The sequence below is a fragment of the Shigella sp. SIG3 genome, assembly GCF_053555855.1.
In genome coordinates, this window is record NZ_JBQZXE010000018.1 from 1 (window position 1) to 41842 (window position 41842).

Annotated in this window: 41 protein-coding genes, 4 tRNA genes and 3 pseudogenes; 21 read left to right on the forward strand and 27 right to left on the reverse strand. The window is 51.9% G+C overall.

Translation table 11 applies throughout. The annotated features are described in order from the left end of the window. Positions 1–32: 32 nt before the first annotated feature. Together hydN and hypF are read left to right on the forward strand one after the other, a co-directional pair. Positions 33–560: an electron transport protein HydN gene (gene hydN / locus ACUU1I_RS05855; RefSeq protein WP_001078769.1), complete on the forward strand. Its 528-nt coding sequence runs from the start codon at positions 33–35 to the stop codon at positions 558–560. Positions 561–712: 152 nt separating this feature from the next. Continuing rightward, on the forward strand, positions 713–2965 hold the full coding sequence (hypF, locus tag ACUU1I_RS05860) for a carbamoyltransferase HypF (RefSeq protein WP_001107604.1): 2253 nt from the start codon (positions 713–715) through the stop codon (positions 2963–2965). Between the two features lie 127 nt (positions 2966–3092). Here hypF and norW read toward each other — a convergent pair whose 3' ends face one another. Both norW and norV read right to left on the reverse strand, forming a co-directional pair. After that, positions 3093–4226 (reverse strand): NADH:flavorubredoxin reductase NorW, encoded by a 1134-nt coding sequence (norW, locus tag ACUU1I_RS05865; RefSeq protein WP_000064736.1) that lies wholly within the window; start codon positions 4224–4226, stop codon positions 3093–3095. Continuing rightward, positions 4223–5662, reverse strand: a complete 1440-nt coding sequence (norV, locus tag ACUU1I_RS05870; protein ID WP_000029622.1) for an anaerobic nitric oxide reductase flavorubredoxin — start codon at positions 5660–5662, stop codon at positions 4223–4225. Before norV ends, norW begins: the two co-directional genes overlap by 4 nt. A gap of 186 nt (positions 5663–5848) precedes the next feature. Between norV and norR the strand changes: the two genes are divergently transcribed. Further along, entirely contained in the window at positions 5849–7363 is a 1515-nt protein-coding gene (gene norR / locus ACUU1I_RS05875; RefSeq protein ID WP_000010784.1) for a nitric oxide reductase transcriptional regulator NorR, read from the forward strand. Here norR and gutQ read toward each other — a convergent pair. The 7 genes from gutQ to srlA all read right to left on the reverse strand — a co-directional run bounded on the left by gutQ (position 7360) and on the right by srlA (position 12306). Beyond that, positions 7360–8325, reverse strand: a complete 966-nt coding sequence (gene gutQ / locus ACUU1I_RS05880) for an arabinose-5-phosphate isomerase GutQ (RefSeq protein WP_001287425.1) — start codon at positions 8323–8325, stop codon at positions 7360–7362. The two genes, norR and gutQ, sit on opposite strands and share 4 nt — an antisense overlap. Next, positions 8318–9091, reverse strand: a complete 774-nt coding sequence (gene srlR / locus ACUU1I_RS05885) for a glucitol operon DNA-binding transcriptional repressor SrlR (RefSeq protein ID WP_000804550.1) — start codon at positions 9089–9091, stop codon at positions 8318–8320. Before srlR ends, gutQ begins: the two co-directional genes overlap by 8 nt. 66 nt (positions 9092–9157) lie before the next feature. Beyond that, entirely contained in the window at positions 9158–9517 is a 360-nt protein-coding gene (gene gutM / locus ACUU1I_RS05890) for a transcriptional regulator GutM (protein ID WP_000252902.1), read from the reverse strand. Positions 9518–9621: 104 nt separating this feature from the next. Next, positions 9622–10401 (reverse strand): sorbitol-6-phosphate dehydrogenase, encoded by a 780-nt coding sequence (gene srlD / locus ACUU1I_RS05895; RefSeq protein ID WP_001077342.1) that lies wholly within the window; start codon positions 10399–10401, stop codon positions 9622–9624. A 3-nt stretch (positions 10402–10404) separates the two neighbouring features. Continuing rightward, the gene (gene srlB, locus ACUU1I_RS05900) at positions 10405–10776 is read right to left on the reverse strand and encodes a PTS glucitol/sorbitol transporter subunit IIA (RefSeq protein ID WP_000216201.1); all 372 of its coding nucleotides are present in this window, start codon (positions 10774–10776) and stop codon (positions 10405–10407) included. A 10-nt stretch (positions 10777–10786) separates the two neighbouring features. Further along, on the reverse strand, positions 10787–11746 hold the full coding sequence (gene srlE / locus ACUU1I_RS05905; RefSeq protein ID WP_000196934.1) for a PTS glucitol/sorbitol transporter subunit IIB: 960 nt from the start codon (positions 11744–11746) through the stop codon (positions 10787–10789). Beyond that, positions 11743–12306, reverse strand: a complete 564-nt coding sequence (gene srlA, locus ACUU1I_RS05910; protein ID WP_000573321.1) for a PTS glucitol/sorbitol transporter subunit IIC — start codon at positions 12304–12306, stop codon at positions 11743–11745. The genes srlE and srlA overlap by 4 nt, the downstream gene beginning before the upstream one ends. 255 nt (positions 12307–12561) lie before the next feature. Here srlA and mltB point away from each other — a divergent pair, with 255 nt between their 5' ends. The 14 genes and pseudogenes from mltB (at position 12562) to luxS (ending at position 23554) form a co-directional block, all read left to right on the forward strand. Continuing rightward, the gene (mltB, locus tag ACUU1I_RS05915) at positions 12562–13647 is read left to right on the forward strand and encodes a lytic murein transglycosylase B (RefSeq protein ID WP_005051417.1); all 1086 of its coding nucleotides are present in this window, start codon (positions 12562–12564) and stop codon (positions 13645–13647) included. Positions 13648–13791: 144 nt separating this feature from the next. Next, positions 13792–14289, forward strand: a complete 498-nt coding sequence (gene pncC / locus ACUU1I_RS05920) for a nicotinamide-nucleotide amidase (RefSeq protein WP_000132232.1) — start codon at positions 13792–13794, stop codon at positions 14287–14289. 79 nt (positions 14290–14368) lie between these two features. Next, the gene (gene recA / locus ACUU1I_RS05925; RefSeq protein ID WP_000963143.1) at positions 14369–15430 is read left to right on the forward strand and encodes a recombinase RecA; all 1062 of its coding nucleotides are present in this window, start codon (positions 14369–14371) and stop codon (positions 15428–15430) included. Between the two features lie 242 nt (positions 15431–15672). Beyond that, positions 15673–16173, forward strand: a complete 501-nt coding sequence (recX, locus tag ACUU1I_RS05930; RefSeq protein ID WP_000140506.1) for a recombination regulator RecX — start codon at positions 15673–15675, stop codon at positions 16171–16173. A gap of 127 nt (positions 16174–16300) precedes the next feature. Then, positions 16301–18931, forward strand: coding sequence for an alanine--tRNA ligase (gene alaS, locus ACUU1I_RS05935; protein ID WP_000047164.1), 2631 nt, complete (start codon positions 16301–16303; stop codon positions 18929–18931). 234 nt (positions 18932–19165) lie between these two features. Further along, on the forward strand, positions 19166–19351 hold the full coding sequence (gene csrA, locus ACUU1I_RS05940) for a carbon storage regulator CsrA (protein ID WP_000906486.1): 186 nt from the start codon (positions 19166–19168) through the stop codon (positions 19349–19351). A 315-nt stretch (positions 19352–19666) separates the two neighbouring features. Next, positions 19667–19759, forward strand: a tRNA-Ser gene (locus tag ACUU1I_RS05945). Positions 19760–19762: 3 nt separating this feature from the next. Continuing rightward, a tRNA-Arg gene (locus ACUU1I_RS05950) sits at positions 19763–19839 on the forward strand. A gap of 64 nt (positions 19840–19903) precedes the next feature. Beyond that, positions 19904–19980, forward strand: a tRNA-Arg gene (locus ACUU1I_RS05955). Between the two features lie 64 nt (positions 19981–20044). After that, positions 20045–20121: transfer RNA gene (locus ACUU1I_RS05960), tRNA-Arg, on the forward strand. A gap of 147 nt (positions 20122–20268) precedes the next feature. Then, positions 20269–20835, forward strand: coding sequence for a fructose-1-phosphate/6-phosphogluconate phosphatase (yqaB, locus tag ACUU1I_RS05965; protein ID WP_000273292.1), 567 nt, complete (start codon positions 20269–20271; stop codon positions 20833–20835). Then, positions 20832–21260: pseudogene (locus ACUU1I_RS05970) on the forward strand (YqaA family protein). The gene yqaB and the pseudogene ACUU1I_RS05970 overlap by 4 nt, the downstream one beginning before the upstream one ends. Before the next feature lie 72 nt (positions 21261–21332). Continuing rightward, positions 21333–22889 carry a glutamate--cysteine ligase gene (gene gshA / locus ACUU1I_RS05975; RefSeq protein WP_000611797.1) on the forward strand — a complete coding sequence of 519 codons (1557 nt, stop codon included), beginning with the start codon at positions 21333–21335 and terminating at the stop codon, positions 22887–22889. Between the two features lie 149 nt (positions 22890–23038). Next, complete coding sequence (luxS, locus tag ACUU1I_RS05980) at positions 23039–23554, forward strand: S-ribosylhomocysteine lyase (protein ID WP_001130211.1); 516 nt, start codon at positions 23039–23041, stop codon at positions 23552–23554. Between the two features lie 63 nt (positions 23555–23617). On the opposite strand, the gene emrB is transcribed toward luxS, so the two are convergent. From emrB to ACUU1I_RS06050, 14 genes and pseudogenes are all read right to left on the reverse strand, one after another. Further along, positions 23618–25156 (reverse strand): multidrug efflux MFS transporter permease subunit EmrB, encoded by a 1539-nt coding sequence (gene emrB / locus ACUU1I_RS05985; RefSeq protein ID WP_001336193.1) that lies wholly within the window; start codon positions 25154–25156, stop codon positions 23618–23620. Between the two features lie 16 nt (positions 25157–25172). Beyond that, positions 25173–26345: pseudogene (gene emrA, locus ACUU1I_RS05990) on the reverse strand (multidrug efflux MFS transporter periplasmic adaptor subunit EmrA). Between the two features lie 126 nt (positions 26346–26471). Further along, entirely contained in the window at positions 26472–27002 is a 531-nt protein-coding gene (gene emrR, locus ACUU1I_RS05995) for a multidrug efflux transporter EmrAB transcriptional repressor EmrR (protein ID WP_000378442.1), read from the reverse strand. 90 nt (positions 27003–27092) lie between these two features. Beyond that, positions 27093–27428: an L-valine transporter subunit YgaH gene (gene ygaH, locus ACUU1I_RS06000; RefSeq protein ID WP_000119749.1), complete on the reverse strand. Its 336-nt coding sequence runs from the start codon at positions 27426–27428 to the stop codon at positions 27093–27095. Then, the gene (gene ygaZ, locus ACUU1I_RS06005; RefSeq protein ID WP_000445658.1) at positions 27418–28155 is read right to left on the reverse strand and encodes an L-valine exporter subunit YgaZ; all 738 of its coding nucleotides are present in this window, start codon (positions 28153–28155) and stop codon (positions 27418–27420) included. Before ygaZ ends, ygaH begins: the two co-directional genes overlap by 11 nt. 123 nt (positions 28156–28278) lie before the next feature. Then, positions 28279–29458: pseudogene (locus ACUU1I_RS06010) on the reverse strand (MFS transporter). Between the two features lie 191 nt (positions 29459–29649). Further along, entirely contained in the window at positions 29650–30642 is a 993-nt protein-coding gene (gene proX / locus ACUU1I_RS06015; RefSeq protein ID WP_001216527.1) for a glycine betaine/L-proline ABC transporter substrate-binding protein ProX, read from the reverse strand. A gap of 57 nt (positions 30643–30699) precedes the next feature. After that, on the reverse strand, positions 30700–31764 hold the full coding sequence (gene proW, locus ACUU1I_RS06020; protein WP_000774983.1) for a glycine betaine/L-proline ABC transporter permease ProW: 1065 nt from the start codon (positions 31762–31764) through the stop codon (positions 30700–30702). After that, positions 31757–32959 carry a glycine betaine/L-proline ABC transporter ATP-binding protein ProV gene (proV, locus tag ACUU1I_RS06025; RefSeq protein ID WP_000985494.1) on the reverse strand — a complete coding sequence of 401 codons (1203 nt, stop codon included), beginning with the start codon at positions 32957–32959 and terminating at the stop codon, positions 31757–31759. Before proV ends, proW begins: the two co-directional genes overlap by 8 nt. Positions 32960–33313: 354 nt before the next feature. Next, positions 33314–34273 (reverse strand): class 1b ribonucleoside-diphosphate reductase subunit beta, encoded by a 960-nt coding sequence (gene nrdF, locus ACUU1I_RS06030; protein WP_000777973.1) that lies wholly within the window; start codon positions 34271–34273, stop codon positions 33314–33316. 9 nt (positions 34274–34282) lie between these two features. Continuing rightward, positions 34283–36427, reverse strand: coding sequence for a class 1b ribonucleoside-diphosphate reductase subunit alpha (nrdE, locus tag ACUU1I_RS06035; protein ID WP_000246519.1), 2145 nt, complete (start codon positions 36425–36427; stop codon positions 34283–34285). Beyond that, on the reverse strand, positions 36400–36810 hold the full coding sequence (nrdI, locus tag ACUU1I_RS06040) for a class Ib ribonucleoside-diphosphate reductase assembly flavoprotein NrdI (protein ID WP_000080947.1): 411 nt from the start codon (positions 36808–36810) through the stop codon (positions 36400–36402). The genes nrdE and nrdI overlap by 28 nt, the downstream gene beginning before the upstream one ends. Next, entirely contained in the window at positions 36807–37052 is a 246-nt protein-coding gene (nrdH, locus tag ACUU1I_RS06045; RefSeq protein WP_001223227.1) for a glutaredoxin-like protein NrdH, read from the reverse strand. The genes nrdI and nrdH overlap by 4 nt, the downstream gene beginning before the upstream one ends. A gap of 247 nt (positions 37053–37299) precedes the next feature. Continuing rightward, entirely contained in the window at positions 37300–37629 is a 330-nt protein-coding gene (locus ACUU1I_RS06050) for a DUF883 domain-containing protein (RefSeq protein WP_005070542.1), read from the reverse strand. Positions 37630–37780: 151 nt separating this feature from the next. On the opposite strand from ACUU1I_RS06050, the gene ACUU1I_RS06055 reads away from it, so the two are divergent. Beyond that, on the forward strand, positions 37781–38131 hold the full coding sequence (locus ACUU1I_RS06055; RefSeq protein ID WP_000281323.1) for a DUF2002 family protein: 351 nt from the start codon (positions 37781–37783) through the stop codon (positions 38129–38131). A 36-nt stretch (positions 38132–38167) separates the two neighbouring features. On the opposite strand, the gene alaE is transcribed toward ACUU1I_RS06055, so the two are convergent. Continuing rightward, positions 38168–38605 (reverse strand): L-alanine exporter AlaE, encoded by a 438-nt coding sequence (alaE, locus tag ACUU1I_RS06060; protein ID WP_000492650.1) that lies wholly within the window; start codon positions 38603–38605, stop codon positions 38168–38170. A gap of 667 nt (positions 38606–39272) precedes the next feature. Between alaE and stpA the strand changes: the two genes are divergently transcribed. Then, a complete protein-coding gene (gene stpA, locus ACUU1I_RS06065; RefSeq protein WP_000115383.1) occupies positions 39273–39677 on the forward strand; it encodes a DNA-binding protein StpA in 405 nt (134 codons plus the stop codon). A gap of 46 nt (positions 39678–39723) precedes the next feature. Here the strand turns inward: stpA and ygaP are convergent, their stop codons facing one another. Both ygaP and ACUU1I_RS06075 read right to left on the reverse strand, forming a co-directional pair. Then, positions 39724–40248 (reverse strand): thiosulfate sulfurtransferase YgaP, encoded by a 525-nt coding sequence (gene ygaP, locus ACUU1I_RS06070; protein ID WP_001229466.1) that lies wholly within the window; start codon positions 40246–40248, stop codon positions 39724–39726. 9 nt (positions 40249–40257) lie between these two features. Next, positions 40258–40557 carry an ArsR/SmtB family transcription factor gene (locus tag ACUU1I_RS06075; protein ID WP_000137292.1) on the reverse strand — a complete coding sequence of 100 codons (300 nt, stop codon included), beginning with the start codon at positions 40555–40557 and terminating at the stop codon, positions 40258–40260. A 182-nt stretch (positions 40558–40739) separates the two neighbouring features. Here ACUU1I_RS06075 and ACUU1I_RS06080 point away from each other — a divergent pair, with 182 nt between their 5' ends. Then, positions 40740–40898, forward strand: a complete 159-nt coding sequence (locus ACUU1I_RS06080; protein WP_000508177.1) for a YqaE/Pmp3 family membrane protein — start codon at positions 40740–40742, stop codon at positions 40896–40898. Positions 40899–40981: 83 nt separating this feature from the next. After that, complete coding sequence (gene kbp / locus ACUU1I_RS06085) at positions 40982–41431, forward strand: potassium binding protein Kbp (RefSeq protein WP_000522424.1); 450 nt, start codon at positions 40982–40984, stop codon at positions 41429–41431. Here the strand turns inward: kbp and csiR are convergent. Continuing rightward, positions 41432–41842, reverse strand: a 411-nt coding sequence (gene csiR / locus ACUU1I_RS06090; RefSeq protein WP_449144815.1) for a DNA-binding transcriptional regulator CsiR, incomplete at its 5' end; no start/stop codon positions are given. It abuts the gene before it with no gap.

Genomic DNA, 41842 nt, shown 5'->3' on the forward strand with positions numbered 1-41842 from the left:
CGGCGCATTAACTGTCATTGCTGGAGAATTTGATGAACCGTTTCATCATTGCTGACGCGAGTAAATGTATTGGTTGCCGTACCTGTGAAGTGGCGTGCGTGGTTTCTCATCAGGAAAATCAGGACTGTGCATCGCTGACCCCGGAAACATTTTTACCGCGTATCCATGTCATTAAAGGTGTGAACATTTCCACGGCGACAGTTTGCCGTCAGTGTGAAGATGCACCGTGCGCTAACGTCTGCCCGAATGGTGCTATCAGCTGTGATAAAGGGTTTGTTCATGTGATGCAGGAACGTTGCATTGGTTGCAAAACCTGCGTGGTGGCTTGCCCGTATGGCGCGATGGAAGTGGTGGTACGTCCTGTGATTCGCAACAGCGGCGCGGGTCTGAATGTACGGGCTGACAAAGCCGAAGCCAATAAATGCGACCTGTGCAACCATCGTGAAGACGGCCCGGCGTGTATGGCGGCTTGCCCGACCCATGCGCTGATTTGTGTCGATCGTAATAAACTTGAACAACTGAGCGCAGAAAAACGCCGCCGTACGGCGCTGATGTTCTAAAAATCTTACAGAACTGTTCTGGCATCAAAGGAATTCCCGGAAATATTCGTAGAATACGGAGCGGGCGGTATCGCCGACCTGAGACTGCCGGATACGACGCTGTCGTGTCCGGCAGGGCGGGTTACGCAATTCATGATGGCGGGAATAACTCAATGGCAAAAAACACATTTTGCGGTGTCCAACTGCGTATTCGTGGCAAAGTGCAGGGCGTCGGTTTTCGTCCGTTTGTCTGGCAGCTGGCACAGCAATTAAATCTTCACGGCGATGTATGTAATGACGGCGATGGCGTAGAAGTCCGGCTGCTGGAAGATCCGGAAACGTTTCTTGTTCAATTGCATCAGCACTGTCCGCCACTGGCGCGTATTGATAGCGTCGAGCGTGAGCCGTTTATCTGGTCACAACTGCCCACCGAGTTCACCATCCGCCAGAGCACCGGCGGCACCATGAATACGCAAATTGTCCCGGATGCCGCCACTTGCCCTGCTTGCCTTGCCGAAATGAATACCCCAGGCGAGCGGCGTTATCGTTATCCGTTTATCAACTGTACCCACTGCGGCCCGCGTTTCACCATTATTCGCGCGATGCCTTACGACCGCCCGTTTACCGTGATGGCGGCGTTTCCGCTATGTCCGGCCTGTGACAAAGAGTACCGCGACCCGCTCGATCGTCGCTTCCACGCCCAGCCGGTGGCCTGCCCGGAGTGTGGCCCGCATCTTGAATGGGTAAGTCATGGTGAACATGCAGAACAAGAGGCGGCATTACAGGCAGCTATCGCACAGTTAAAAATGGGCAACATTGTCGCCATCAAAGGGATTGGCGGATTTCATCTTGCCTGCGATGCACGTAACAGTAACGCGGTGGCGACACTGCGGGAGCGCAAACATCGCCCGGCGAAACCGCTGGCAGTCATGTTGCCAGTGGCAGAAAGTTTACCAGACGCTGCGCGCCAGTTGCTTACCACGCCCGCTGCGCCGATTGTGCTGGTGGATAAAAAATACGTACCTGAGCTTTGTGATGATATCGCCCCTGGCCTTAACGAAGTCGGGGTGATGTTGCCTGCGAACCCGCTCCAGCATTTGCTGTTACAGGAACTGCAATGCCCGCTGGTGATGACCTCCGGCAACCTGAGCGGTAAACCACCAGCTATCAGCAACGAACAGGCGCTGGCGGATTTGCAGGGCATTGCCGACGGATTCTTGCTACATAACCGCGACATCGTGCAGCGGATGGATGATTCAGTGGTGCGCGAAAGCGGCGAAATGCTGCGCCGTTCGCGGGGGTATGTGCCGGATGCGCTGGTTTTGCCTCCGGGCTTTAAAAATGTTCCGCCTGTGCTGTGTCTTGGCGCGGATCTGAAAAATACCTTCTGCCTGGTGCGCGGTGAACAAGTGGTGTTGAGTCAGCATCTGGGCGATTTAAGTGACGATGGCATCCAGATGCAGTGGCGCGAAGCGTTACGCCTGATGCAAAACATCTACGATTTCACTCCGCAATACATTGTGCATGATGTGCATCCGGGCTATGTCTCCAGCCAGTGGGCGAGCGAAATGAATCTGCCGACGCAAACGGTACTGCATCATCATGCCCATGCAGCGGCGTGTCTGGCAGAGCATCAGTGGCCGCTGGATGGCGGTGATGTCATTGCTTTGACGCTCGACGGTATCGGTATGGGGGAGAATGGCGCTTTGTGGGGCGGCGAGTGCCTGCGGGTGAACTATCGCGAATGTGAGCACCTGGGCGGCTTGCCTGCAGTGGCGCTTCCGGGTGGCGATTTGGCGGCGAAGCAGCCGTGGCGAAACCTGCTGGCGCAGTGCCTGCGCTTTGTGCCGGAGTGGCAGAATTACCCTGAAACGGCAAGTGTGCAACAGCAAAACTGGAGCGTACTGGCGCGGGCCATTGAGCGTGGAATTAACGCGCCGCTGGCATCATCGTGTGGGCGGTTGTTCGATGCAGTGGCGGCGGCACTGGGCTGTGCGCCAGCCACGTTAAGTTATGAAGGTGAAGCGGCTTGTGCTCTGGAGGCGCTCGCAGCCTCATGCGACGGAGTGACGCATCCGGTGACGATGCCGCGGGTGGACAATCAACTGGATCTCGCCACTTTCTGGCAGCAGTGGCTGAACTGGCAGGCACCGGTTAATCAACGCGCGTGGGCGTTTCATGATGCGCTGGCGCAGGGTTTTGCCGCGTTGATGCGTGAGCAGGCCACGATGCGTGGTATCACTACGCTGGTATTTAGCGGCGGGGTTATTCATAACCGTTTGCTGCGTGCACGTCTGGCGCATTATCTCGCTGATTTCACATTGCTCTTTCCACAGAGTTTACCGGCGGGTGATGGCGGTTTGTCTCTGGGGCAGGGGGTTATTGCTGCGGCGCGTTGGTTAGCGGGTGAAGTCCAGAACGGATAAAGCGTGTTGCATTTGGACACCCTTGCCGGATGCGGCGTAAATGCCTTATCCGGCCTACACATGCGTCCCCGTAGGTCGGATAAGACGCGCCAGCGTCGCATCCGACATTTTAGGCACAGTAGCCCACCTACACCGGCAACGTTTTCAACAATACAAATGCCTCTTTCATCCGATCCTCACTGACCACAAAGGCGCGAAGCTGGTCAGCATCGTCAACGCCGCGCGCCACCATTCCCTGGCGTTCGGTATTAATCTGCCAGCGTAAATCCTGACGCTGGGTTTCGCCTGCCAGATGCAGCGGTAATTCCGGCGTTTTGATTTTCACCAGCATCGCCGGTAGTTTCAGCGGCGTGTTATTGCCGAGAAGATTTTTTGCCAGCACCATCCCGCTAAGTTGAATCGGCTGCAGGAACGGCAATACCTGACCGTTAATTTCCGCGCAATCGCCCAGCGCGTAAATATCGGCATTACTGGTTTGCAGATAACTATCGACGCAAACGCCGCGATTAATCGTCAGCCCGGCGCGTCGTGCCAGGGCTGTTTCCGGGCGCAGTCCGGTGGCAGCAATTACCGCATCCACTTCGATACTACGCTGGTGGTCCAGCGTTGCCAGAATGCCAGAATCCGTTTTTTCCAGCCCCTGCAACTGAGATTTCAACAGCAGATGAACGCCCATCTCCGTCAACCGATGCTGCAAGCGGCTGCTTACTTCTGGTGGCATTAATGACGCCAGAATACTGGCAGCGTTGTCGATTAGCGTGACCGCTTTGCCTGCACGACAAAAATCCATCGCCAGTTCGCTACCAATCAAACCACCGCCGACAATCAACACGCGTCGGGCATCCCGCAGTTGCGTTTCACAGGCGCGATACTCTTGCTGACTATTTAACGTCAGCATTAACTCACGCCCAGGCACAGGCGGGACAAAGGCGCTGGCACCGGTTGCCAGCACTAACTTGTCGTATTGCCACTGATTATTCTGGCTTTTCACCACATGGGCTTCGGCATCGATATCCGTCACCCAGGTGTGCGGAAACAGGCGCAGATTAAACTGCCCGGCAAATTCACCCGCCGTCTGGCGGGTAAGGTCGTCGGCACGTTGCCCCTGACTGATAACATGGCTGAGGTCGGGTTTGTTGTACTCATCTATGCTGTCGGCGGCAATCAGGGTTAATGGAATAGTGGCGTCCTGTTTGCGAATATTTTTCACCAGTTGGCGGGCGGCGAAGCCCGAACCGATGATCACAATGCCGTTGCTCATTTTGCCTCCGATGCCAGTTCGTCAAAGACGTCTTTGCCGAGGGAGCATTCCGGGCAGAGGAAGTTATCCGGGACTTCACTCCACGGCGTTCCTGGCGCAACGTCCTGCATTGGCTCGCCTTTTGCCGGATCGTAAATCCACTGGCAGACGCTGCACTGCATTCGTGGGCCGAGGTCAGCCGTCGTCGTGGCAGAGGTTTCTTCTTTAACTACCGTATTCACCGTGCTCTGCGGCAGCGGCGCGAGCGCCCACTGACGGGCGATTTCGCGACCGTGTTCACGGCATAACTCCAGAGCGTCCTGGTCTGGTCGCCATTTGGCTTTCAGGCTGAGCGACATTTCGAAACCCGCATCCTGCAGGCGCGTGGAAAGGCGATCCACCGCACCGCCGCTCCAGCCGTGAGATCCGAAAGCACTGGCGCGTTTGTTACGGAAGCGTAATCCGGTCATCTCCTCCACCAGCCCGGCGATTTTCGGCATCATCACGTTATTCATCGTCGAAGTGCCGACCAGCACGCCTTTTGAGCGGAAGACATTGGTCAGGATTTCGTTTTTATCGCTTCGGGCGACGTTGAAAATTTTCACCGCCACGCGTGGGTCGGTTTCCGCAATTCCCTGGGCGATAGCGTCAGCCATCATGCGGGTGTTATTCGACATGGTGTCGTAGAAAATGGTGATTCTGTCTTCCTGATAATCAGCGGCCCACTTCAGGTACAGCTCGACAATTTGCGTCGGGTTATCGCGCCAGACCACGCCGTGGGAGGTCGCTATCATATCGACTGGTAAGTTAAAGCCCAGGATCTCGGTAATTTTCGGCGTTACCAGGCGGCTGAACGGCGTCAGGATATTGGCGTAGTAACGCTGGCACTGCTCGAAAAGCTCCGTCTGATCCACTTCATCGTTGAACAGATGCTCGTCGCAGTAGTGCTGACCGAAAGCATCGTTACTGAACAGCACCGCGTCGCCTGTCAGGTAAGTCATCATGCTGTCCGGCCAGTGCAGCATTGGTGTTTCGACAAAAATGAGCTGTTTGCCGTTGCCGATATCCAGCGTGTCGCCAGTTTTCACCACATTAAAATTCCACTCCGGATGATGGTGATGACCATTTATCGAGTCGATAGCGTTGGCAGTACAGTAGATCGGCGTATCGGGAATTTGCGCCATCAGTTCGGTCAGCGCCCCGGCGTGGTCCTCTTCTGCATGGTTAATCACGATGTAATCGATATCCGCCAGATCGATTTCATTACGCAGGTTCTGCACAAATTCGCGGCTGAATTTATGGTCGACGGTGTCGATCAGCACGTTTTTTTCTTCGCGGATGAGGTAGCTGTTGTAGCTGCTGCCGCGCAGCGTTTTATATTCCGTGCCGTGAAAATCACGCACTTCCCAGTCACGTTGACCCACCCAATGAATGTTATTTTTCACCACAATAGACATAGCAACCTCAATTTATTCAGCGTGTTCTAAAAAGATGTCTTGCTAATTGCAGATTGCGTGCCAGTTTCTTATCTGATTGTTTTTACTCTATAAATAAAATTATGCTCATTAATGAGTAGTCAAAATGACTATCAATCAAATGGTCGATATGACAATATCTATAGTCAAATTGACAGTGAGGCAAAGATGAGTTTTTCCGTTGATGTGCTGGCGAATATCGCCATCGAATTGCAGCGTGGGATTGGTCATCAGGATCGTTTTCAGCGCCTGATCACCACGCTACGTCAGGTGCTGGAGTGCGATGCGTCTGCGTTGCTACGTTACGATTCGCGGCAGTTTATTCCGCTTGCCATCGACGGTCTGGCAAAGGATGTACTCGGTAGACGCTTTGCGCTGGAAGGGCATCCACGGCTGGAAGCGATTGCCCGCGCCGGGGATGTGGTGCGCTTTCCCGCAGACAGCGAATTGCCCGATCCCTATGACGGTTTGATTCCTGGGCAGGAGAGTCTGAAGGTTCACGCCTGCGTTGGTCTGCCATTGTTTGTCGGACAAAACCTGATCGGCGCACTGACGCTCGACGGGATGCAGCCCGATCAGTTCGATGTTTTCAGCGACGAAGAGTTACGGCTGATTGCCGCGCTGGCGGCGGGAGCGTTAAGCAATGCGTTGCTGATTGAACAACTGGAAAGCCAGAATATGCTGCCAGGCGATGCCACGCCGTTTGAAGCGGTGAAACAGACGCAGATGATTGGCTTGTCCCCTGGCATGACGCAACTGAAAAAAGAGATTGAGATTGTGGCGGCGTCCGATCTCAACGTTCTGATCAGCGGTGAGACGGGAACCGGTAAGGAGCTGGTGGCGAAAGCGATTCATGAAGCCTCGCCACGGGCGGTGAATCCGCTGGTCTATCTCAACTGTGCCGCACTGCCGGAAAGTGTGGCGGAAAGTGAGTTGTTCGGGCATGTGAAAGGAGCGTTTACTGGCGCTATCAGTAACCGCAGCGGGAAGTTTGAAATGGCGGATAACGGTACTCTGTTTCTCGATGAGATCGGCGAGTTGTCGTTGGCATTGCAGGCCAAGCTGCTGAGGGTGTTGCAGTATGGCGATATTCAGCGCGTTGGCAATGACCGTAGTTTGCGGGTCGATGTGCGCGTGCTGGCGGCGACTAACCGCGACTTACGCGAAGAGGTGCTGGCAGGGCGATTCCGCGCCGATTTGTTTCATCGCCTGAGCGTGTTTCCACTTTCGGTGCCGCCGCTGCGTGAGCGGGGCGATGATGTCATTCTGCTGGCGGGGTATTTCTGCGAGCAGTGTCGTTTGCGGCAGGGGCTCTCCCGCGTGGTATTAAGTGCCGGGGCGCGAAATTTACTGCAACACTACAGTTTTCCGGGAAACGTGCGCGAACTGGAACATGCTATTCATCGGGCGGTAGTGCTGGCGAGAGCCACCCGCAACGGCGATGAAGTGATTCTTGAGGCGCAACATTTTGCTTTTCCTGAGGTGACGTTGCCGCCGCCAGAAGCGGCGGCGGTGCCCGTTGTTAAGCAAAACCTGCGTGAAGCGACAGAAGCGTTCCAGCGTGAAACTATTCGCCAGGCACTGGCACAAAATCATCACAACTGGGCAGCCTGTGCGCGAATGCTGGAAACTGACGTCGCCAACCTGCATCGGCTGGCGAAACGTCTGGGATTGAAGGATTAAATAATCCCGGCCTGATAGAAATCCTGCAGGTTAATTGCGCCGGTGAGTTTGCCGTTTTCATCTACCACTGGTGCGGCAGTGATTTTGCGTTTCATCAGAACTTCTTTGGCGTCGATGGCGCGACTTTGTGCCTGTAATGTGGTGCCGCCTGTCGTCATCGCTTCATTAACTGGCGTGGTGAGTGCGCCGCCGCCTACCAGCCAGCGACGTAAATCGCCGTCGGTAAAGACGCCTTGTACCTGTTGTTGAGCGTCACATACCGCCACCAGCCCCAGACCGGTGCTGCTGAGTTCCAGCATCGCATCCATCACGCTGGCGGTTAACGCTACCTGTGGGATAGCGTCATCACGACGCATCAGATGATGCACTTTATTCAGCAAGCGAGCGCCCAGTGCCCCAGCTGGGTGGGAGCGGGCAAAATCTTCTTCATTAAAACCGCGCGCCTGCATGACCGCCATCGCCAGCGCGTCACCCATCATCAGGGTATTGACGGTGCTGGAGGTCGGCGCAAGGTGCATCGGGCAGGCTTCGCGTTCTACGGAGATATCCAGCACCGCTTTCGCCGCCAGGCCCAGCGGTGACGTCGGTTTGCCGGTCATCGCCAGCAGCGCGATAGATTTATCTTCCAGACGCGGAATAATCAGATCCAGTTCCTTCGCGCCACCGGAGTAAGAGATAAACAGCATCACATCGCGGCTTTCAATCATCCCCAGATCGCCGTGCAGTGCTTCTGCCGGATGGACAAAAAAAGCCGGTGTGCCGGTACTGGCAAGTGTTGCGGCGATTTTCTTACCAATGTGGCCCGATTTGCCAATTCCCGAAACCACCACTTTGCCTTCGCAGTGCAGGATGATATTGGCGGCGCGAACAAAATCATCGCCCAGACGTTCCGGTAAACGGCTTGCTTCCTGCAACTCCAGCATTAACGTCTGACGTCCCGCGTTCAGTAGTGCTTCACTCATTGCTCTCTCCGGTTATGATCACATCGATCCCTTTCTCTTCCAGCGCCTGACGAAACGCCGGATCGATACCTGCGTCGGTAATTAGCTTATCGACGCTTTCAAGACTGCAAACTACGTTGGGGCTTTTACGGCCAAACTTTGATGAGTCCGCCATCAAAATCACTTCGCGCGCGGCATTGCACATTGCCTTACTGACGGTATAAACCTCGTTGAACGTGGTTACGCCCGCATTGAGATCGATGCCGTCGGTGCCCATAAACAATTTATCGAAGGTGAAATGCTCGAAGGCATTCTCTGCCAGTTGCCCGTGAAATGAGGCCGATTTTTTGCGAAATGTTCCGCCTGGCATCAGGATAGTTTGTTCGTTATCCAGTTCGGATAGCGCATTGACGATATGCAGGCTGTTGGTCATCACCGTGATGTTATTAAAGCGCGAGAGCAGGGGAACCATCTGCAAAACGGTACTGCCAGCATCAAGAATGATCGAATCGCCATCATGGATAAAACTAACGGCAGCTTCTGCAATCAGCTCTTTCTTGTGGGTGTTGATGAGCGTTTTATGATCGATAGGCGGATCGGATTCCTCTTTATTCAACACCACTCCGCCATAAGTACGAATGACGGTTCCGGCATGTTCCAGAATGACCAGATCTTTGCGAATGGTTGTGCCTGTGGTGTCAAAGTATTGCGCCAATTCTTCAACCGAGCATTTACCCTGCTTTTGCAGATACTCCAGAATGGCGGCCTGACGCTGACGAGGTTTCATGGGCGTGATTACCTGATTTAGGTTTCAAAATGATAACTTCGCAAGCAAGTAACATTCACAACGAAATTATCCACGTTTCAGTTTAAGCGCCAATGATAGAGCATTCTGTGATAGTGGATCATGGGGAAAGATCACATCGGGCTGTAAATCACCCGCATGCATGCCGGTAATTGCGGGAATTTTTTGCGGTCGGGCGAAGACAGTCAGTCCTTTCATAAACAAGGTGTCGACGATGCACTGCTGATCGTCCAGCGCGATGGCGACCACGACCCGCGGTTTAAAGTGCCCGCTGGAACGGCCCACGCCAACCCGCCCTTGCTGGCATAGTGTGTCGAAGGCACGGTTAAAACGAGAAATTTGCCAGCCGCCTAAGGCCAGTTGCGCACACCAGGCGATAACGGCGACGGTGATGAGTGCGGATACCATAACTTTTCCTTAATGTAGTGGCGGAAGTCCTGTATGCCTGATGAGCGTAGCGCATCAGGCATTCTATAGTCTCACGGAGATCCTTAACGGATCTCCGCTGTTGATCAGAACATCACCTGACCGCCGGTGACATTGATCGACTGTCCGGTGCAGTACGACGCCTTAGGACTGGCGTAGAACAGCAGCATATTCAGCACATCTTGATAATCGCAGCCGCGTTTGAGCGGTACTTTGTCGATGTAATACTGCTCGACTTGATCCGGTTTGATACCCAGCTTGGTCGCGTATTGTGGCAACAGTGACTGGAACATCGGCGATTTCAGCAGGTTACCGAGCATCAGTGAATGCACCGTAATGCCGTACTCCGCCAGATCCAGCGCCAGTGATTGAGTCAGCCCGACGCCACCAAATTTCGCTGCGCTGTAGCCAGAGTTGTGTTTGCTGCCCACTTTGCCGGATTTCGAGTTGATCTGAATAATGCGACCCTGAATCCCGTCGCGGATCATCAAACGCGAAAATTCACGGGCACACAGGAAATAACCCACCAGATTCACTTGTAGCGAACGGTCAAAATCGCCGAGCTGGAAGTCGCTGATAAAGGCTGCTTTTGCTATTCCGGCGCTATAGACCAGCAAATCCACGCGACCAAAGATTTCATCTACCCCACGAGAGAGCGCCAGAACGCTTTGCTCGCTAGTGGCGTCAGCACCAAAACCGTACGCCATACCTTCACCATATTCGGCGTTAATTTCTTGTGCCACATTTGCGGCTTTGTCGCTCTGAATATCGACAACCGCGACGCGATACCCCTCGGCAGCCAGACCGTGGCACAGGAACGCGCCTAAGGTTTGCCCACCACCGATGACAACGGCAACCTGATTCATTTTTTACTCCTTAACAGATTCAAACTTCAAAACCGATCCCGGCGCGATATCGTCGGGTACAGGGCCTGCCACATGGACAGTGCCCGGAAATTCCGCTTCGTTTAAACCATCGAAGCGCAGGGTGACATGACCCAGTTCGCGAAGGTTGTCTTCCGCCACGCTGCCAACAGCGGTCACCGGATAGCGATGCTGCCCGAGTGAAAATTGCAAACCGGGATGGAGTGCACCTTTCAACTCGCCGTGGCAATGAATGAAGCAATACTCTTCGAGGTCCGCTGGCGCGCCTTCACGAAAGGTGATGAGCATCTGGTCGCTGAGGGCGTCAGTGGCACTCGCGCCGATACGGGTGATGGTGGTCTGATAAATAACGGTCATGTTTCAGCCTCTATTGATAGATAAAACCGGAGACAAACCAGGCGATCAGTACAGTCGGCGCGCCGGTTAAAAAGCGGCTCACCAGTACAGAAGGGACACCGACGCGAACCGTGTCCTGACGGGCTTCCGCCAGCGACAAACCGACCGGGATGAAGTCGCAGGCCGCCTGCGCGTTGATGGCAAACAGTGCCGGTAAAGCCAGATGCGGCGGAATATTGCCGAGACCAATCTGCACGCCAATCAATACGCCGATAACCTGTGCGATAACTGCGCCTGGGCCGAGGAAAGGTGAAAGCAGTGGGAAGGAGCAGATGAGCGCCAGCATGACCAGACCCAGTGGATGGCTCGCCAGCGGAGCAAGACCGTGGGCAATCCAGTCACCAAGGCCAGAAGCCATAATGATGCCAATGAGCGCCGAGACGAATGCCATAAACGGCAGAATGGTTTTTAATACAGTGTCGATGGTGTCACGACCAGACTGAAACAACACGGCAACGGCGGACCCCATGCCCATTCCCACCTTCGCCAGTAAACCATCGCTTTGTTCGGTGATTTTCTTACTGGTGTCATAGTCACGGCCCACGGAAGAGGGTTGTGGTGTCGCATCACCCACTACAGTGATGTTTTCTTCTTTTACGCCAGAGACATAAATATCTTCCACAATGTACTGCGCCAGCGGACCGGACTTGCCCGTCGAGTGGATATTAATGGTGGGAATACGTCGTTTCGGATAGATGCCGCAGCGTAATGTGCCGCCACAGTCGATTACCGCGACACCAATTTCCGCCTCCGCGGGTTCACCTTCTTTAAATCCGTCAATAGCCTGCCAGCCAGTAAGTTGTGCCAGTTTGTCAACAATCGCAGGCCGGGTACCGGCGGTGATATAGACGATTTTTTTGCCCGGCGTAGCTTCCAGCTCAAGCGGGCCGCCCCAGCCACCCGTTCCTTTTTCGATCCGAATACGCGTCATGATGTTGCTCCTGCCAGGTGAACTTTTTGTTCAAGTTGAATGCCCATCTTTTTCTCAAAAATGGCGGTGGTCAGATCGGTCACCCAGCCGCGGAAGAAATTGGTGACCAGACCAACCAGCAGATAACTCACCGCCAGTGGGCCAAGTGGCAGGTTCAGCGTTGTCAGACCGCTGGCAATGCCAAGATAAACAAACAGTTCGCCAGGGTTGATATGGGGGAAGAGGCCATTCATTGAGTGGCAGCTATAAGAGGCCGCCGCGTAGTAGCTGGGTTTGTACTTTTCCGGCATAAAGCGACCTAGGCTTAAGGTCATCGGATTGCAAAAGACAAACGTGCCAATGCACGGTAACAGTAGGTAACGGGAAACAGGGTTACCGGCGCAACGTTGAGCAAAACGTTCAATACGATGCTGACCGATAAAATTAATCAGTGCGTTCATGATAACCAGCAGGCTAATCAACAGCGGAAGAATGCCGGTCACCATTCCGGTAAACACCTCTCCGCCCTTTTGGAACAGCCCGATAAACCACTCTGCACCATGAGTAATGGTTTCTATCATTGTTCTCTCCTTCAGGATTTATTGTTTTATTACCAAACGGCAACCTAATCTAATCAGGTTGAAAGGTTTAAAAGTGTTATTTTGATCGCAAAATGAAAGATAAATATTTTAATTTGAAAGTTTGAGTAAAAGTATAGCGAGGGGAATGAGTTGAGTTATGTAAAGTCCGTATCGGGCAGTGACTACCGCTTCCTTGTGCGGGGCGTGATGCTTTACCATACTTGCCCCTGGTTGAATCTGTTAAATGGACCCCTCATGTTCAAGCGTCGTTATGTAACATTGCTTCCCCTTTTTGTGTTGCTTGCCGCCTGTAGCAGCAAGCCAAAACCTACTGAGACTGAAACGACCACCGGAACGCCGTCTGGCGGCTTCCTGCTTGAGCCGCAGCACAATGTGATGCAGATGGGCGGCGATTTCGCTAATAACCCGAATGCCCAGCAGTTCATCGACAAAATGGTGAACAAACACGGTTTCGATCGTCAGCAGTTGCAGGAAATTCTCTCCCAGGCGAAGCGTCTGGATTCGGTACTGCGGCTGATGGATAACCAGGCACCAACCACATCGGTGAAACCGCCATCAGGTCCGAACGGCGCATGGCTGCGTTATCGCAAAAAATTTATTACGCCGGACAACGTGCAGAACGGTGTGGTTTTCTGGAATCAGTATGAAGATGCGTTGAATCGCGCGTGGCAGGTGTATGGCGTACCGCCGGAAATTATCGTCGGGATTATCGGCGTTGAAACCCGCTGGGGGCGCGTGATGGGGAAAACTCGCATCCTCGATGCGCTGGCAACGCTGTCATTTAACTACCCACGCCGCGCGGAGTATTTCTCTGGCGAGCTGGAAACCTTCCTGCTGATGGCGCGCGACGAGCAGGACGATCCGCTCAATCTGAAAGGTTCCTTTGCCGGGGCGATGGGCTACGGACAGTTTATGCCGTCGTCTTACAAACAATATGCGGTAGATTTCAGCGGCGACGGGCATATCAACCTGTGGGATCCGGTTGATGCGATCGGTAGCGTGGCGAACTATTTCAAAGCGCACGGCTGGGTGAAAGGCGATCAGGTCGCGATAATGGCAAACGGTCAGGCTCCAGGCTTGCCAAATGGTTTCAAAACTAAGTACAGCATTTCGCAGCTTGCCGCCGCAGGTTTAACGCCACAGCAGCCGCTGGGCAACCATCAACAAGCCAGCCTGCTGCGTCTGGATGTTGGCACCGGCTACCAGTACTGGTACGGTCTGCCGAACTTCTACACCATCACCCGTTACAACCACAGCACCCATTACGCAATGGCGGTCTGGCAGTTAGGACAAGCCGTGGCGCTGGCGCGAGTACAGTAGCTATTTACAAGAGGGGGGCGTGAGCTTCCCTCTGGCTAATCAGCTTTTTTCTGAATCCTCCTCGTAAAATTGCAACGCCAACACCATCTTCCTGACGAAAGTGCTATCTTGTCCGGCATAAATTTTTGACTGACAGAGGTTGTGATGACTGACAGTGAACTGATGCAGTTAAGCGAACAGGTTGGGCAGGCGCTGAAAGCCCGTGGCGCAACCGTAACAACTGCCGAGTCTTGTACCGGTGGTTGGGTAGCGAAAGTGATTACCGATATTGCCGGTAGCTCCGCCTGGTTTGAACGCGGATTTGTCACCTACAGTAACGAAGCCAAAGCGCAGATGATCGGCGTACGCGAAGAGACGCTGGCGCAGCATGGCGCGGTGAGTGAACCCGTCGTGGTGGAAATGGCGATAGGTGCACTGAAAGCGGCTCGTGCTGATTATGCCGTGTCTATTAGTGGTATCGCCGGGCCGGATGGCGGCAGTGAAGAGAAGCCTGTCGGCACCGTCTGGTTTGCTTTTGCCACTGCCCGCGGTGAAGGCATTACCCGGCGGGAATGCTTCAGCGGCGACCGTGATGCGGTGCGTCGTCAGGCTACTGCGTATGTATTGCAGACCTTGTGGCAACAATTTCTACAAAACACTTGATACTGTATGAGCATACAGTATAATTGTTTCAACAGAACATATTGACTATCCGGTATTACCCGGCATGACAGGAGTAAAAATGGCTATCGACGAAAACAAACAGAAAGCGTTGGCGGCAGCACTGGGCCAGATTGAGAAACAATTTGGTAAAGGCTCCATCATGCGCCTGGGTGAAGACCGTTCCATGGATGTGGAAACCATCTCTACCGGTTCGCTTTCACTGGATATCGCGCTTGGGGCAGGTGGTCTGCCGATGGGCCGTATCGTCGAAATCTACGGACCGGAATCTTCCGGTAAAACCACGCTGACGCTGCAGGTGATCGCCGCAGCGCAGCGTGAAGGTAAAACCTGTGCGTTTATCGATGCTGAACACGCGCTGGACCCAATCTACGCACGTAAACTGGGCGTCGATATCGATAACCTGCTGTGCTCCCAGCCGGATACCGGCGAGCAGGCACTGGAAATCTGTGACGCCCTGGCGCGTTCTGGCGCAGTAGACGTTATCGTCGTTGACTCCGTGGCGGCACTGACGCCGAAAGCGGAAATCGAAGGCGAAATCGGCGACTCTCACATGGGCCTTGCGGCACGTATGATGAGCCAGGCGATGCGTAAGCTGGCGGGTAACCTGAAGCAGTCCAACACGCTGCTGATCTTCATCAACCAGATCCGTATGAAAATTGGTGTGATGTTCGGTAACCCGGAAACCACTACCGGTGGTAACGCGCTGAAATTCTACGCCTCTGTTCGTCTCGACATCCGTCGTATCGGCGCGGTGAAAGAGGGCGAAAACGTGGTGGGTAGCGAAACCCGCGTGAAAGTGGTGAAGAACAAAATCGCTGCACCGTTTAAACAGGCTGAATTTCAGATCCTCTACGGCGAAGGTATCAACTTCTACGGCGAACTGGTTGACCTGGGCGTAAAAGAGAAGCTGATCGAGAAAGCAGGCGCGTGGTACAGCTACAAAGGTGAGAAGATCGGTCAGGGTAAAGCGAATGCAACTGCCTGGCTGAAAGATAACCCGGAAACCGCGAAAGAGATCGAGAAGAAAGTACGTGAGTTGCTGCTGAGCAACCCGAACTCAACGCCGGATTTCTCTGTAGATGACAGCGAAGGCGTAGCAGAAACTAACGAAGATTTTTAATCGTTCGTTATTGATGATAATAGATAATGTGTGCACGGACGGTCCCCTCGCCCCTTTGGGGAGAGGGTTAGGGTGAGGGGAACAGGCCAGCACTGGCGTGAAAAATTACTCTCACCTCGATCCTCTAACGAATTGGGCCTGCGGGAACATTCTGCATACTCATTGACTATTAAATCTGTTTATCAGCAAAACCTGGGTCGCATCTGCGGCCCTTTTGCTTTTTTAAGTTGTAAGGATATGCCATGACAGAATCAACATCCCGTCGCCCGGCATATGCTCGCCTGTTGGATCGTGCGGTACGCATTCTGGCGGTGCGCGATCACAGTGAGCAAGAACTGCGACGTAAACTCGCGGCACCGATTATGGGCAAAAATGGCCCAGAAGAGATTGATGCTACGGCAGAAGATTACGAGCGCGTTATTGCCTGGTGCCATGAACATGGCTATCTCGATGACAGCCGATTTGTTGCGCGCTTTATCGCCAGCCGTAGCCGCAAAGGTTATGGACCTGCACGTATTCGTCAGGAACTGAATCAGAAAGGTATTTCCCGCGAAGCGACAGAAAAAGCGATGCGTGAATGTGACATCGACTGGTGCGCACTGGCGCGCGATCAGGCGACGCGAAAATATGGTGAACCTTTGCCAACTGTCTTTTCAGAAAAAGTTAAGATCCAGCGTTTTCTGCTCTATCGTGGCTATCTGATGGAAGATATCCAGGATATTTGGCGAAATTTTGCCGACTGAACGCATACGGTATTTTACTTCCCAGTCAAGAAAACTTATCTTATTCCCACTTTTCAGTTACCAGCCCGGCGGTTAAGACACGCTGGAGCTGGTGGCGATATTTCGTTAGCTTGATTTCAGGATAATTATGAGCAAGAGCACCGCTGAGATCCGTCAGGCGTTTCTCGACTTTTTCCATAGTAAGGGACATCAGGTAGTTGCCAGCAGCTCCCTGGTACCCCATAACGACCCAACTTTGTTGTTTACCAACGCCGGGATGAACCAGTTCAAGGATGTGTTCCTTGGGCTCGACAAGCGTAATTATTCCCGCGCTACCACTTCCCAACGCTGCGTGCGTGCGGGTGGTAAACACAACGACCTGGAAAACGTCGGTTACACCGCGCGTCACCATACCTTCTTCGAAATGCTGGGCAACTTCAGCTTCGGCGACTATTTCAAACACGATGCCATTCAGTTTGCATGGGAACTGCTGACCAGCGAAAAATGGTTTGCCCTGCCGAAAGAGCGTCTGTGGGTTACCGTCTATGAAAGCGACGACGAAGCCTACGAAATCTGGGAAAAAGAAGTCGGGATCCCGCGCGAACGTATTATTCGCATCGGCGATAACAAAGGTGCGCCATACGCATCTGACAACTTCTGGCAGATGGGTGACACTGGTCCGTGCGGCCCGTGCACCGAAATCTTCTACGATCACGGCGACCACATTTGGGGTGGCCCTCCGGGAAGTCCGGAAGAAGACGGCGACCGCTACATTGAGATCTGGAACATCGTCTTCATGCAGTTCAACCGCCAGGCAGATGGCACGATGGAACCGCTGCCGAAGCCGTCTGTAGATACCGGTATGGGTCTGGAGCGTATTGCTGCGGTGCTGCAACACGTTAACTCTAACTATGACATCGACCTGTTCCGCACGTTGATCCAGGCGGTAGCGAAAGTCACTGGCGCGACCGATCTGAGCAATAAATCGCTGCGCGTAATCGCTGACCACATTCGTTCTTGTGCGTTCCTGATCGCGGATGGCGTAATGCCGTCCAATGAAAACCGTGGTTATGTACTGCGTCGTATCATTCGTCGCGCAGTGCGTCACGGCAATATGCTCGGCGCGAAAGAAACCTTCTTCTACAAACTGGTTGGTCCGCTGATCGACGTTATGGGCTCTGCGGGTGAAGACCTGAAACGCCAGCAGGCGCAGGTTGAGCAGGTGCTGAAGACTGAAGAAGAGCAGTTTGCCCGTACTCTGGAGCGCGGTCTGGCGTTGCTGGATGAAGAGCTGGCAAAACTTTCTGGTGATACGCTGGATGGTGAAACGGCTTTCCGTCTGTACGACACCTATGGCTTCCCGGTTGACCTGACGGCTGATGTTTGTCGTGAGCGCAACATCAAAGTTGACGAAGCTGGTTTTGAAGCAGCAATGGAAGAGCAGCGTCGTCGCGCGCGCGAAGCCAGCGGCTTTGGTGCCGATTACAACGCAATGATCCGTGTTGATAGTGCATCTGAATTTAAAGGCTATGACCATCTGGAACTGAACGGCAAAGTGACCGCGCTGTTTGTTGATGGTAAAGCGGTTGATGCCATCAATGCAGGCCAGGAAGCTGTGGTCGTGCTGGATCAAACGCCATTCTATGCGGAATCCGGCGGTCAGGTTGGTGATAAAGGCGAACTGAAAGGCGCTAACTTCTCCTTCGCGGTGGAAGATACGCAGAAATACGGCCAGGCGATTGGTCACATCGGTAAACTTGCTGCGGGTTCTCTGAAAGTGGGCGACGCTGTGCAGGCTGATATTGATGAGGCTCGTCGCGCCCGTATTCGTCTGAATCACTCCGCAACGCACCTGATGCACGCTGCGCTGCGCCAGGTTCTGGGGACTCATGTATCGCAGAAAGGTTCACTGGTTAACGACAAGGTGCTGCGCTTCGACTTCTCACACAACGAAGCGATGAAACCGGAAGAGATTCGTGCGGTCGAAGACCTGGTGAACGCACAGATTCGTCGCAATTTGCCGATCGAAACCAACATCATGAATCTCGAAGCGGCGAAAGCGAAAGGTGCGATGGCGCTGTTCGGCGAGAAGTATGATGAGCGTGTACGCGTGCTGAGCATGGGCGATTTCTCCACCGAGCTGTGTGGCGGTACTCACGCCAGCCGCACTGGTGATATTGGTCTGTTCCGCATCATCTCTGAATCGGGTACTGCTGCAGGCGTTCGTCGTATCGAAGCGGTAACCGGAGAAGGCGCTATCACCACCGTTCATGCAGACAGCGATCGCTTAAGCGAAGTCGCGCATCTGCTGAAAGGCGATAGCAATAATCTGGCGGATAAAGTGCGCTCAGTACTGGAACGTACGCGTCAGTTAGAAAAAGAACTACAACAGCTTAAAGAACAAGCTGCCGCACAGGAGAGCGCAAATCTTTCCAGTAAGGCAATTGATGTTAATGGTGTTAAGCTGTTGGTTAGCGAGCTTAGCGGTGTTGAGCCGAAAATGTTGCGTACCATGGTTGACGATTTAAAAAATCAGCTGGGGTCGACAATTATCGTGCTGGCAACGGTAGCCGAAGGTAAGGTTTCTCTGATTGCAGGCGTATCTAAGGACGTCACAGATCGTGTGAAAGCAGGGGAACTGATTGGTATGGTCGCTCAGCAGGTGGGCGGCAAGGGTGGTGGACGTCCTGACATGGCGCAAGCCGGTGGTACGGATGCTGCGGCCTTACCTGCAGCGTTAGCCAGTGTGAAAGGCTGGGTCAGCGCGAAATTGCAATAATATAAGCGTCAGGCAATGCCGTGGACTCGCTTCACGGCATTCGCATTAACGCTATCGACAACGATAAAGTCAGGTTGAAGTTGTGTATATCGGCTAAACTTAGGTTTAACAGAATGTAATGCCATGACTGCTTACATGTAATGTGTTTGTCGTTGCTTACTTTTTGGCGTTATATGATGGATAATGCCGGGATACAGAGAGACCCGACTCTTTTAATCTTTCAAGGAGCAAAGAATGCTGATTCTGACTCGTCGAGTTGGTGAGACCCTCATGATTGGGGATGAGGTCACCGTGACAGTTTTAGGGGTAAAGGGCAACCAGGTACGTATTGGCGTAAATGCCCCGAAGGAAGTTTCTGTTCACCGTGAAGAGATCTACCAGCGTATCCAGGCTGAAAAATCCCAGCAGTCCAGTTACTAATCTTTCCGCGTCTCATCTTTATCGGTGAGACGCACCCTCAAAATTTCTCCTTCACTCTATAGTCTTTTCGCTTTACTCCCGTTCATTCAACTTAAGTCTCCATTTTTTTGCATTACTGCTATCTGCCAGACCTCCGTTTTTCTGTAGATAAAACACTCTTTTTGACGTTTTTACAGACTAATTGAGCGTGAAGTGTGCAAACGATAAAAGTGTGGGAAAAATTGTTTGACTTATAAGTCTCAGAAAGTAATATGTGCGCCACGCAGCGACGATGAGCGATAAACAAGTTCTTCGAAGCACTCGTAAGAGGCGTGTGGTGAGGTGGCCGAGAGGCTGAAGGCGCTCCCCTGCTAAGGGAGTATGCGGTCAAAAGCTGCATCCGGGGTTCGAATCCCCGCCTCACCGCCATTTGCATCCGTAGCTCAGCTGGATAGAGTACTCGGCTACGAACCGAACGGTCGGAGGTTCGAATCCTCCCGGATGCACCATCTCTTACTTGATACGGCTTTAGTAGCGGTATCAAAAAATCTGCAGTAAAGTAAGTTTCCCGATGCATCCGTAGCTCAGCTGGATAGAGTACTCGGCTACGAACCGAGCGGTCGGAGGTTCGAATCCTCCCGGATGCACCATCTCTTACTTGATACGGCTTTAGTAGCGGTATCAAAAAATCTGCAGTAAAGTAAGTTTCCCGATGCATCCGTAGCTCAGCTGGATAGAGTACTCGGCTACGAACCGAGCGGTCGGAGGTTCGAATCCTCCCGGATGCACCATATTCTCCAAAAAATTTCCTTCAAAAATATCTCATTTCTAAATAACTACTTTATCCATTTCCTGAATTTTCTTCTCCTTCGCCATCAGCGACAAAATCAAGCAATTACGCTAAAGTAGCGTCATATTTTTCGACTTGCGAGAAGACCATGTACGAGCGTTATGCAGGTTTAATTTTTGATATGGATGGCACAATCCTGGATACGGAGCCTACGCACCGTAAAGCGTGGCGCGAAGTATTAGGGCACTACGGTCTTCAGTACGATATTCAGGCGATGATTGCGCTTAATGGATCGCCCACCTGGCGTATTGCTCAGGCAATTATTGAGCTGAATCAGGCCGATCTCGACCCGCATGCGTTAGCGCGTGAAAAAACAGAAGCAGTAAGAAGTATGCTGCTGGATAGTGTCGAGCCGCTTCCTCTTGTTGAAGTGGTGAAAAGTTGGCATGGTCGTCGCCCAATGGCTGTAGGAACGGGGAGTGAAAGCGCCATCGCAGAGGCATTGCTGGCGCACCTGGGATTACGCCGTTATTTTGACGCCGTCGTCGCTGCTGATCACGTCAAACACCATAAACCCGCGCCAGACACATTTTTGTTGTGCGCGCAGCGTATGGGCGTGCAACCGACGCAGTGTGTGGTCTTTGAAGATGCCGATTTCGGTATTCAGGCGGCCCGTGCAGCAGGCATGGACGCTGTGGATGTTCGCTTGCTGTGAGTGAAGCGTTATCGCTTTTCTCGTTGTTTGCCAGTAGTTTTCTCAGCGCTACACTATTACCCGGCAACTCCGAAGTCGTGCTGGTGGCAATGTTGCTTTCCGGGATCAGTCATCCCTAGGTTTTAGTTTTAACAGCAACAATGGGTAATAGCCTTGGAGGGTTAACTAACGTTATCCTTGGGCGTTTCTTTCCATTGCGTAAAACATCGCGCTGGCAAGAGAAAGCTACCGGCTGGCTGAAACGCTATGGTGCAGTCACGCTATTATTAAGCTGGATGCCCGTGGTTGGCGATTTACTGTGTCTGTTAGCGGGATGGATGCGCATCTCCTGGGGGCCAGTAATCTTTTTTTTGTGCCTTGGTAAAGCGTTACGCTATGTTGCAGTTGCAGCAGCGACCGTTCAGGGCATGATGTGGTGGCACTAATTGTAGGCCTGCACATATGGTCACCATTACAGTTATGCTAATTAAAACGATTTTGACAGGCGGGAGGTCAATTTGATCCCGGACGTATCACAGGCGCTGGCCTGGCTGGAAAAACATCCTCAGGCGTTAAAGGGGATACAGCGTGGGCTGGAGCGCGAAACTTTGCGTGTTAATGCTGATGGCACACTGGCAACAACAGGTCATCCTGAAGCATTAGGTTCCGCACTGACGCACAAATGGATTACTACCGATTTTGCGGAAGCATTGCTGGAATTCATTACACCAGTGGATGGTGATATTGAACATATGCTGACCTTTATGCGCGATCTGCATCGTTATACGGCGCGCAATATGGGCGATGAGCGGATGTGGCCGTTAAGTATGCCATGCTACATCGCAGAAGGTCAGGACATCGAACTGGCACAGTACGGCACTTCTAACACCGGACGCTTTAAAACGCTGTATCGTGAAGGGCTGAAAAATCGCTACGGCGCGCTGATGCAAACCATTTCCGGCGTGCACTACAATTTCTCTTTGCCAATGGCATTCTGGCAAGCGAAGTGCGGTGATATCTCGGGCGCTGATGCCAAAGAGAAAATTTCTGCGGGCTATTTCCGCGTTATCCGCAATTACTATCGTTTCGGTTGGGTCATTCCTTATCTGTTTGGTGCATCTCCGGCGATTTGTTCTTCTTTCCTGCAAGGAAAACCAACGTCGCTGCCGTTTGAGAAAACCGAGTGCGGTATGTATTACCTGCCGTATGCGACCTCTCTTCGTTTGAGCGATCTCGGCTATACCAATAAATCGCAAAGCAATCTTGGTATTACCTTCAACGATCTTTACGAGTACGTAGCGGGCCTTAAACAGGCAATCAAAACGCCATCGGAAGAGTACGCGAAGATTGGTATTGAGAAAGACGGTAAGAGGCTGCAAATCAATAGCAACGTGCTGCAGATTGAAAACGAACTGTATGCGCCGATTCGTCCAAAACGCGTTACCCGCAGCGGCGAGTCACCTTCTGATGCGCTGTTACGTGGCGGCATTGAATATATTGAAGTGCGTTCGCTGGACATCAACCCGTTCTCGCCGATTGGTGTAGATGAACAGCAGGTGCGATTCCTCGACCTGTTTATGGTCTGGTGTGCGCTGGCTGATGCACCGGAAATGAGCAGTAGCGAACTTGCCTGTACGCGCGTTAACTGGAACCGGGTGATCCTTGAAGGTCGCAAACCGGGCCTGACGCTGGGTATCGGCTGCGAAACCGCGCAGTTCCCGTTACTGCAGGTGGGTAAAGATCTGTTCCACGATCTGAAACGCGTCGCGCAAACGCTGGATAGCATTAACGGCGGCGAAGCGTATCAGAAAGTGTGTGATGAACTGGTTGCCTGCTTCGATAATCCCGATCTGACTTTCTCTGCCCGTATCTTAAGGTCTATGATTGATACTGGTATTGGCGGAACAGGCAAAGCGTTTGCAGAAGCCTACCGTAATCTGCTGCGTGAAGAGCCGCTGGAAATTCTGCGCGAAGAGGATTTTGTAGCCGAGCGCGAGGCATCTGAACGCCGTCAGCAGGAAATGGAAACCGCTGATACCGAACCGTTTGCGGTGTGGCTGGAAAAACACGCCTGACAGAAAAGAAAAAGGCCACTCGTGAGTGGCCAAAATTTCATCTCTGAATTCAGGGATGATGATAACAAATGCGCGTCTTTCATATACTCAGACTCGCCTGGGAAGAAAGAGTTCAGAAAATTTTTAAAAAAATTACCGGAGGTGGCTAAATGCCGTTGTTAGATAGCTTCACAGTCGATCATACCCGGATGGAAGCGCCTGCAGTTCGGGTGGCGAAAACAATGAACACCCCGCATGGCGACGCAATCACCGTGTTCGATCTGCGCTTCTGCGTGCCGAACAAAGAAGTGATGCCAGAAAGAGGGATCCATACCCTGGAGCACCTGTTTGCTGGTTTTATGCGTAACCATCTTAACGGTAATGGTGTAGAGATTATCGATATCTCGCCAATGGGCTGCCGCACCGGTTTTTATATGAGTCTGATTGGTACGCCAGATGAGCAGCGTGTTGCTGATGCCTGGAAAGCGGCAATGGAAGACGTGCTGAAAGTGCAGGATCAGAATCAGATCCCGGAACTGAACGTCTACCAGTGTGGCACTTACCAGATGCACTCGTTGCAGGAAGCGCAGGATATTGCGCGTAGCATTCTGGAACGTGACGTACGCATCAACAGCAACGAAGAACTGGCACTGCCGAAAGAGAAGTTGCAGGAACTGCACATCTAGTCAGTAAACTATCTTCACAATTAATTGAAAAAAGCCAGTTCAAATGAACTGGCTTAGTTGTACTTAGTGCGCACCGCCTCCGCCGCCACCTGCGCCAAATGGCGGTTTAGCAAACCACACCAGCCCCAGCAGTACGAGGAATATCCCGGCTGACATCCAGAAGATCTCATTGGCGGAAATAATCAGCCCCTGATTGGTGATCTGCTGGGCAATCCAGCCTGATGCCTGCTGTTGCGTCATCCCAAGCCCTTCCAGTTGACTGTACATCGCCTGGGCATTCGGGTTGAACGGGTTTACCGACTCAGTCAACTGCGCATGGTGCATCGACTCGCGGTTGGTCCACATGGTCGTGGTTATCGACGTGCCGATAGACCCCGCCAGCGTTCGCGTAAAGTTAGAGAGGCTCGATGCCGCCGCCAGTCGTTCCGGTGGCAAACCAGACAGCGTAATGGTGGTCAGCGGCATAAAGAAGCAGGCCACCGCAAACCCCTGGATAAACTGCGGCCAGGCCGACGCGCCAAAATCCATACCTGGTTCAAAGGTATAGGCACGCCAGTAGAAGCAGACGGCATACATAATAAAGCTGAAGGTTACCAGCCGCCGCATATCCAGTTTATGCGCGAAGCGGCCGATAATCGGCGACAGAATCACCGGAATAATCCCTACCGGCGCAGAGGCCAAACCTGCCCAGGTCGCCGTGTAACCGTAGACCTCCTGCAACAACTGCGGCAGCAGAACAATAGCGCCGAAGTAGAGCATATACGCGAGGCTGATACACAAGCAGCCGATGGTGAAGTTGCGCGACTTAAACAACGACAGATCGACTATCGGGTTATCGTCGGTCAGCTCCCAGACAATCAGGAAGCAGATAGCCACCACCGCCACCACGGTAAGAATGATAATTTCCTGTGATGAAAAACAGTCCAGCTCTTTACCGCGGTCGAGCATAATCTGCAGGCTGCCGATACCAATAACCAGCAGTGCCAGCCCCACGGCATCAATCCGCCGCCGTTCGGTGCGGGTTTCACGTCCGCGCAGAGTTTGCAGTGTCATCAACACCACCGCCACGCCAATCGGCACGTTGATGAAGAATATCCAGCCCCAGTGGTAATTATCGCTGATATAACCGCCGAGGATCGGGCCGCAAATTGGCGCGACAATCACCGTCATCGACCACAACGCCAGCGCGATCGAGCGTTTGGCTGGCGGGTAGTTATTCAGCAATAGACTTTGCGAAAGCGGGATCAACGGCCCGGCGACAATCCCCTGAATCACGCGGAAGAAGATCAGCATATTCAGGCTGCTGGAGACACCACACGCCCACGACGCAATAGCAAAGGCGATGGTGGACCAAAGGAACAGTTTCACTTCCCCGACGCGCTTTGCCAGCCAGCCGGTAAGCGGGATCGAGATGGCATTCGCCACCCCGAAAGAAGTGATTACCCACGTTCCTTGGCTGAGCGATGAGCCCAGATTCCCGGCGATAGTGGGGATCGCCACGTTAGCAATGGTGGAGTCCAGCACCTGCATGAATGTCGCCAGTGACAGCGCAATCGTCATAATGACCAGTTGCGCGCCTTCCAGCGGTTTTTGCTGTTGCATCACACGCACCTCTGGATTAGCCAGCGTTAGCTTTTACGATATCGTCGATCAGTTTATTGACAGGTGCTAGGCTGATTTCACGCGCGGTACTTACCGCGACCGGTGTTGAACGTACTTTATTTGCCAGTACCTGACCGTCACGGTTAGTGGTATTGACGCTCACCAGCGTGGACAAACCAATGCGCAGCGGGTATTGCTCCAGCTGTTTCTGGTCCAGTTCGATACGCACAGGTAGACGCTGAACGACTTTGATCCAGTTACCGGTCGCATTTTGCGCCGGAAGCAGTGAGAACGCGCTACCTGTGCCCATATCCAGACCAACCACTTTACCGGTGTATTTCACATCATCGCCGTAAATATCGGTGGTGATGGTGACCGGCTGACCGATGCGCATATTGGCAATCTGCGTCTCTTTAAAGTTGGCATCCACCCACATATTGGTGGCTGGAACGACCGCCATCAGCGGCGTCGTTGGGCTAATTTGCGCACCCGGTTGCACGGCACGACGGGAAACATAACCGGTCATCGGACTGACAATACGGGTACGCTCCAGCGCCAGCTAGGCGTTACGTACTTCGGTGGCAGCCTGTTGCACGGCAGGCTGATCTTCCAGTTTAGTCCCCAGAATCATCGCCTGATTGGCATTGTATTGTTGAATAGCGACGTCCAGTTGCGCCTGGGCACTGGTGACGGCGTCGCGGGCGTGTTGCAGCTCTTCGCGACCAATCAGGTTGGCATTGCCCAGCGGCACACGGCGGTTGTAGTCGCTTTGTGCTTTCGCGAGGGCGATTTTTTGCACCTCAATATTCGCCTGCAACTGTTTGCTGTTAATCATCAGCTGGTGGGTTTGGCGAACGCTGGAAGCCAGTGCAGTTTTGGCTTTTTCAAACGCCTGGCGAGCATCTGTCGGGTCGAGAGTGACCAGAACATCGCCTTCTTTTACAAAATCGGTGTTATCGGCCCAGACTTTCGTCACGCTGCCAGACACCTGAGACATAATTTGAATCTGATTCCCTGCCACGTATGCGTCATCGGTTTCTTCGAAATGACGCAGTACCAAAAACCAATAAATCCCTATCGCTACGGCAATAATTATAAAGAGCAAGGTGAGAAGGAGGAGCAGACGCTTACGTTTGCCGCTCTTCTTTACCGGTTGCTGCGGGGTTTGAGTCTCCGCATTTGCGCTCATATTGTTCTCCACGATCTTCTTAACTCATCGGCTGAGCCGACCTGCTTGCCAAAAAGGCCAGCATGTTGCGATGCTGGCCGGTCATTTTTTCTTTTATAAATCTGGATTTTTGAGCGAGATGACGCGTTAGCTCATCGCTTCGAGAACCACACCGTCTTGTTCCATCTGGTCGAGACGGGAGAGCAATTTGCGGGTGATTTGCTCGAGCTGATCTTTTTCTGTTGTGCTGAGCGCGGACCAGAGTTGATGCAGGCAGTTATGCTGCGGTGGTAAAACCTCGCGCAAAAACTCGTGACCTTTTTCCGTTAATTGCAGATGCAGGCAGCGGCGATCGTTATCGCTTTCACGACGTTCGATCCAACCGCGTTTTTCCAGTTCATCGGCAATACGCGTCGCGTTGGTACGGGATGATCCAAGAGCACAACTTAATTCAGAAGGCTGAATACTGTGGTTTTCCTGAGACTCCAGCGTAATCAACGCCATAAACAACGTCTCGTTAATCCCCTGAGCCTTCAGCATTTTATTGCGGTTCTCCAGCAGCTTGCTTTGCATGTGCATGCAAAGACGAGTCAGAAGGATCTCCTGATAAGGAAAATCTTCGTGGCGGCTGGCGCGAAATTTTAGCATTTGTTCAATGGGCGTAAACGAACTATCCATTTGGGTATGACCTCATTAATTTCAGCCGATATAGTAACGACAGTGACAAATAAAGTAAATGTATTGTTTTAGAAAAATGATTCTTGTGGGTTATATAATCGCCATCACTTTCCAGGCGAGCCCATAGGCCAGCGCACTAAGCAGTGTTGGGATGATAATGCTGCGTGTTTTATAGAAACTGGCACCCAGTACCGCGAAGCCGACCAGCGTGGGCACGAAACGGCGTGTATCGTGCATCACTTCTGGTGCGGTAGAGACAACCAGCAGAGCGCATATCGAGGCGATGCCAATGGTGTCGAGCAAAATACCTACCGCGCCACGTTTGGTTGGGCGGGCATTACCCACACGCAGGCGCAGCGGCAAATAGCGGAAGCAATAATTCGCCGCGCCAACCAGTAACCCAAGCAGCAGAACCTCATAGCTCATCGGGCGCTCCTTGCCAGAATGCCTGGATTAACGCAGTGAGGCAGCCACAGACAATGCCTGCCAGAATGGCGACGGGAATAGAAAATAGCGTTACGCCTGCAAGGGCACCAACTAAAGCTGCGGTAACGCAAAGAGATTGTTTGCGCTGGAAAGAGGCGAGCAGGAAACTCATAAAGAGTGCCGGAAGCATAAAACCTAATGCAGCTTCAACGGCGGGATAACCTTGCAGCAAGCCGCTGCCGGAGAATGCCCCTATTACCGTACCAAATACCCACGATGACCATGAACTGAAGGCAATGCCGATCATCCAGTTCTCGCTCCAGCGGCGATTATTGCGTACCAGTTTTGCGGTGGCGGCGGCAAAAACCTCATCCGTCAGGCCAAACGCCCATAGGGCAGTTTTCGATTTTTGCAGACGCTGAATAATACGGCTACGCAGTGACGGGCCATACAAAACATGGCGAACATCCATTGCCATGACGGTCAGTGCAGCAACCCACAAACTACTCCCGGCTGCCAGCATCGCGGTAATGACGAACTGGCTCGCGCCTGCATAAATGATGCAGGAGAAAAAAACGCTTTCGAGAGGAGAGAATCCCAGACGGGTCGCATTCAGACCGAACGCAAAGGCCACCGGAATATAACTAATAACAATCGGTAAACTGTCTTTGCATCCTTCCATGAAGGTCGCCGAACCAGGAGCAGGCTGTGGAGTAGGGCTTTCCATAGAGTGTACGCTTAACGATTGTTAATATTATAAATAGACTGAATGAATATCTTAACCTTATCAGACTGATGGGCTTCTTAACACCCTTATAAGTGTAAAGCCACGAAAACGGTTGCTGATTGCTTAATTTGCGGCTTCCTGACGATGAAAACCTCGCCACCAGACCAGTAAGTTAACCAGGGCAATCGTCGCGCCAGCCAGACAAACGCCAGCCCAACCGCCATGTTGCCAGGCTGAGGCTGAAATTAGCGAACCGGCGGCACCGCCAATAAAGTAGCTGGTCATGTAACCTGCGGTCAGGCGATTACGCGCATCAGGATGTATTCGATAAATTACCGTCTGGTTAGTGATATGCACGCCCTGTACGGTGAGGTCCAGCACCAGAATGCCGATAATCAACGCCAGTACGGAAGTGTGACCAAACCAGATTGCCAGCCATGAAAGTAACAGCAGAAGCAGACCGAAAGTTGTGGTGCGATTTGCCCTTGTCGGCAAAACCGCCCGCCGGACGAGCGCCCAACGCTCCGGCAGCTCCCGCAAGCCCAAACAGACCAATGTCACCATCGCTGTAGTTAAAAGGTGGAGCGGCAAGCAAAAAGGCCATTGAGGTCCAGAGAATGCTGAAGTTGGCAAAGGTCATGCAGCCCAGCAACGCGCGGGTGCGCAGGATCTTATCGCTGATGAACATGCTGAAAACGGAACCCAACAACTGTGGGTAGTTGAGGTGGGTTTCTGATTTCATTTGTGGCAGACCACGCCATAATGCCAGCGCCATCAGTGCCATTAACACCGAAGCAACCCAAAAGACGGTGCGCCAGCCGCCGAGGTTTGCCAGTAACCCGGCAACGGTTCGTGCCAGCAATATCCCCAACAGCAGACCGCTCATAATGGTGCCAACCACTTTGCCGCGTTTATCCGGTGAAGCCAGCGTCGCTGCCAGCGGAACCAGAATTTGTGCCACGACTGAGAATAAACCGGTTAATGCCGTACCGAGGATCATCATCGCCAGTGACTGACTGCTGGCAGTGATTAACATACCGCCCGCTGCCAGTAAGGTCATCGAGACAATCAGGCGGCGGCGTTCAAACATATCACCGAGGGGAACAAGAAACAGTAGACCTGCGGCATAGCCCAACTGCGCGGCGGTAACAATAAAGCCTGCCGAACTGGCGGAAAGGGAAAAGTTACGCGCGATGGTGTCGAGCAATGGCTGGGCGTAATAGTTACTGGCTACCGCCAGACCGGTGGTGATAGACATCAGCACGATCAGCGCCGGGCTAAGCTCATGATTAGGTTTAGTCATTATTTTTGTTCATCAGGTGATGATTAAGCTGGAAATCAATAATAGCGGATGTTGATGAATATGGGATGAAAGATAGCTTGTTGAAATGTGCGATGTGGTTTGTAGGCATGATAGGACGCGTCAGCGTCGCATCAGGCATTGTGTACAGAGCGGCGGATGAGGCGAAAACGCCTTATCCGCCCGAATAAAAATTACTTCTGCGCTGCCAGCGCCTCATTCACCCAGCCATCGAACTGCTGCTGGTGGGCTTTGATCCAGCCATCAACGTGGCCCTGAATATCGCCTTCTGAGGCTTTGCCGTCATGCATAATGGCGTTCTGGGCGTTAATATCGGCCACTGGCAACTGCATAATGGCAAACAGTTTGGCTGCCGCCGGATTTTTCTCGGTCCAGGCTTTGTTGGCAACGATATGCATGGTGCTGACCGGGAAGCCGTAATTCGCGCCATTCGGCAGTTTGGTATCGGCATTTTTATCGCCCGGCAGTGCGGAGAACGGCACCTGCAACCAGACCACATCTTTCCCTGGCTTCAGCTCATTACTCACCCAGTACGGCGTCCAGGTGTAATAAAACACCGGTTTGCCCTCTTTGTAGCGACTGATGGTGTCGGCCATCATCGCTGCGTAGTTCCCCTGATTATGCGTCACGGTGTTGGTCAGTTCATACGCGGCAAGCTGGTGGTTGATCGCACCTTCGCAGCCCCAGCCAGGGTTACAACCGGTTAAATCCGCTTTACCGTCGCCGTTGGTATCGAACAGTTTGGCGATCTTCGGATCTTTCAGTTGTGCGATGTTGGTGATTTTGTATTGGTCGGCGGTTTTCTTATCGATCAGGTAACCCTGTGCTGCGCCGTTAACAAATACCCCTTCACGATAAAATTTCTTATCGCCACCGGCAGCTTCGTACATGTTGTCATGGAGTGGCGTCCAGTTCACGGCGGTGAAGGTTGCATCGCCGGAAGCAAGCGAGGTGTAGCCAACGTTGTAATCCACTTCGCTGGGTTTGTTGACGGTATAACCTAATTTCTCCAGCGCACGACTGACCAGCAGCGTCTGGAAGGTTTCTTCAGTGATGGTGCTCTGAACTGGATTAACAGTAATGCCTTTGCCCGGCAGATCGGCAGCAAAAGTTTGTGTAGAGATAAGCGTGGCAAACGCTGTCGCAAAAAGTACGCTATGTCGCATTGTTATTCCTTTTTTTGGCAGGGTGATAATGCCCGGCGTCACCGGGCAAGTGCAGAGTTACTTAATGAATGGGCGGGTCAGCAGACCAACAGGGCCAGTGGTGTACCAGCGACGGTTGCCGCGACTGCGTGAGTCGCGCCCAACGGCCTGCGTCAGGCGATCGAGGATAATGGCGAGGATCACAATCCCGACGCCGCCAACGGTGGCAAGCCCCATATCCAGACGACCGATACCGCGAAGTACCATCTGACCCAGCCCGCCGACGGCAATCATCGAGGCAATGACCACCATAGAAAGGGCCAGCATCAGCGTCTGGTTAACGCCCGCCATAATGGTCGGCATCGCCAGCGGTAACTGAACTTTGAACAGCATCTGGCGCGGGCTGGCACCGAATGAGCGCGAGGCTTCAATCAGATCCGCCGGAACCTGGTTAATCCCCAGAATGGTCAGACGGATAATCGGCGGCAGCGCAAAGATGATCGTCACCACCACGCCCGGCACGTTACCGATACCAAATAGCATGACGATTGGCACCAGATAAACAAACGCTGGCGTGGTCTGCATGGCATCAAGCAGTGGACGAATAATTTTCGCCGCTCGCGGACTTCTCGCCAGCCATATCCCCAACGGCAAACCGATGACGATACAGAACAGCAGGGCAGTTAACACCAGCGCCAGAGTCACCATTGCCTGCGAACAGGCACCGATTGCGCCGATGGCAATCAGCGAGACCAGCGTCGCCACGCCCATTCCGACCCCGGAAATCTGCCAGGCGATGAGAGCGAAAACGATAATCGCCACTGGCGCTGGCATACCCAGCAGCAATTGCTGGAAACCGTTGAGGATATAATCAACCGGAACGCGCACGCCCTGGAAGACGGGACGGAAATGGGTAACAACCCAGTCGATCCCTTCAGTGACCCAACTGTCGAGCGGGATCAGCGTTTTATGGAACGGATCGAGAATATTAAAATGCTCGACGTTTGGCGCAGGCGTACTGGTCAGCCAGTCAGCACCACCGCCGTCAGCCGGTGCAGTCGTCGGTGTCCCCCAGGCGTCTGCGGATTGCGCGGCACTGTCCGCCGCTGGCGTGGTATCCCACGGATTATTTTGATCAGCCATTATTTACCCCCTCACGATCTAAAGCGCGCAGCAGCATTCCTTTCGAAATGATGCCGACATACTGTTGGTCCTCGTCGACCACGGGCACCGCACAGGGTGCCTGTCCGACATGAGAGAGCAACTCGCTAAGAGGCGTTTGTGCATCGACTGCTAACGGCGCATCAATCAGCGCCGCATCAAGACCTTGCTGCTGCGTTAACGCGGTTTTAAGCGAATCGATGGAGACTGCGCCGACAAACTTATTACCGCGTTCGATAACGTAGCCATATTCGCGATCTTCATCCTGCAATAATTTCAGTGCCGAACGTGGGCCGAAGCCAGGAGTTTTACGAATTAAGCCATTCGGTGTCCGGCGGGCAATATCTTTCGCACTGAACACCTGACTAATATCAACGCCACGGAAGAAGGTACGGACATAATCATTCGCCGGATTATTGAGAATTTCATCCGGTGTGCCGACCTGTACCACTTCACCATTTTGCATAATGGCAATTCGGTCGCCAATACGCATGGCTTCATCAAGATCGTGGGAAATAAAGACAATGGTGCGCTGATGTTTCGCCTGTAATTTTACCAGCTCATCCTGCATCTCGGTGCGAATTAATGGATCGAGCGCCGAGAAGGCTTCGTCCATTAATAATATATCCGGATTAATCGCTAACGCGCGGGCTAATCCCACACGTTGACGCATCCCGCCAGAGAGTTCATCCGGGTAGCTGTGGGCATAATTTTCCAGCCCGACCTGACGCAGTGCATCAAGGGCTTTTTCCCGGCGTTCTTCGGCATTAATTCCGGCCAATTCCATACCGAACGCAGTATTGTCCAGCACGGTCATATGCGGCATTAAGGCAAAGGACTGGAAGACCATCGCAATCTTTTTTCTGCGCACCTCACGGAGTTCGGCGTCGGATATTTTGGCAATATCCACACCATCAATCAGCACTTGCCCGCGGGTGGGTTCAATCAGGCGATTGAGAAGGCGTACCATTGTGGATTTACCCGAGCCGGATAATCCCATGATGACAAATATCTCGCCTTCTTCAATGGCCAGACTGGCGTCTTTTACGCCAAGCGATAGCCCAGTTTTTTCCAGAATTTGTTCTTTTGAAAGTCCTTGTTCGATATATTTGAACGCTCGCTGTGGATGCTCACCAAATATTTTATAAAGATTTTTAATTTCTAATTTAATGGCCATGCAATAGAATGATTCCTTTATTTGTTTATGTCGATATATTACCCAATGGGAATAGTCACTTTTTTCTACCCTAACATACTGAGAATCTGAGGCAACCCCTGAGGGCAAATGTGGCATGAATATTGATGCGAGCAAATCGCCGGAATTTTCCGTGATATAAGGGCTGAGAGCAAATCGAGAAAAGTTGATATTTTTTGTCATAGATAGCGAAAAAACGCCTGAATATTGTAGTTTCAGGCGAATAATGCAACAGAGTATCAGTGTAGATCACTACAGAATATTTGCGTGATAAAAAGCTATTTGGCGGGAATTATTTCCCTGCTGCGGGTAGTGATATTTTTGAAAATAACACCCTCAGAAATTCCAGTCTTCATCTTCTGTTTCAACCGCTTTCCCCATCACATAAGAGGAGCCTGAACCGGAAAAGAAATCGTGATTTTCATCGGCATTCGGCGAAAGCGCGGCGAGGATTGCCGGATTCACTTCCGCCATTTCTGCGGGAAATAACGGTTCGTAGCCCAGATTCATCAAAGCCTTATTGGTGTTGTAACAGAGAAACGCTTTCACATCGTCAGCCCACGGGGTTTCGGCGTACAGCTCATCGGTGTATTGCAACTCGTTGTCGTAGAGTTCCAGCAACAAATCGAAGGCGAAACTCTTCAACTCTTCACGTTGTCCCAGAGATATCTTTTCCATGTTTTTCTGATATTTATAGCCTATGTAGTAACCGTGGACTGCTTCATCGCGGATAATCAGACGGATCAGGTCCGCGGTATTGGTCAGCTTTCCGCGGCTGGAAAAATACATCGGCAGCCAGAAACCGGAATAGAACAAAAAAGATTCAAGAAACACACTGGCGATTTTCTTTTTCAGCGGATCATCACCGCGATAATGTTGCTGAATAATCTGAGCTTTTCGCTGCAACGGTGCGTTTTCTTCACTCCAGGCGTAGGCGGCATCGACATCTTTGGTCTGGCACAGCGTCGAGAAAATCGAACTGTAAGAGCGGGCATGAACCGCTTCCATAAAGCTGATATTCGATAATACCGCCTCTTCATGAGGCGTGAGCGCATCGGGCATCAGCGAAGGCGCGCCGATAACATTTTGCAGCGTGTCGAGCAGCGTCAGGCCAGTAAAAACGCGCATCGTCAGTTGTTGTTCTACGACAGTTAATGTCTGCCAGGCGGGAATATCGTTCGACAGCGGCACCTTTTCTGGTAGCCAGAAATTGCTGGTCAGGCGATTCCACACCTCCAGATCTTTATCGTCAGATATCTTGTTCCAGTTGATGGCGCTGATACGTGAGAGTTTCATAGATATTCCTTAAAGTGCACAGGAGACGCAGCCTTCAATTTCAGTGCCTTCCAGCGCCATCTGACGCAGGCGGATGTAATAGAGCGTTTTGATACCTTTGCGCCAGGCGTAAATCTGCGCTTTGTTGATATCGCGAGTGGTGGCGGTATCGGGGAAAAACAGCGTCAGCGACAGCCCCTGATCGACATGGCGAGTCGCTTCCGCGTAGGTGTCGATGATCTTTTCTGCGCCAATTTCGTAAGCGTCCTGATACAGCGCCAGATTTTCGTTAGTCATAAACGGGGCAGGGTAGTAAACGCGTCCTGTTTTGCCCTCTTTGCGTATCTCTACTTTCGCCACAATCGGATGAATACTCGACGTAGCATGGTTGATATAAGAGATAGACCCGGTTGGCGGCACCGCCTGGAGATTCTGGTTGTATATGCCGTAGCGCATCACGTCGTCGCGCAGTTGCGCCCACATCTCACGGGTAGGTAACGTAATACCGCTGCGGGCAAACAGTTCGCCAACTTTCGCCGTTTTCGGCTGCCAGTTACCTTGCAGATATTGGCTGAAATATTCACCACTGGCATAGCGTGACTGTTTGAACCCGGCGAAGGTTTCACCGCGTTCGCGCGCCAGCAACATCGAGGTACGCAGTGCGTGCCAGGTGATGGTATAGAAATAGAGATTGGTGAAATCCAGGGCTTCCGGCGAACCATAAGCGATGCCTTCCCTCGCCAGATAACCATGTAAATTCATCTGCCCCAGTCCGATGGCGTGCGAGGCGGCATTTCCGGCTTCGATGGACGGCACGCTGCGGATATGACTCATATCTGACACCGCCGTTAAACCGCGCACGGCAGTCTCTACCGTGCGGGAAAAATCGGGGGAATCCATGGTGTGCGCAATATTCAACGAACCTAAATTGCAGGAAATATCATGGCCTGTGCGGGCATAGTCGAGATTCTCGTCATACTCTGAGGCGCTGTTAACCTGCAAAATTTCTGAGCAGAGATTACTCATATTTATGCGCCCGGCGATAGGGTTAGCACGGTTTACTGTGTCTTCATACATGATGTAGGGATAGCCGGACTCAAACTGGATTTCTGCCAGTCGCTGGAAGAAATCACGGGCGTTGAGGTATTTTTTGCGGATGCGTTCATCGGCAACCAGTTCGTCATAGTGTTCGCTAATGGCGATATCGGCAAACGGCTTGCCATAAACTCGCTCAACGTCATAGGGCGAAAACAGCGCCATCTGCGCATTCTCTTTTGCCAGATGGAAAGTGATATCCGGGATCACCACGCCCAGCGACAGTGTTTTAATGCGGATTTTTTCGTCGGCATTTTCCCGTTTCGTGTCGAGAAAACGCAGAATATCGGGATGATGAGCATGTAAATAGACTGCACCTGCCCCCTGACGCGCGCCGAGTTGGTTGGCATAGGAAAATGCGTCTTCCAACATTTTCATCACCGGAATTACGCCAGAAGATTGATTTTCAATACGTTTAATTGGCGCGCCCGCTTCCCGCAGATTCGACAGCAAAAATGCTACGCCGCCGCCGCGTTTCGACAGCTGCAGTGCGGAATTTACCGCCCGACCAATCGACTCCATATTGTCTTCAATACGCAGCAAAAAACAGGAAACCAGTTCGCCGCGCTGCTGCTTACCGCAGTTGAGGAATGTTGGCGTGGCTGGCTGAAAGCGTCCTGACAGCATTTCATCGGTCAGTTGCAACGCCAGCGTCTCATCGCCTTGTGCCAGCGTCAGCGCCACCATCGTGACTCGATCGGCAAAATCTTCCAGATAACGTTTACCGTCGAATGTCTTCAACGTATAGCTGGTGTAAAACTTCCATGCCCCGAGGAATGTCTGGAAACGAAAACCGCTGGTGTGTGCGTGGGCAAACAGCGTAATGACAAAGTCGCGAGAGTAGCGATTAAGAACGCTTTCATCATAGTAACCTTCGTTGACCAGCCAGTTCAGGCGCTGCTGCTGGCTACTGAAGGTCACACTGTTCGGACGCACATGCGTCGCAATAAAGGCGTCAACGGCCTGGCGGTCTTTATCGAACTGAATGCGACCTGCGCTATCGTAAAGATTAAGCATCGCATTCAGCGCGTGGTAATCCATCGTTTCCTGCGTCAGGCATTCTGCGGTTGTCGTTGCCAAAATTCGGTTACTCCTTTACGAACGTTTTCGATATCGCTTTGCGTACCCATGAGTTCAAAACGGTACAGCCACGGCACGCCGCATTTCCGGGCAATCACATCTCCGGCGCGGCCATACGCCTCACCAAAGTTGCGATTACCAGAAGCAATAACGCCGCGAAGCAACGCCCGGTTGTGCTCGTCGTTTAAAAAGCGAATTACCTGTCGTGGCACCGCGCCAGCCGTACCGCCGCCGCCGTAAGAGGGCACGATCAGGATGTAAGGCTCGTCTACCTGAATCCGTTCCCGCTCATTGAGCGGGATGCGCACCGCGGGCAGACCTAAACGTTCGATAAAACGCTGCGTGTTTTCGGAGCTGCTGGAGAAGTAGACGAGCTGGCTCATGCACTGGCCGCGTGTGGCGCTGGATGCAGACGGTTAATCATGTCCGGACGGAAACCAGACCAGCTAAGATCGCCAGCAATCACTACCGGCAACTGACGAAAGCCCTGAGCACGCAACGCTTCCGCTGCTTCAGGAACGCGATCGACATTAATCATTTCAAAATCAAAGCCCCGGTTTTCCATCGCCCGTTTGGTGGCGTGGCACTGAACGCAATCGTTACGAGTATAAATAGTTATGCGCATGATTCGTATTTCTGTTTAAAATGAAGATACGGCGCGATGATACGCGTCGGGTTGTCTCTCTGTTGATACAGAGATACTAGATGTAGTTGAAAAAAGATTCAACCACACAATATATAGCAAATAGTGATCGAAATTACCCTGGATATGAGCGTGACGGGGGAGGGGGATTTTTGTGATTCACCAGGCAAAAAGAAACCCCGAAGACAGGCTTCGGGGTCAAAGACGCGTATTTATTATCATTTTTGCACTACGATTTGCGCATGCTTAACTGTGCGCCGATAAAAATACCTACCGCAGCTGCTGTACCCACGCTACACCAGGGTCTTTCACGAACAAAAGAATCCGCGCAGCCAACGGCATCGCGCGCGGCTTGCTGGACGCGAGTACGACCATGCATTCGCGCCCTGGTTTCTTTCAGCAACGCCTGAGCTTTACTGCGTGCGGCTTCAGCTTCCCCTTTGGCGTCGCTGCCCCAGGACTTCAATACAGATTCGAGGCTGTCAGCTAATTGATTGACATCATTCTGGATATCCTGCACGCCATCATCAACGTCGTTGCGGTTCGGTCGGTTAAACATATGATCCCCCATTAGAATTCGATGTAATTTTCAGTGTAGACCATAATTTTCTTAACTGAGGTTCATCGCGGCTTTATGGACTTTTCTGAAAGCGTTGTGAATGCGCAATCAGGTAAGGTAGGCCCGCGGTTGAAAATAACGAGGATCAAATATGTATTTACGACCAGACGAGGTGGCGCGCGTACTTGAAAAAGTCGGTTTTACTGTCGATGTGGTAACCCAGAAAGCGTATGGTTACCGCCGTGGGGAAAATTATGTCTATGTTAATCGCGAAGCGCGAATGGGACGTACCGCTCTGGTAATTCATCCAACATTAAAAGAACGCAGTTCAACACTGGCTGAACCCGCTTCCGATATTAAAACTTGCGATCATTACCAGCAATTTCCGCTCTATTTAGCAGGCGAGCGACAGCGACACGAGCATTACGGTATCCCGCATGGCTTTAGTTCGCGTGTTGCGCTTGAACGTTATTTGAATGGTTTATTTGGCGAAGCCAGTTAAAGACGCGACTGGCGATGCCAGTCGCGAAAAGAAGAGTCAGGCTTTTACCTGCTGGTAACGGCTGACTTTAAACAGTCGGCGGCAATAATCGAGGAAGTAGCCATAAACCGCCCCCATCAACATCGAAACAACGATGTTTGAACTGACCGCCGCCATAATCTGATGCCAGTCTGCGCCCACCACTAACAAGATCGCCACATACACCGGTGACTGGAACGTCACATAAGCCAGGATATCAGCCAGATTTTTTATCCAGCCTTTGCGTGCCGCGCGCATAAACAGATCGCGGTACATACCGTATGGCCATGCAATTAAGATGTTCACCGGAATCGCTACCAATCTGGAATAAAAAGACTGTTCGAAGCTCATTCCGGAGAGGAAAACTTCAATACACATGTTCACGACAGAACAGTAAACAACCATCGCGAACGTATCTGCAACTGCATGACGCAAGCGTGACTGCGGTGAGAACATGCTAATGCTCCTTAATAAAAGCGTAATGGGATGTTAATGGAGATGAAAGCAGTGGATCTCATTGCCATCTGTATTTTCGCATAGCGTATATCGCTGGCTATGACTAATAAATTAGTGAAAAATTTTTATTTAGTCAGCTTTTGTAGATAAAATATTCCGTAACGGTTCGTTTTTTGTACATTGTGGATTTTTACATGCCGATATGATTTATTTTCAATTAAATCAATTGGATATGGCCTTGCCTTTAATTTCACTAATGAAAGTTTGGGGGGGAGGTAACGCTATAAGCGTAGAGAATTCGGTGTTTGTCGTGACCGGGTCATTTACAGCATTTTTGATGCCAGAAAATGTACATTAACAGCAGAAAGCACCAGTGAGGGGTGTTTTCTTTTAATCTGTTATATTGCATTTTTATTCACTTCGGTTTTGTCAGGCTTACGGAGTTAGCGAGCAGAGAGCGCCACTCTGTTCACCAATAACCTAAAATACTCATCAAAATGGCTAATATATAATCTTGAAATTATTCTGAGAGTTTCAGAAAATAACAGCTGAAATAATCTCGCGCAGGACTGTAAATAGATTAAATTTTGTGGAAATATAATAAGTGATCGCTTACACTACGCGACGAAATACTTTTTTGTTTTGGCGTTAAAAGGTTTTCTTTATTATGTCCGTAATGTTACAAAGTTTAAATAACATTCGCACCCTCCGTGCGATGGCTCGCGAATTCTCCATTGACGTTCTTGAAGAAATGCTCGAAAAATTCAGGGTTGTCACTAAAGAAAGACGTGAAGAAGAAGAACAGCAGCAGCGTGAACTGGCTGAGCGTCAGGAAAAAATTAGCACCTGGCTGGAGCTGATGAAAGCTGACGGAATTAACCCGGAAGAGTTATTGGGTAATAGCTCTGCTGCTGCACCACGTGCTGGTAAAAAACGCCAGCCGCGTCCGGCGAAATATAAATTCACTGATGTTAACGGTGAAACTAAAACCTGGACCGGTCAGGGCCGTACACCGAAGCCAATTGCTCAGGCGCTGGCAGAAGGTAAATCTCTCGACGATTTCCTGATCTAATTACTGAGGCCGGATGTCGCTGCTAGGGCGCGTCCGGCGTCGCTTCTCAAGCTCGTTGGTTCCACGGTATCTTATCTAACAACCTTGCCATTCCACAAAAACCGCTGATTCCTGCAAACAGTAACCCGGCACCAACAAAGCCACTTAATAAGAAGAAACCGCTATTTACGGTATAACCCAGTACAACGCCGATTAATATTAAACCACCCGCAGCGATCTGCACCTGGCGCATTAACGGCAAGGGTTGAGATTTATTTACCGCTACTGGCAATCCAGCTCTTTTCCAGCCATCAATCCCATCTTCGAGTAAAAATATTTCTGCGGGGGCGGCAATCGCTGCTAATTTATCGGCGTTATTACTGGTGCGTTTACCTGCCTGGCAGTGGAATATAATTTGCTCGCGACGTAATTTAGGTGGAAGACCTGACTGTTCCAGCACGGATAATGGAGCCAGATCTGCTTCAGGAATATGTTCACGAAGATATTCATCAGCGTCACGAATATCGATTAACTTTGCGCCGCGTGCGATTAATTCTTGTGCATCATGCGGCGAAATGGTTGTCAAAGCCATAGTGACTCCTTACGGACAATAGACATTTTTCAGGGTGGCGATAATGGCATTTACCGCCTCATTTTTAATGGAATATAGAATGCGTTGGGCATCCCGTTGGCTGTTGATAAGCCCTTCGTCCCGCATACGAGCGAGATGCTGTGATGTCGCAGAGGCGCTCAGTCCGGTAATGCGCGTCAGCTCTCCCGCGCTGGTGCCGGGGGAACCGCTAAGCATGCACAGAATCAGCAACCGTTTAGGGTGGCTCATTGCTTTCAATAAGGCCGCTGCCTGTTCGGTACTGGCCTGTAATTGCGCGAGTTCAGTCATATTTATTTAAGTATTTTCTAAATTAAGTAAACTCTAAACTAAAAATGCAACATATACCAGCCTCAGCAGCGTAAATGAGAGTAAAAGCGTAAGCTGAAACTGGCAGGCTCCGCTAAAATTACTACGCTTAAGAGATAAAATCTCTTTTTAAACAATGAGTAATTTTCTTATAGGGAGTACATATGGGTTTCTGGAGAATCGTCATCACCATCATTCTGCCGCCGCTCGGCGTGCTGCTCGGTAAAGGGTTCGGTTGGGCGTTCATTATTAATATTCTGCTGACACTGCTTGGGTATATCCCCGGTTTGATTCACGCGTTCTGGGTGCAAACCCGCGATTAAACCTGTGCTCACCCCCGCGGCGTTAACGCGCCGCGTTCCTCTGCTACACTTTCTGAGTGTTTCCGTTAACGAATGAGGTAGCTATGGGTCTGTTCAATTTTGTGAAAGATGCCGGAGAAAAACTCTGGGATGCGGTTACAGGTCAGCACGATAAAGACGATCAGGCGAAGAAGGTGCAGGAGCATCTGAGCAAAACCGGTATACCTGATGCCGATAAAGTGAACATTCAAATTGCCGACGGCAAAGCGACGGTCACTGGTGACGGCCTGAGTCAGGAGGCGAAGGAGAAAATCCTTGTTGCGGTGGGGAATATTTCCGGTATTGCCAGTGTTGATGATCAGGTGAAAACGGCGACACCAGCCACTGCCAGCCAGTTTTATACCGTTAAGTCTGGCGACACTCTGAGTGCCATTTCCAAACAGGTCTACGGTAACGCTAATCTGTACAATAAAATCTTCGAAGCGAATAAACCGATGCTAAAAAGCCCGGATAAAATTTATCCGGGGCAAGTGTTGCGTATTCCGGAAGAGTAGTTAATTGCCAGCCATCGCCTGCTGGATAATGGGAATTGGCGTCAGTAAATGCTGGCGCATTAACTCACTGACGCGCGCTGTATCTCGCGCCAGTACCGCCGCAGTCAGGGTCTGGTGCTGATCGTGTTTATCCTCCAGCATTTCCACCGAAAGCACCGTTCGCCGCAGCCAGATAAATCGATAACGCGCCGCCAGATCAAACAACCGTTCACGCATTTGCAGCAAATAGTGAGAACCACAGCCCGCCACAATTGCTGTATGAAACGCCTGATGACGCAGATCCCACTCATCAAGCATTTTCTCGCTGGCGTCACAGGCTTCCAGCTTATTGAGCAGATGCGCTTTTGCGAGAACGTCTGCCTCCCATTCATCGCCACCGCGGGCAATCGCCAGACTGACCAGCATCGCTTC

Coding starts and splice junctions, on each gene's coding strand:
- hydN (WP_001078769.1), top strand. CDS start 33: ATGAACCGTTTCATCATTGCTGACGCGAGTAAATGTATTGGTTGCCGT.
- hypF (WP_001107604.1), top strand. CDS start 713: ATGGCAAAAAACACATTTTGCGGTGTCCAACTGCGTATTCGTGGCAAA.
- norW (WP_000064736.1), bottom strand. CDS start 4,226: ATGAGCAACGGCATTGTGATCATCGGTTCGGGCTTCGCCGCCCGCCAA.
- norV (WP_000029622.1), bottom strand. CDS start 5,662: ATGTCTATTGTGGTGAAAAATAACATTCATTGGGTGGGTCAACGTGAC.
- norR (WP_000010784.1), top strand. CDS start 5,849: ATGAGTTTTTCCGTTGATGTGCTGGCGAATATCGCCATCGAATTGCAG.
- gutQ (WP_001287425.1), bottom strand. CDS start 8,325: ATGAGTGAAGCACTACTGAACGCGGGACGTCAGACGTTAATGCTGGAG.
- srlR (WP_000804550.1), bottom strand. CDS start 9,091: ATGAAACCTCGTCAGCGTCAGGCCGCCATTCTGGAGTATCTGCAAAAG.
- gutM (WP_000252902.1), bottom strand. CDS start 9,517: ATGGTATCCGCACTCATCACCGTCGCCGTTATCGCCTGGTGTGCGCAA.
- srlD (WP_001077342.1), bottom strand. CDS start 10,401: ATGAATCAGGTTGCCGTTGTCATCGGTGGTGGGCAAACCTTAGGCGCG.
- srlB (WP_000216201.1), bottom strand. CDS start 10,776: ATGACCGTTATTTATCAGACCACCATCACCCGTATCGGCGCGAGTGCC.
- srlE (WP_000196934.1), bottom strand. CDS start 11,746: ATGACGCGTATTCGGATCGAAAAAGGAACGGGTGGCTGGGGCGGCCCG.
- srlA (WP_000573321.1), bottom strand. CDS start 12,306: ATGATAGAAACCATTACTCATGGTGCAGAGTGGTTTATCGGGCTGTTC.
- mltB (WP_005051417.1), top strand. CDS start 12,562: ATGTTCAAGCGTCGTTATGTAACATTGCTTCCCCTTTTTGTGTTGCTT.
- pncC (WP_000132232.1), top strand. CDS start 13,792: ATGACTGACAGTGAACTGATGCAGTTAAGCGAACAGGTTGGGCAGGCG.
- recA (WP_000963143.1), top strand. CDS start 14,369: ATGGCTATCGACGAAAACAAACAGAAAGCGTTGGCGGCAGCACTGGGC.
- recX (WP_000140506.1), top strand. CDS start 15,673: ATGACAGAATCAACATCCCGTCGCCCGGCATATGCTCGCCTGTTGGAT.
- alaS (WP_000047164.1), top strand. CDS start 16,301: ATGAGCAAGAGCACCGCTGAGATCCGTCAGGCGTTTCTCGACTTTTTC.
- csrA (WP_000906486.1), top strand. CDS start 19,166: ATGCTGATTCTGACTCGTCGAGTTGGTGAGACCCTCATGATTGGGGAT.
- yqaB (WP_000273292.1), top strand. CDS start 20,269: ATGTACGAGCGTTATGCAGGTTTAATTTTTGATATGGATGGCACAATC.
- luxS (WP_001130211.1), top strand. CDS start 23,039: ATGCCGTTGTTAGATAGCTTCACAGTCGATCATACCCGGATGGAAGCG.
- emrB (WP_001336193.1), bottom strand. CDS start 25,156: ATGCAACAGCAAAAACCGCTGGAAGGCGCGCAACTGGTCATTATGACG.
- emrR (WP_000378442.1), bottom strand. CDS start 27,002: ATGGATAGTTCGTTTACGCCCATTGAACAAATGCTAAAATTTCGCGCC.
- ygaH (WP_000119749.1), bottom strand. CDS start 27,428: ATGAGCTATGAGGTTCTGCTGCTTGGGTTACTGGTTGGCGCGGCGAAT.
- ygaZ (WP_000445658.1), bottom strand. CDS start 28,155: ATGGAAAGCCCTACTCCACAGCCTGCTCCTGGTTCGGCGACCTTCATG.
- proX (WP_001216527.1), bottom strand. CDS start 30,642: ATGCGACATAGCGTACTTTTTGCGACAGCGTTTGCCACGCTTATCTCT.
- proW (WP_000774983.1), bottom strand. CDS start 31,764: ATGGCTGATCAAAATAATCCGTGGGATACCACGCCAGCGGCGGACAGT.
- proV (WP_000985494.1), bottom strand. CDS start 32,959: ATGGCCATTAAATTAGAAATTAAAAATCTTTATAAAATATTTGGTGAG.
- nrdF (WP_000777973.1), bottom strand. CDS start 34,273: ATGAAACTCTCACGTATCAGCGCCATCAACTGGAACAAGATATCTGAC.
- nrdI (WP_000080947.1), bottom strand. CDS start 36,810: ATGAGCCAGCTCGTCTACTTCTCCAGCAGCTCCGAAAACACGCAGCGT.
- nrdH (WP_001223227.1), bottom strand. CDS start 37,052: ATGCGCATAACTATTTATACTCGTAACGATTGCGTTCAGTGCCACGCC.
- ACUU1I_RS06050 (WP_005070542.1), bottom strand. CDS start 37,629: ATGTTTAACCGACCGAACCGCAACGACGTTGATGATGGCGTGCAGGAT.
- ACUU1I_RS06055 (WP_000281323.1), top strand. CDS start 37,781: ATGTATTTACGACCAGACGAGGTGGCGCGCGTACTTGAAAAAGTCGGT.
- alaE (WP_000492650.1), bottom strand. CDS start 38,605: ATGTTCTCACCGCAGTCACGCTTGCGTCATGCAGTTGCAGATACGTTC.
- stpA (WP_000115383.1), top strand. CDS start 39,273: ATGTCCGTAATGTTACAAAGTTTAAATAACATTCGCACCCTCCGTGCG.
- ygaP (WP_001229466.1), bottom strand. CDS start 40,248: ATGGCTTTGACAACCATTTCGCCGCATGATGCACAAGAATTAATCGCA.
- ACUU1I_RS06075 (WP_000137292.1), bottom strand. CDS start 40,557: ATGACTGAACTCGCGCAATTACAGGCCAGTACCGAACAGGCAGCGGCC.
- ACUU1I_RS06080 (WP_000508177.1), top strand. CDS start 40,740: ATGGGTTTCTGGAGAATCGTCATCACCATCATTCTGCCGCCGCTCGGC.
- kbp (WP_000522424.1), top strand. CDS start 40,982: ATGGGTCTGTTCAATTTTGTGAAAGATGCCGGAGAAAAACTCTGGGAT.